The organism is Leptolyngbya iicbica LK (assembly GCF_004212215.1).
Lineage (GTDB): Bacteria > Cyanobacteriota > Cyanobacteriia > Phormidesmidales > Phormidesmidaceae > Halomicronema > Halomicronema iicbica.
This window is the reverse complement of sequence record NZ_QVFV01000004.1, coordinates 1-57,671: the sequence shown is the minus strand read 5'-3', so window position 1 is coordinate 57,671 and position 57,671 is coordinate 1. Positions and strand designations below refer to the sequence as shown.

Annotated in this window: 50 protein-coding genes (1 of these 50 running past the window's edge); 26 read left to right on the top strand and 24 right to left on the bottom strand. The window is 54.5% G+C overall.

Features of this window, described 5'->3' with window-relative positions:
- On the bottom strand, window positions 1-645 hold the 5' end (the start) of the coding sequence (locus DYY88_RS16030) for a long-chain fatty acid--CoA ligase (RefSeq protein ID WP_039726338.1). Its footprint begins 1,329 nt before the window's first position; only the first 645 of its 1,974 coding nucleotides appear in the window; its start codon is at window positions 643-645; its stop codon lies off the left edge, out of view.
- 268 nt (window positions 646-913) lie between these two features.
- On the opposite strand from DYY88_RS16030, the gene DYY88_RS16025 reads away from it, so the two are divergent.
- Window positions 914-1,198, top strand: coding sequence for a DUF427 domain-containing protein (locus DYY88_RS16025; protein WP_039726337.1), 285 nt, complete (start codon window positions 914-916; stop codon window positions 1,196-1,198).
- Between the two features lie 128 nt (window positions 1,199-1,326).
- Here the strand turns inward: DYY88_RS16025 and DYY88_RS16020 are convergent, their stop codons facing one another.
- The 3 genes from DYY88_RS16020 to DYY88_RS16010 are packed head-to-tail and all read right to left on the bottom strand — an operon-like array spanning window position 1,327 to window position 5,876.
- A complete protein-coding gene (locus DYY88_RS16020; protein WP_039726336.1) occupies window positions 1,327-2,472 on the bottom strand; it encodes a CO2 hydration protein in 1,146 nt (381 codons plus the stop codon).
- 38 nt (window positions 2,473-2,510) lie between these two features.
- On the bottom strand, window positions 2,511-4,028 hold the full coding sequence (locus DYY88_RS16015) for an NADH-quinone oxidoreductase subunit M (protein ID WP_039729704.1): 1,518 nt from the start codon (window positions 4,026-4,028) through the stop codon (window positions 2,511-2,513).
- A gap of 12 nt (window positions 4,029-4,040) precedes the next feature.
- Window positions 4,041-5,876: an NAD(P)H-quinone oxidoreductase subunit F gene (locus DYY88_RS16010; protein ID WP_039726335.1), complete on the bottom strand. Its 1,836-nt coding sequence runs from the start codon at window positions 5,874-5,876 to the stop codon at window positions 4,041-4,043.
- A gap of 636 nt (window positions 5,877-6,512) precedes the next feature.
- On the opposite strand from DYY88_RS16010, the gene DYY88_RS16005 reads away from it, so the two are divergent.
- The 6 genes from DYY88_RS16005 (at window position 6,513) to ccmO (ending at window position 11,492) form a co-directional block, all read left to right on the top strand.
- Window positions 6,513-6,821: a carbon dioxide-concentrating mechanism protein CcmK gene (locus tag DYY88_RS16005; protein ID WP_039726333.1), complete on the top strand. Its 309-nt coding sequence runs from the start codon at window positions 6,513-6,515 to the stop codon at window positions 6,819-6,821.
- 312 nt (window positions 6,822-7,133) lie between these two features.
- Window positions 7,134-7,472: a carbon dioxide-concentrating mechanism protein CcmK gene (locus DYY88_RS16000; RefSeq protein ID WP_039726332.1), complete on the top strand. Its 339-nt coding sequence runs from the start codon at window positions 7,134-7,136 to the stop codon at window positions 7,470-7,472.
- Window positions 7,473-7,485: 13 nt separating this feature from the next.
- On the top strand, window positions 7,486-7,788 hold the full coding sequence (gene ccmL / locus DYY88_RS15995) for a beta-carboxysome shell vertex protein CcmL (RefSeq protein WP_039726331.1): 303 nt from the start codon (window positions 7,486-7,488) through the stop codon (window positions 7,786-7,788).
- Between the two features lie 110 nt (window positions 7,789-7,898).
- Window positions 7,899-9,932 (top strand): RuBisCO small subunit-like domain-containing protein, encoded by a 2,034-nt coding sequence (locus tag DYY88_RS15990; RefSeq protein ID WP_039726330.1) that lies wholly within the window; start codon window positions 7,899-7,901, stop codon window positions 9,930-9,932.
- 12 nt (window positions 9,933-9,944) lie between these two features.
- On the top strand, window positions 9,945-10,538 hold the full coding sequence (gene ccmN / locus DYY88_RS15985; RefSeq protein ID WP_052288341.1) for a beta-carboxysome scaffolding protein CcmN: 594 nt from the start codon (window positions 9,945-9,947) through the stop codon (window positions 10,536-10,538).
- Window positions 10,539-10,628: 90 nt separating this feature from the next.
- Entirely contained in the window at window positions 10,629-11,492 is an 864-nt protein-coding gene (ccmO, locus tag DYY88_RS15980; RefSeq protein WP_063776172.1) for a beta-carboxysome assembly protein CcmO, read from the top strand.
- Here the strand turns inward: ccmO and miaA are convergent.
- On the bottom strand, window positions 11,489-12,439 hold the full coding sequence (gene miaA / locus DYY88_RS15975) for a tRNA (adenosine(37)-N6)-dimethylallyltransferase MiaA (protein ID WP_084607027.1): 951 nt from the start codon (window positions 12,437-12,439) through the stop codon (window positions 11,489-11,491). The two genes, ccmO and miaA, sit on opposite strands and share 4 nt — an antisense overlap.
- 192 nt (window positions 12,440-12,631) lie before the next feature.
- On the opposite strand from miaA, the gene gyrB reads away from it, so the two are divergent.
- Window positions 12,632-14,569: a DNA topoisomerase (ATP-hydrolyzing) subunit B gene (gene gyrB / locus DYY88_RS15970; protein ID WP_039726328.1), complete on the top strand. Its 1,938-nt coding sequence runs from the start codon at window positions 12,632-12,634 to the stop codon at window positions 14,567-14,569.
- A 109-nt stretch (window positions 14,570-14,678) separates the two neighbouring features.
- Window positions 14,679-15,986: an ABC transporter substrate-binding protein gene (locus DYY88_RS15965; protein ID WP_044151143.1), complete on the top strand. Its 1,308-nt coding sequence runs from the start codon at window positions 14,679-14,681 to the stop codon at window positions 15,984-15,986.
- A 227-nt stretch (window positions 15,987-16,213) separates the two neighbouring features.
- On the opposite strand, the gene DYY88_RS15960 is transcribed toward DYY88_RS15965, so the two are convergent.
- Together DYY88_RS15960 and DYY88_RS15955 are read right to left on the bottom strand one after the other, a co-directional pair.
- Entirely contained in the window at window positions 16,214-16,486 is a 273-nt protein-coding gene (locus DYY88_RS15960) for a hypothetical protein (RefSeq protein WP_039726326.1), read from the bottom strand.
- Between the two features lie 478 nt (window positions 16,487-16,964).
- The gene (locus tag DYY88_RS15955) at window positions 16,965-17,411 is read right to left on the bottom strand and encodes a hypothetical protein (protein WP_130199480.1); all 447 of its coding nucleotides are present in this window, start codon (window positions 17,409-17,411) and stop codon (window positions 16,965-16,967) included.
- Window positions 17,412-17,993: 582 nt separating this feature from the next.
- On the opposite strand from DYY88_RS15955, the gene DYY88_RS24915 reads away from it, so the two are divergent.
- Window positions 17,994-18,125 (top strand): hypothetical protein, encoded by a 132-nt coding sequence (locus DYY88_RS24915; RefSeq protein WP_302849251.1) that lies wholly within the window; start codon window positions 17,994-17,996, stop codon window positions 18,123-18,125.
- Between the two features lie 16 nt (window positions 18,126-18,141).
- Here DYY88_RS24915 and rimK read toward each other — a convergent pair whose 3' ends face one another.
- Together rimK and DYY88_RS15945 are read right to left on the bottom strand one after the other, a co-directional pair.
- Window positions 18,142-19,041: a 30S ribosomal protein S6--L-glutamate ligase gene (gene rimK / locus DYY88_RS15950; RefSeq protein WP_039726324.1), complete on the bottom strand. Its 900-nt coding sequence runs from the start codon at window positions 19,039-19,041 to the stop codon at window positions 18,142-18,144.
- The gene (locus DYY88_RS15945) at window positions 19,038-19,550 is read right to left on the bottom strand and encodes an ATP-dependent zinc protease family protein (RefSeq protein WP_044151142.1); all 513 of its coding nucleotides are present in this window, start codon (window positions 19,548-19,550) and stop codon (window positions 19,038-19,040) included. The genes rimK and DYY88_RS15945 overlap by 4 nt, the downstream gene beginning before the upstream one ends.
- A 259-nt stretch (window positions 19,551-19,809) precedes the next feature.
- Here DYY88_RS15945 and typA point away from each other — a divergent pair, with 259 nt between their 5' ends.
- Window positions 19,810-21,600, top strand: a complete 1,791-nt coding sequence (typA, locus tag DYY88_RS15940; protein WP_039726323.1) for a translational GTPase TypA — start codon at window positions 19,810-19,812, stop codon at window positions 21,598-21,600.
- A 114-nt stretch (window positions 21,601-21,714) separates the two neighbouring features.
- On the opposite strand, the gene DYY88_RS15935 is transcribed toward typA, so the two are convergent.
- The gene (locus DYY88_RS15935; protein ID WP_052288340.1) at window positions 21,715-22,428 is read right to left on the bottom strand and encodes a hypothetical protein; all 714 of its coding nucleotides are present in this window, start codon (window positions 22,426-22,428) and stop codon (window positions 21,715-21,717) included.
- A 532-nt stretch (window positions 22,429-22,960) separates the two neighbouring features.
- On the opposite strand from DYY88_RS15935, the gene DYY88_RS15930 reads away from it, so the two are divergent.
- Window positions 22,961-23,932, top strand: a complete 972-nt coding sequence (locus DYY88_RS15930; RefSeq protein WP_052288339.1) for a hypothetical protein — start codon at window positions 22,961-22,963, stop codon at window positions 23,930-23,932.
- A 69-nt stretch (window positions 23,933-24,001) separates the two neighbouring features.
- Here DYY88_RS15930 and DYY88_RS15925 read toward each other — a convergent pair whose 3' ends face one another.
- The 3 genes from DYY88_RS15925 to recG all read right to left on the bottom strand — a co-directional run bounded on the left by DYY88_RS15925 (window position 24,002) and on the right by recG (window position 31,639).
- On the bottom strand, window positions 24,002-26,863 hold the full coding sequence (locus tag DYY88_RS15925) for a sensor domain-containing protein (protein WP_052288338.1): 2,862 nt from the start codon (window positions 26,861-26,863) through the stop codon (window positions 24,002-24,004).
- 514 nt (window positions 26,864-27,377) lie between these two features.
- Window positions 27,378-28,889, bottom strand: a complete 1,512-nt coding sequence (crtD, locus tag DYY88_RS15920; RefSeq protein WP_039726322.1) for a C-3',4' desaturase CrtD — start codon at window positions 28,887-28,889, stop codon at window positions 27,378-27,380.
- A gap of 215 nt (window positions 28,890-29,104) precedes the next feature.
- On the bottom strand, window positions 29,105-31,639 hold the full coding sequence (recG, locus tag DYY88_RS15915; protein ID WP_039726321.1) for an ATP-dependent DNA helicase RecG: 2,535 nt from the start codon (window positions 31,637-31,639) through the stop codon (window positions 29,105-29,107).
- Window positions 31,640-31,748: 109 nt separating this feature from the next.
- Here recG and DYY88_RS24245 point away from each other — a divergent pair, with 109 nt between their 5' ends.
- The 5 genes from DYY88_RS24245 to DYY88_RS15895 all read left to right on the top strand — a co-directional run bounded on the left by DYY88_RS24245 (window position 31,749) and on the right by DYY88_RS15895 (window position 35,180).
- Entirely contained in the window at window positions 31,749-31,901 is a 153-nt protein-coding gene (locus tag DYY88_RS24245; RefSeq protein ID WP_163685935.1) for a hypothetical protein, read from the top strand.
- A 110-nt stretch (window positions 31,902-32,011) separates the two neighbouring features.
- Window positions 32,012-33,385 carry a flavin monoamine oxidase family protein gene (locus DYY88_RS15910; protein WP_039726320.1) on the top strand — a complete coding sequence of 458 codons (1,374 nt, stop codon included), beginning with the start codon at window positions 32,012-32,014 and terminating at the stop codon, window positions 33,383-33,385.
- A 152-nt stretch (window positions 33,386-33,537) separates the two neighbouring features.
- A complete protein-coding gene (locus tag DYY88_RS15905) occupies window positions 33,538-33,912 on the top strand; it encodes a hypothetical protein (RefSeq protein ID WP_039729695.1) in 375 nt (124 codons plus the stop codon).
- Between the two features lie 29 nt (window positions 33,913-33,941).
- A complete protein-coding gene (locus DYY88_RS15900; protein WP_039726319.1) occupies window positions 33,942-34,493 on the top strand; it encodes a hypothetical protein in 552 nt (183 codons plus the stop codon).
- 204 nt (window positions 34,494-34,697) lie between these two features.
- Complete coding sequence (locus DYY88_RS15895) at window positions 34,698-35,180, top strand: nucleoside deaminase (protein WP_039726318.1); 483 nt, start codon at window positions 34,698-34,700, stop codon at window positions 35,178-35,180.
- Between the two features lie 188 nt (window positions 35,181-35,368).
- Here the strand turns inward: DYY88_RS15895 and DYY88_RS15890 are convergent, their stop codons facing one another.
- From DYY88_RS15890 to DYY88_RS15880, 3 genes are all read right to left on the bottom strand, one after another.
- Complete coding sequence (locus tag DYY88_RS15890; RefSeq protein WP_039726317.1) at window positions 35,369-35,989, bottom strand: MarR family winged helix-turn-helix transcriptional regulator; 621 nt, start codon at window positions 35,987-35,989, stop codon at window positions 35,369-35,371.
- Window positions 35,973-36,542, bottom strand: coding sequence for a hypothetical protein (locus tag DYY88_RS15885; protein WP_052288336.1), 570 nt, complete (start codon window positions 36,540-36,542; stop codon window positions 35,973-35,975). The genes DYY88_RS15890 and DYY88_RS15885 overlap by 17 nt, the downstream gene beginning before the upstream one ends.
- 139 nt (window positions 36,543-36,681) lie before the next feature.
- The gene (locus DYY88_RS15880) at window positions 36,682-37,434 is read right to left on the bottom strand and encodes a hypothetical protein (RefSeq protein WP_039726316.1); all 753 of its coding nucleotides are present in this window, start codon (window positions 37,432-37,434) and stop codon (window positions 36,682-36,684) included.
- Window positions 37,435-37,697: 263 nt separating this feature from the next.
- Between DYY88_RS15880 and DYY88_RS25140 the strand changes: the two genes are divergently transcribed.
- The 3 genes from DYY88_RS25140 (at window position 37,698) to DYY88_RS15865 (ending at window position 39,230) form a co-directional block, all read left to right on the top strand.
- On the top strand, window positions 37,698-38,039 hold the full coding sequence (locus DYY88_RS25140) for a DUF433 domain-containing protein (RefSeq protein WP_437438586.1): 342 nt from the start codon (window positions 37,698-37,700) through the stop codon (window positions 38,037-38,039).
- Between the two features lie 5 nt (window positions 38,040-38,044).
- A complete protein-coding gene (locus DYY88_RS15870) occupies window positions 38,045-38,377 on the top strand; it encodes a DUF5615 family PIN-like protein (protein WP_039726314.1) in 333 nt (110 codons plus the stop codon).
- A gap of 109 nt (window positions 38,378-38,486) precedes the next feature.
- Complete coding sequence (locus tag DYY88_RS15865) at window positions 38,487-39,230, top strand: DUF561 domain-containing protein (protein WP_039726313.1); 744 nt, start codon at window positions 38,487-38,489, stop codon at window positions 39,228-39,230.
- A gap of 357 nt (window positions 39,231-39,587) precedes the next feature.
- On the opposite strand, the gene DYY88_RS15860 is transcribed toward DYY88_RS15865, so the two are convergent.
- Window positions 39,588-41,669 (bottom strand): M3 family metallopeptidase, encoded by a 2,082-nt coding sequence (locus DYY88_RS15860; RefSeq protein ID WP_039726312.1) that lies wholly within the window; start codon window positions 41,667-41,669, stop codon window positions 39,588-39,590.
- Window positions 41,670-41,944: 275 nt separating this feature from the next.
- On the opposite strand from DYY88_RS15860, the gene bcp reads away from it, so the two are divergent.
- Window positions 41,945-42,415, top strand: coding sequence for a thioredoxin-dependent thiol peroxidase (gene bcp / locus DYY88_RS15855; RefSeq protein WP_039726310.1), 471 nt, complete (start codon window positions 41,945-41,947; stop codon window positions 42,413-42,415).
- A complete protein-coding gene (locus tag DYY88_RS15850; protein WP_044151141.1) occupies window positions 42,415-42,900 on the top strand; it encodes an NUDIX hydrolase in 486 nt (161 codons plus the stop codon). Before bcp ends, DYY88_RS15850 begins: the two co-directional genes overlap by 1 nt.
- 141 nt (window positions 42,901-43,041) lie before the next feature.
- Here DYY88_RS15850 and DYY88_RS15845 read toward each other — a convergent pair whose 3' ends face one another.
- Window positions 43,042-43,389 (bottom strand): hypothetical protein, encoded by a 348-nt coding sequence (locus tag DYY88_RS15845; RefSeq protein WP_039726309.1) that lies wholly within the window; start codon window positions 43,387-43,389, stop codon window positions 43,042-43,044.
- 252 nt (window positions 43,390-43,641) lie between these two features.
- On the opposite strand from DYY88_RS15845, the gene DYY88_RS15840 reads away from it, so the two are divergent.
- Window positions 43,642-44,865, top strand: coding sequence for an ABC transporter permease (locus tag DYY88_RS15840; protein ID WP_039726308.1), 1,224 nt, complete (start codon window positions 43,642-43,644; stop codon window positions 44,863-44,865).
- 254 nt (window positions 44,866-45,119) lie between these two features.
- Entirely contained in the window at window positions 45,120-45,554 is a 435-nt protein-coding gene (locus tag DYY88_RS15835) for an ATP-binding protein (RefSeq protein ID WP_044151526.1), read from the top strand.
- 257 nt (window positions 45,555-45,811) lie between these two features.
- Here DYY88_RS15835 and DYY88_RS15830 read toward each other — a convergent pair whose 3' ends face one another.
- The 3 genes from DYY88_RS15830 to DYY88_RS15820 all read right to left on the bottom strand — a co-directional run bounded on the left by DYY88_RS15830 (window position 45,812) and on the right by DYY88_RS15820 (window position 48,352).
- Window positions 45,812-46,198, bottom strand: a complete 387-nt coding sequence (locus tag DYY88_RS15830; protein WP_039726306.1) for a hypothetical protein — start codon at window positions 46,196-46,198, stop codon at window positions 45,812-45,814.
- Between the two features lie 175 nt (window positions 46,199-46,373).
- Complete coding sequence (locus tag DYY88_RS15825) at window positions 46,374-46,826, bottom strand: hypothetical protein (RefSeq protein ID WP_044151139.1); 453 nt, start codon at window positions 46,824-46,826, stop codon at window positions 46,374-46,376.
- A gap of 50 nt (window positions 46,827-46,876) precedes the next feature.
- The gene (locus DYY88_RS15820) at window positions 46,877-48,352 is read right to left on the bottom strand and encodes a site-2 protease family protein (RefSeq protein ID WP_039726305.1); all 1,476 of its coding nucleotides are present in this window, start codon (window positions 48,350-48,352) and stop codon (window positions 46,877-46,879) included.
- A 405-nt stretch (window positions 48,353-48,757) separates the two neighbouring features.
- On the opposite strand from DYY88_RS15820, the gene DYY88_RS15815 reads away from it, so the two are divergent.
- On the top strand, window positions 48,758-49,438 hold the full coding sequence (locus tag DYY88_RS15815) for an MBL fold metallo-hydrolase (protein WP_039726304.1): 681 nt from the start codon (window positions 48,758-48,760) through the stop codon (window positions 49,436-49,438).
- A gap of 3 nt (window positions 49,439-49,441) precedes the next feature.
- Here DYY88_RS15815 and DYY88_RS15810 read toward each other — a convergent pair whose 3' ends face one another.
- The 3 genes from DYY88_RS15810 to DYY88_RS15800 form a co-directional block, all read right to left on the bottom strand.
- The gene (locus tag DYY88_RS15810; RefSeq protein ID WP_130199479.1) at window positions 49,442-50,995 is read right to left on the bottom strand and encodes a sensor histidine kinase; all 1,554 of its coding nucleotides are present in this window, start codon (window positions 50,993-50,995) and stop codon (window positions 49,442-49,444) included.
- 139 nt (window positions 50,996-51,134) lie between these two features.
- Window positions 51,135-51,491, bottom strand: a complete 357-nt coding sequence (locus DYY88_RS15805; protein WP_039726303.1) for a hypothetical protein — start codon at window positions 51,489-51,491, stop codon at window positions 51,135-51,137.
- A 525-nt stretch (window positions 51,492-52,016) separates the two neighbouring features.
- Complete coding sequence (locus tag DYY88_RS15800) at window positions 52,017-53,798, bottom strand: N-acetylmuramoyl-L-alanine amidase (RefSeq protein ID WP_039726302.1); 1,782 nt, start codon at window positions 53,796-53,798, stop codon at window positions 52,017-52,019.
- 340 nt (window positions 53,799-54,138) lie between these two features.
- Here DYY88_RS15800 and DYY88_RS15795 point away from each other — a divergent pair, with 340 nt between their 5' ends.
- Window positions 54,139-56,937, top strand: coding sequence for a GUN4 domain-containing protein (locus DYY88_RS15795; RefSeq protein WP_052288334.1), 2,799 nt, complete (start codon window positions 54,139-54,141; stop codon window positions 56,935-56,937).
- The last annotated feature ends 734 nt before the right edge of the window (window positions 56,938-57,671 follow it).

The following is a 57,671-nucleotide window of genomic DNA, read 5'->3' as shown; positions in this document are numbered from 1 at the left end:
CACCCCTTTAGGTTTGCCGGTGGTGCCAGAGGTGTAAATCAGCGTCGCTAAGCTGTCTGCTTCTATCGGGACGGGTTGCCAGGGATGCTGGCTGCCAATGTCGAGCAGTTGCGAGTAGTTGACCATTTTGAAGGGTGGATGCTCGGGCACCGTCTCATCTGACAGCAACACCGCAAACTGCATGGGCAGGTCTTGAAAGCGATCGCTCAACCGCCGCCACAGCTTTAGATTTTCCACAATCAGGACAGTGCTATCGCTATGTTCGGCGATGTAGCGCAACTCTTCGGTCTCGGCTTGGGCACTGCGCACCGCGTCAATGCCGCCTGCCGCCATCACGCCCTGGTCGGCGATAAACCAGCGATGGCTATTGTCAGCAAACAGAGCGACGTGGGCGCGAGACGGCATCCCCAAACCTTGCAGTCCAGCCGCAAATTGCTGAATCTTGCTCCAAAGTTCCTGATACGTTAGCTGGGCACTGGGCTGATTATGGGGATCATCCATCGCGAGCTGGCTGCCGTAACGCTCAGCGGCAATCGGCCAAATTTCTGGCAGTGATTGAATCTGTCCGTAGTCTTGTCCCTGGGCAATGCCCGCGCGATCGCGCTGGTCTAACACTTGTAAAACGCGGCTGGATGGTTGGTTCATGGCTGGCAACTCAGAGCAAAGCAGGCTTGTGCTCAATCGTACAACAGGATTCCATTAAGCCTAATCACAACTCCTTGATGACTGGTCATGGTCTCGGCCAAAATATAAATTGACTGGAATCAATCAGTTAGCTAGCTGATTGTCTAACTGACGGGCACCTAATACTGGGCTGAGCGTGATCGCAAGATGGCGTTGGTCGAGGATGAGGTGCCCGTTTTTTAATGGGGCGATTTATGCTCAAAGTGGACAGCTTAGGAGAAATGACAAAATGCCCAAAGCAACCTGGAATGGTGTTGTGCTCGCCGAGAGCGATCGCTGCGAAGTCGTCGAAGGAAATCAATACTTTCCCCCCGATTCGCTCAAGATGGAATACTTCAAGCCCAGCGAGAAAACCACGTTTTGCCCCTGGAAAGGGACGGCTTCGTATTACACAGTGGAAGTCGATGGACAGACGAATCCCGATGCGGCTTGGGTGTATCGGGAACCTAAATCAGCGGCTAGTAACATCAAAGGCTACGTCGCCTTTTGGCGCGGCGTAACCGTCGAAAAGTAGCCAGGGAGCGCTCCAGTCTCCTGAACGATCAATTGACTCACTTTAGGCACCTGGTCCCTTGGCTATCCTTTCTAGCGATTGCATCATCCAGCAGGGACCGGGTGCCTCTGCTGGGTTTTGGGATTGCTCTACCGTTCAGCAAGTTGAACGACAGCGAGCCGTGACGACATTAGCCGATCCATCCAACTGGCAAGGAATGCCTGATTAGCGGCTTGCTCGGCGGGCACCTCAGTCTTCGGCGCATAGGGCAGCAAGCCCTGAAGAGCAGCAGAGGTGACGCAAAACATCGATTTTTGGAAGCTTTGGGTAATTTGCACCCGTACGTCGGCGTCGCCCCGCAGGCTTTGGCGATAGTAGTCTGCCAGGTAATCGGGGAGAAAGTGGCGCATGTCTTGCATCAGCAAGGTGGGGGGAATACCCGCGCCCCCCACCGGAATCGGGTCAGCGTAGAGCGCGCCATAGTCAAAGCGGGATTGATCCGGCGAAATTTGCTGCACCTGAGCGTTGTAGGAAACCGTGCCTAAGAAAGGGGTGCCACGGAAGAAAACGGCTTCTACATAGGGGACAGCGGTATCCATGAGGAAGGTCAACCCAGCAGACTCGGGCAACAAGTCGTAGCGATCGCCTCGAATTTCCACGCTATAGGTGATCGGCAAACTAGCAGCGGCCACCAGTCCATCCTTGATGTGAGCCACCACTTCGGGGATGGAAGTAATGCGCTTTTGGTCATACAAATCCGACAGGGTGAGAAACATTTCGCTCATCACCGTCCAAAATTGGCCCAAGCCGCTGTAGTAGGCCGACTGCCGCACTTGTTCGGGCAAAAATTCGGGAAATAGCCGATGCAGCGTTTGCATGAAAATGTTGCCTTTGAGCTTGGCCTGAATCGCCTGTTCGCAATTTTGCTGAAATTCCTCGCTGTCGAGATACTCATCGAGCCCGCCGCCCCCGTGCCAGAGCATCGTGCGCATGCAGTATTCGGCATATTCGTAGTTAATGCGATCGTGCCACCAGTGCTTTAGCAGTTTGTTGAACGTGATGTCGCCGTTGAAATATTTGAAGAACGGAAACAGCAACAAAAATTGATGATCCGCGATGTACTTCAGATTGACGGCGTAAGCGTCCAAGACCACACCGTAACTTTTGAGAATGCCCACCACCTCTAACAAGTTGATTTCAGTATCAGGCAGCAGGGCTTCAGCGTTCAGCAACCGCTCAATAAAGGGTTGCAGGGGATGATCGGTAATTGGAGTGGGAGACAGGGTGTTAGTCATGGTTCAGGGCACGGATGAACAGCATCAGAATGATTGATTTAGGGGCGATCTGGCGGCAGTTGCTGAGCGATTTCGACGCTGGGCGATCGCCAGGCCAGGGTCGTGACTTCGCTCCAGCGCGAGAGCCAGTGCGGCTGCAATCCGAGGGTCACAATCAACAGGGCAAGGGCAATGGCTGGCAGGCGATCGCGCCAAGCCACTGACGGCAACAGCACATCCGGCACCACTTTGTCGCTGGGGGGCGTCACCGCTAATCGGCCAAAAAATGCCCGATTAACCAGCAGTAAGAAATACACTGCCGTCAGACCCGCACCGACCATACACAGCAGCGTCGGCACCGGAAAGGCGAGGAAGCTACCGCGAAACACCACAAATTCGGAAATGAAGCCCACCATGCCAGGAATGCCCGCACTGGCCATCACGCCCAAAATCATCAGACTACCCACCAGAGGCAACCCTCGCTCGGGATTGAGCAATCCCCGCAATACGGTCAGGTCGCGCGTTCCCGTCGTGGTGTAAACGATGCCCACGAGCAGAAACAACAGACCTGAGATCAGCCCGTGGCTGACCATTTGCATCACCGTTCCCAAGATGGCCAGAGGCGTTGCTGCCGCTGCCGCCAACAAGATGTAACCCATATGACCAATGGAGCTGTAGGCCACCATTTTTTTCATATCGGTTTGGGCGATCGCGGCGAGCGAACCATAGAGCACACTCACCACAGCCCAGATCGCCAGCCAAGGGGCAAAGAAGGCCCAAGCATCCGGCAACATTTGTAGGCCAAAGCGCACGATGCCGTAGGTGCCTAGTTTCAGCAGCACCCCCGCTAAGAGCACCGATACCGGGGTCGACGCTTCGACGTGGGCATCCGGCAGCCAGGTGTGAAAGGGAAACAGCGGAATCTTGATGCCAAAGCCAATCAAAATTGCGATTAAGATCGCACCCTGCTGGAAAAGCGTCATCGATTGGGCCAGGGTCGCATCGTAGTTGAAGGAGCCCGTGCCCCCCAGCCACACAAATCCTAGAAACCCGCCCAGAATCAAAATGCCGGACGTGGCGGTGTAAATCAAAAACTTGGTGGCCGCATAGCCCCGCCGCGCCCCACCCCAAATGGCAATGAGCAAGTACAGCGGAATTAGCTCTAGCTCATAGAAGATGAAAAACAGAATCAGGTTTTGCGCCAGAAACGCCCCCGCCACCGCCGCATTAATCAGTAGCATCAGCGTGAAATAGAGTCGCGGGCGCGGAATCGTGGTGGCGGTCGCGTAAACCGAGATCGCACCCAACAGGCTGTTGATCACCAGTAGCGGCATGGATAACCCATCCACCCCCAGTTGATAAGTGAGGCCCAGGGTGTCGATCCATGGCAACGATTCGACAAATTGCAAGTCGGGCTGCTGAATGTCAAACTGCGTCGCCACCACGATCGCGCCCACCAAAGACAGGGCTTGCACCACCAAAGCCACCTGCCCCACTTCTGGATTAGGCCGCGATCGTGGCCACAGACTAACGATTAATGCCCCCACCAGGGGAATCAAAATTAACGCACTCAACATCATGCTCTGGCCTTACCACAGTTTCCAAGTCGTCAATAGCATCAGCAGCCCCACCCCAAATACGATGGTGAGGATGTAGCCTTGCGATCGCCCCGATATGCTGTATTTCAAGCTTTCGCCTCCCATCAACGACGCCAGCCCGATACTGTTGACCAAGCCGTCGACAACGTAGCGATCGAACCAGCTACTGGCAAAAGACAACCGCTCAACTAGGCCAACGACGGTAAGGCGATAGAGCTTTTCGGTGTAGAAGTCATAAGCCAGTAAATCTTGCAAAATCCGCAGGGGTTTTTGAGTCGACCGGGCCAAGGCTTGACTCAGCGGCATAGTCGCCCCGATCGCAACTCCCGCGACGCCTGACGCCATTAACAAGACAAACGCCGTCAAGTTGATATATCGCCAAGGCGGTAGCAGATCCATTTGGTGCATCCCTAAGGGCAGCAACAGCGTCACGCCGACCAGCGTTACCATCGGCACAGCCATCGGCCAAGGCACCTCCGGAGCTCGCCGTGTCTTAGGTTGGGCCGAGCCTAAGAAAATCAGGCGAAACACTCGGGTCAGGTTTAAGGCAGTCAGCAAATTCACCAGCAAAAAGACGGCAACCAAAGCGGGCTGTGATTGCCAGAAAAATTCAATGCCCAGGTTGTACCCCCAGAAACAGCCCAAGGGAAAAATGCCAACCATCCCCAATCCGGCGGTGATGTAAGCCACCGTAGTCGCAGGCATCTTGCGGGCTAGGCCCCCTAACTCAGTGAGGTCTTGGCAGTTGGTTGTCAAAATGATCGCCCCGACACTCATGAAAAGGAGCGCTTTAGCGATCGCGTGGGTCAGCAAAATCGTCAGGGCCACCCCCGGCCACTCAGTACCGACAGCGATAAAGACCAGCCCTAAATAAGCACTGGTGGAGTAAGAAAACGTCCGCTTAATATCCACTTGGGCCAGCGCGACCAATGATGCCCCCAGCGCCGTGACCGTGCCAATAAAAACCAGCACATCTAAGGCGATCGGAGACAGCACGACAATCGGCTGTAGACGAATGAGCACATACGCCCCGCAGGTCACCACGACTGAATTGCGCAAAATCGATGCTGGGTTGGGGCCTTCCATCGCCTCGTCTAACCAGAGGTGGAGGGGAAATTGTGCACACTTGCCCGTCGGGCCAGCAATCAGGGCCACTCCCAGCAGCGTGGCCACCAGCGGCGCTAAATCCGCCACCTTCACCCATTCGTACAGGTCATTGAAACGCAAACTCCCTGCAAACGCCGACAGGGCAATCATGCCCATAAGCAGCAGTACATCGCCAATGCGTTTGGTCAAAAAGGCGTCCCGGGCCGCCGTCACTACCAGCGGCTGCGCATACCAAAAACCGACCAGCAAATAGGTCGATAGCGTCAACATCTCCAACAAGGAATAAGACAAGAACAGCGAACTGCTCAAAATCACCCCACTCATCGCCGCTTCAAAAAAGCCCATCAGCCCATAGAAGCGTCCCAAAGCCCAATCTTTTTCTAAATAGCCCAGCGCAAACAGCTGTGCCAAAAAGCTCAAGCCAGTAATCAACAGTACGATGCCCAGACTTAACCGAGAGAGCTCGAAAGACACATGCAGGGTCAAGTCCGTAATTTGGAACCAATCCCAGTTCAGCTCCTGCGCCCCGTGCTGACGGACATATCGAAAGGCTCCGATGCCATGCACAAAGGCCAGCAGCGTCATCACGAGATTGAGATACGCCGCTGGGCGCTGCCCTGTGCGACGAATCAACCCGATCGACCAGGGCAAGGTGGCGATCGCCCCCATCAATCCATAGGCCGGAATCAGCCAGCCACTTTGCATCCAAAAATCTGCCATGGGCCTCTGCGCTTATAGACATTCCCCACCATCACCGCGATCGCCACCAGCTACCAACCCACCCACACAGCCGATGCAGCTTAGTAGCAGCTAGAAACAGACCGTAGCCTCCTACCTCGCGCTCACATTCGGCGCTGAAACAGGACAAAAATCGCTAATTCACCGCTCCAGGCAATGACTCAAAACCCCAAAAAGCGGCCAAATCAGGTAAAGGCTTCAGAGTAAGAATTATGGTTCATCATAACGGAATTTGGATGGCGCTCAAACAGGCGGCTTTCAAGCGTTTGCCGCTTTTGATTCAGCTATAGAAGCATGAACTTTTTCAACAAATTATGACGAACTTGTGAGAGCGATCGAGAGTGCCGACATCAAGCTTGACAACAGCTTGTAAATCAAGCCTGCGGAATATTTCATTAGTCGTATTGATATTTCATATTAAGGACAATCATCGAGGCTTATATTGCCAAGGGTGCAGTGGCCTCATATCCTTGACTTACATGGAGTTTGAGTGGGCCACTTCCGTGCCTACTGGCAAAAGCAGTATTTCTTAATATTGAGTGCGCCAGGCTTGAGGCTCGTAGCGAGTTCAAGCAAGTTGCAGTGGCTCATAGCGTCTTAAGAGGGAGATAACGATAAATGCCTATTGCAGTTGGAATGATTGAAACCAAGGGTTTCCCTGCCGTTGTTGAAGCTGCTGATGCCATGGTGAAAGCAGCCCGGGTAACTTTGGTGGGCTACGAAAAGATTGGCAGTGGCCGAGTCACCGTGATTGTGCGTGGCGACGTTTCTGAGGTGCAGGCTTCGGTTTCTGCTGGGATTGAGTCTGCCAAGCGGGTCAATGGTGGCGAAGTTCTATCGACCCACATCATTGCTCGTCCCCACGAAAACTTGGAGTTTGTGTTGCCGATTCGGTATACCGAAGCCGTAGAGCAGTTTAGAACCTAGGACTGAGTCACGAGTCTGACCAACTAATGGCAGACGGTCTTAGGAAACTGTGCTGTAGGTAACTGGCTAATGATGTCCTCATGGGCAATCACAGTAGCCATTCAAATCCGGCGCGATCGCTGATTGGTACGGGTAAGTGACCGATTCAGCCGTCAAGTTTCCTGAGTGATCGCCATCGTTGTGTCAAAGCTCAGCATGGCGGCAGTTGACTCATCGAGACAGCAGGTGCTGCTGAGTGAGTTGAACGGAGAGCCAGTCCTCATCGTGTTTTCAAGCAAAAGTAATTGATATTGATTCAAAGGAGTTAGCGTTATGGCCATTGCCGTTGGCATGATTGAAACCTTGGGCTTCCCAGCTGTTGTTGAAGCTGCTGATGCCATGGTGAAAGCAGCTCGGGTAACCCTGGTGGGCTATGAGAAAATCGGTAGCGGTCGCGTAACGGTGATCGTGCGGGGAGACGTCTCTGAAGTACAAGCTTCGGTTTCTGCCGGGGTTGAGAATGTGAAGCGAGTGAACGGAGGCCAAGTGCTCTCAACGCACATCATCGCTCGTCCTCACGAAAACCTGGAATTTGTGCTGCCCATCCGTTATACCGAGGCTGTAGAACAGTTCCGCGAGAGCGTTAGTGGTATTCGCCCCTACGGCCGTTAGGTAAACGCTTTTTATGCTTTTGGCTAAAGTTCGCGGCACGGTTGTGAGTACCTGCAAGGAACCGAGTCTCAGTGGCGTCAAGTTTTTGATGGTGCAACTCATCAGTGATACGGGTGAGCCATTACCAGACTATGAGGTCGCCGCTGACGTGGTTGGGGCGGGACCGGGAGAGTGGGTGCTGATTACCCGAGGCAGTGGTGCGCGGGAACATCAGGGTTACCACGATCGTCCGGTTGATGCCGCAGTAATCGCCATTGTCGATACTGTTTCTTTGAGTTCAGGCACGTTGTACAGCAAGCGTGATGATTTCAGTTAAATCCTTCAAGGTCTGAGGGGACGGCCCATACATTTGTGCCGCCCCTTTTGGCCGACCTCGGTGCGCTAGTGCCGCGAGATGGCAGATAAATTAAGGGAGGGATCGGGTTTATGGTGACCCGAAGCGCAGTAGCTCCGCCAACGTCTGAAGCGTCTGGCTCTGGGCGACTAGCATCCGACACGACAGCGATCGTGCACGATTTTGCCGAGGTCGTTGGCGATGTTCGGATTGCAGAGGATGTATTGGTGGCACCCGGTGCCGTCATTCGCGCCGATACAAATGTCGTATTTAGCCTGGGGGCAGGCACGGTCATTCAAGATGGCGTGGTGATCCACGCTTTGCGCGAGGGCCGAGTGCTCGGTGACGATGATAAATCGTACTCCGTATGGCTCGGAGTAAACGTCTGCATTGGTCACAAGGCCATCATTCAGGGGCCAGCTTACATCGGTGACAATGCTTTCGTGGGTTTCCGCTCAACGGTTTTTAATGCCCGCTTGGGGGCTGGCTGCGTCGTCATGATGCACGCCCTAGTGCAGGATGTCGAAATTCCACCCGGCAAACTTGTGCCCTCGGGAGCGGTGATCACGCAGCAAGAGCAAGCCGATCGCCTAGCCGATGCCCAGCCTCAAGATCTCGCCTTTGTCGCAGAACTCAGCACTATTAATCAATCACTGCGGGCAGGCTATGGGCAGGCCGTTATGACGTCCTCGCAGCCATCTGACGTCGCCGATCAGCGCGATCGCTTACCGCTTACCTCTATCGCTCAAGACAACGGAACTAAGATCATGCAACCTCAAAGACTGACGACCGATATCGTTCAACAGGTGCGACAACTGCTCAACCAGGGTTACCAAATTGGCACCGAACATGCCGATGCTCGTCGTTACCGGAGCAACGTTTGGCAAACTTGTAGCCCCATCCAATCTACCCGTGAAGGCGATGTATTAACCGCCCTTGAGGCCTGTTTAGAGGAGCACGCAGGCGAGTATGTGCGGCTATTTGGGATTGACCCAGCGGCAAAGCAGCGGATCGCTACCACCACAATTCAGCGACCTGATGGGAAACCCGTAGCGGTCCAGACTCACGCCGTCCCTACCGCTGGTCATAGCAGTGCGGCCACTAGCTACAGCAGCCCAAATAGTACCAGCGGTAACGGAGGCGGTGATCTGAGCCACCAGATTCGCAACTGGTTAAGCCAAGGCTTCAAAATTGGCTTAGAGCATGCCGATGCCCGCCGTTATCGCAGCAACGTGTGGCAAACCTGTTCACCAGTGCAGGCCGGTGGAGAGCGGGAAGCCATGACCGCAGTCCAAGCTTGTGTCAACGAGCATCCGGGCGAATATATCCGCATGTTTGGGATTGACCCCGTTGCTAAGCGACGCATCTCGCCCGTCACGATTCAGCGACCAGACGGCCCCGCGTCACTGGGGAATACCGGAGGCGGTTCCGCTGCTGCTCCCGCAAGCTACGCCGGCAACGGGGCTGCAGCTGCCCCCAGCGGTCAACTCTCCAGCGAAGCCGTGCAACAGGTTCGGGGATTATTGAGCCAAGGCTTCAAAATTGGCACCGAGCATGCCGACGCCCGCCGCTTCCGCAGCAATGTGTGGCAAACTTGCTCACCGATTGAGGCGACTCGCGAAAGTGAGGTGTTGTCAGCCCTGAATGCTTGTGTGCAAGAGCACGCTGGGGAATATGTGCGCGTTTTTGGCATCGATCCCACCGCGAAAAAACGCTTGGCACCCACTATCATTAACCGCCCCGGCCAAGCAGGCAGCAATGGTCACTCAGCCAGCTACGCCAGCAACAGCGCTCCAGCCTCTAGCGGTTCAACCTACGCCGCAGCCACCGCCCCAGCTAATGGCAGTAGTACCAACGGCCACCACCCTCTTAGCGAGGACGTGGTACAACAGGTGCGGCAGCTCGTCGGGCAAGGCTACCGCATCAGTCTGGAACATGCTGATGTCCGGCGTTACCGCAGTGGCGCTTGGCAAACTGGCGGCATGATTGAGGGACAGAATCCGTCTGCCGTGCTATCGGCTTTGGAATCTGGTTTGGCCTCCCACGCGGGAGAATATGTCCGGCTGGTCGGCATTGATCCTCAAGCCAAACGCCGGGTACTTGAGACCACCATTCAGCGACCCTAGTCAATTTCTTGCATGGTGCAGGCACATGAACAACGAGCAGCAGCCGACTATTACATCGGGGCCAATGTCGAACTTGCCCCGGATGTGGCGATCGCCGCTGGGGTTGTTTTAGAAGCCGCTCCTGATGCTCGGTTAGTCATTGCTTCCGGGGTTTGTCTGGGCTTAGGCGTGATTGTGCAAGCAGCGGGAGGCAAGCTGGTACTGGGGGCCGGTGTCAACTTGGGCAGTGGGGTGTTGGTTGTCGGCCAAGGGTTAGTTGGACCTCATGCTTGTATTGGTGCTGAGAGTTCTTTGCTGAATCCGCAGGTGGCGGCGGGAACAGTGCTACCGGCGCGATCGCTCCACGGTATTCCCGACGCGATCGCCGACAGCCCGGCAGCGAGTAACGGTCAGCCTGCACCGTCAGCTGATTCGGGTGACAACCCAGAAACGACTGACGCATCCGCAACCGAGATCGAACCGAATGGCGCAGCACCAACTACCCCAGAAAGCAATGGCCTCACCCCTAATCGGGTCGTCTATGGCCGTGAGCAGGTGACGCAATTGATGAAGACCCTATTCCCTCATCGCGACGCGCTCAACGACAACGGTCAAAATCCGTCCTGATATAACGATTTAGCTGCAGCTTACCGACACCTACCCGCCGAGTTCCTACAATAAAAGAACGCTCGTCCATACATTCTGCGAGGCCCCGTGATGGTGGCAACTAATTCCAAACAGCTAGCACTGGCAAAACCCTCACCCCATGCTCAGCGATGGGCCTCAAAGTTGAAGGGAGCGGCTCTGGGCATGGTCTCTACCCATAGCTTTCCCGCCGTCGTGGGCACGGCCGATGCCATGCTGAAGTCTTCGGATGTGATGCTCATCGGTTACGAAAAAACTGGCGCGGGGCATTGTACGGCTGTCGTTCGCGGCGGCGTCGCCGATGTGCGGATGGCCGTGGAAGCGGGCACGGCCACCGCTAAACAATTTGGCCAATTTATTTCGTCATCCTTAATTCCTCGGCCGCTGCCGAACCTGGAAGCGGTGCTGCCGATTTGTATGCGTTTGGACGAGCTCGATCGCATCGGTAAAGGGCGCGTCGGGAGCGGTGCCCTCGGTCTCTTAGAAACTCGTGGCTTCCCAGCCATGGTCGGTGCTGCCGACGCCATGACCAAGGCCGCAGAAGTACAAGTCGTAGCCCACCAATCCATTGGCGATGGACTGTGTACAGTGATCATTCGGGGCTCGCTATCGAATGTCGCGATCGCCGTAGAAGCGGGTATGCACGAGGCCGAACGCATCGGCGAACTCCATGCCGTGATGGTCATTCCCCGACCGCTAGATGACCTCGAACAGTCCTTACCCCAAGCGGATGCAGTGGAAACGCAGCAGCCCGTACGCCTGCCCCTCAAGCTTGAAGAAAAAGAGAAAGAATTGGTGGAATTGCCGGAAGCTGCTGCCGCAGAGGTAGCTCAAGAAATGGCAGTCCCCGAACCGACGAAAACGGCAGACCCTCAACCAGCTCCACTCAAGGTCGTGCCTCAACCGCCGCCGCTACAAGAAGGCGAATTGGACTAGGGCTTCGGTGCAGACGTTTTTGCCTGGTTGACTTGCGCCCAGAACGTTTTGATGGTCTGCCAGACATCCTCTAGTAGATCAACTGAGTCGGCATCAAACCAGGCGATCGCCTGCTTACGAAACCAGGTACGCTGGCGTTTGGCAAACTGACGGGTATTTTTGACAATCAATTCCTCGGCCGCTGGTAGTGAATAATTGCCCGCCAGATACCCCAAAATCTCTGCATAGCCCAGAGTTTGCAGAAGGGGTAAATCTTTGCCATATCGCTGGCACAGCTGCTCGACTTCGGCCACTAAACCCTGCTCAATCATCTGCGCTGTCCGTCGTCGAATCCGCGCCGCCAGTGCCTCGATCTCACAATCAAGCCCGATATATAAGATGGGGTAGTCGGGCGGATGCTGGCCTTGCTGAGCCGATAGCGGTCGCCCCGTCACGTAAGCCACCTCTAAAGCGCGGATGGTACGGACAGCATCGTTGGCGTGAATGCGATCGCTTGCTACCGGATCAACTTGCTGCAACATGCTGTAACACTGAGGCTGTCCCAATCGTTGGAGCTGCGATCGCAACTCCGGCTGCGGTGCCACCGGGGGAATCTGCAAACCATCCACCACCGATGAAATATACAGTCCAGTGCCGCCCACCAAACAAGGCACCCGCTCTTGTTCGAGGTGCAGTTGCTGGATTAACGTTTGCGCCGAGCGTTGATATTCCGCGACGGTCATCGTCTCCGTCGGCTCGCGAATATCAATCAAATAATGGGGCGCTTGCGATCGCTCCGTCTGGCTCGGCTTGGCAGTGCCAATATCTAACTCGCGATAAACCAACCGCGAATCAGCACTCAAAATAGCGATCGACAACCGCTCTGCCAGCGCTAACGATAAACCGGTTTTACCCGTTGCCGTCGGCCCAGCGATCGCTAATAGACAACGCGGCAGCATATCATCCATATGTAGCGTAGATCATGCGTACTCTACGACTTCCATCGACAGGGATAGAGCTTGGGAATAACACCCTAGTTTCAAGCATCCCCAGAAAGCACCCTATGCACTGCATTGGAGCGTTTGTGGTAGAATTTTAGGGTATTTTGACTCAAACAATGGTTAAAGGCGCTGAGGCGTCTTTTTGGGAGCAATTAATTTATGGCGAGCAACTATGGTGCTGAGCAGATTCAGGTACTAGAAGGGCTGGAGCCGGTTCGTAAACGACCTGGAATGTACATCGGCAGCACCGGCCCGCGTGGGTTGCATCACCTAGTGTACGAGGTGGTGGATAATTCTGTCGATGAAGCCCTGGCCGGATATTGCTCTCAAATCGAAGTGGTGCTCAATGCCGATGGCTCAGCAACTATTGTCGATGATGGCCGCGGCATCCCTACCGATATCCATCCGCAAACGGGAAAATCAGCCCTGGAAACCGTTTTGACCGTGCTCCACGCCGGCGGGAAGTTTGGCGGGGGCGGCTATAAAGTCTCTGGCGGTCTGCACGGCGTCGGCGTTTCCGTAGTCAATGCCCTATCGGAATGGGTGGAGGTCACTGTCTGGCGCAACCGTAAGCAACACATCCAGCGGTTTGAGCGTGGTCTTCCCATTGGTGACTTGCGGGTGAGTGATAGCGGCAGCGATCGCACCGGCACCGCCATTTCTTTTCTGCCCGACACCATGATTTTCACCACGGGCATTGAGTTTGATTACGATACCCTGGCAGGGCGGTTGCGCGAACTGGCGTACCTTAATGGCGGTGTCAATATCACTTTTACCGATAACCGTCTGGAATTGTTGAAGTCTGATCAGCCGAAGGTGTCGCGCTATCACTACGAAGGCGGCATCAAAGAGTATGTTCAGTACATCAATAACGACAAACAGCCCGTCCACGAAGAAATTGTCTATGTGGAAGGCGAACGCGATGGCGTGCAGGTCGAAGTCGCCCTGCAATGGTGCATCGATGCCTATTCCGATAACCTACTGGGCTTCGCCAACAACATCCGCACCGTCGATGGTGGCACCCACCTGGAAGGTTTGAAGACTGTTCTCACCCGCACACTCAATACCTTTGCGCGCAAGCGTAACAAGCGTAAAGAAAACGAGTCTAACCTCAGCGGTGAAAACATTCGCGAAGGCTTGACAGCAGTCATTTCCGTTAAGGTACCCGAACCAGAGTTTGAAGGCCAGACCAAGACCAAGCTGGGCAACACGGAAGTCCGAGGCATCGTTGATACATTGGTCGGCGAAACGTTGACGGAGTATTTGGACTTTCACCCCAGCGTCGTCGACACCATTTTGGATAAGGCCATTCAAGCCTTTAACGCCGCAGAAGCAGCTAAACGAGCACGAGAACTGGTGCGCCGCAAGTCGGTGCTAGAGTCCTCCACCCTTCCGGGTAAGCTAGCGGACTGCAGCAGCCGTGATCCCGGCGAGTCCGAAATCTTCATTGTGGAAGGAGACTCAGCCGGCGGTAGTGCCAAGCAAGGCCGCGATCGCCGCTTCCAGGCCATCCTGCCGCTGCGAGGCAAGATTCTCAACATTGAGAAAACCGACGACGCCCGGATCTACAAGAACACTGAAATTCAGGCATTGATTACGGCTTTGGGATTAGGCATCAAAGGCGAAGAATTTGACGAATCGCAACTGCGCTATCACCGCATTTGCCTTATGACTGACGCCGACGTCGATGGCGCCCATATTCGGACGCTACTGCTCACCTTCTTTTATCGCTATCAGCGCGCCTTGATTGATCAGGGCTTTGTCTACATTGCCTGTCCGCCGCTCTACAAAATTGAGCGGGGCCGCAATCACTGGTACTGCTATAGCGATCGCGAGCGTGATGAGATTCTCAGAGGCTTCCCCGAAAATGCCAACTACGGCATCCAGCGCTTTAAGGGCTTGGGTGAAATGATGCCTCAGCAGCTGTGGGATACCACGATGAATCCTGAAAGCCGCACCCTGAAGAAAGTTGAAATTGAAGACGCCGCCGAAGCCGATCGCATCTTTACGGTGTTGATGGGCGATCGCGTGGCTCCCCGCCGCGAGTTCATCGAAACTTACGGCCCCAAACTCGACCTCGAAGATCTCGATATTTAAAAAAATTGGACAAATCTTCGTAGCAAACCTTACAGGAAGCTTTGCCCTAAATCCCATCAAGTCCTATGGTGGAAAGCATTAAAACCATGCTAAATCAACCTTTAGGACAATGAAGCGCATAATACTCAGGCAGTATCTCAGCCCAGGATTAGCGATCGGGCTCAGTCTGTCCTTTTTATCCGCCTGCGGCGGCGATCAAGCAGCTAACACAGACGGGACTGGAGATAGTGGTGCAGGCACAGTCACGGTGCTTGGGGTCGTCGTTGGTGAGCAACAAGAAAAATTAGAAGCTGCCTTTGCCCCCTTCGAAGAGGCAACTGGCATCGATGTGGTTTACGAAGGCACTGACGCCTTTGCTACCTTGCTGCCCGTGCGGGTCGAATCCGGTGATGCGCCGGACATTGCCATGTTTCCCCAACCCGGATTGATGGCGGATTTTGCCCAATCGGGACAGCTCATTCCCATCACTTCATTTATGGAAATGGGCGACCTCGAAGCGGCCTACCCCGCTGACTGGATTACCCTCGGTTCCGTCGATGGCGACGTTTACGGCGTCTGGTTTCGGGCCTCGGTGAAAAGTCTCGTTTGGTACAACCCCCAAGCGTTTGAAGCCGCAGGTTACACCATTCCCACCACCTGGGATGAAATGATTGCTCTCAGCGATCAAATCGTGGCCGATGGCAACACACCCTGGTGCCTTGGGATGGAGAGTGGCGATGCCACCGGCTGGGTTGGCACTGACTGGGTAGAAGACATCATGCTGCGGACCGCTGGCCCTGAGGTCTATGACCAATGGATCACCCACGAAATTCCCTTTAATGCCGACCCGGTCACGACTGCATTCACAGAGTTTGGTGAGATTGTGCTCAACCCAGACTACATTTCTGGAGGCACGGTAGGAGCCATCAGCACGCCCTTTGGTGACTCCATTCAAGGGTTATTTGGCGATGAGCCTCGCTGCTTTATGCATCGACAAGCTAATTTTATTGCTAGCTTTTTGCCTGAAGAGGCCGTCCTGGGCGAAAACATCGCAGTATTTCCCCTCCCCGGCATTGATCCCGAATTTGGCACGCCGGTGCTGGTTGCAGGAGATGTCTTTGCCATGTTTAACGACACTCCTGAAGCCCAAGCTTTAATGGAATATCTCACAACCCCCGAAGCGCACGAAGTCTGGGCTGGCTTGGGTGGCTTTATCTCCCCACACAATAATGTGGGTTTAGAGGTCTATCCGGATGAGGTGACGCAACAGCAAGCACAGATTCTGGCAGATGCCGAAATCGTCCGTTTCGACGGGTCGGACATGATGCCTGGTGTCGTGGGCACAGGCACCTTTTGGAGCGGCATTGTGGATTATGTTGGGGGTGAGGACGTCGAGAGCGTGCTAGCTGACATTGAAGCCAGTTGGCCCAGCGAGTAATCAATCCACTCACTGTGAGGGCGTTTGAGGCGCGATCTCCATGCAACCAGCGGCGCGCCTCGCCAGGGCAGCTTAACCGCGATCGCACCTCAGTTCACTTAGCCACATCACCAGCCATCACAGCCACATAAGTGACTGTGATGGTTTTGGTCGGTCATAGGACAATGAGCCGGACTACTCATATAGATATCCATTGAGTCGAGTCATCCAACTGCCGCCCCAGCCACTCAGCCCATTAGTCCTTCCGCTGTCGGCAAGGACAACTTGTCAGACACGCTGCTGGCAAAAATCTTCTGGTTCCGCAAATTAGCCCAGAGACTACACTCGTCATCCGATGCGGTCACGAATACATCGGCACCATGCTGCACCAACTTACAGGCTAGGTGATATAAACGACTGCGCTCCGTAATAGGCGTTTGCCGCAGCCGATAGTAAAGTTCATTTTGAAAATGCACACCATCTTGCAAGCTGTCATTAAACCAAAACTTGAATGGCTGCACTTGACTTTCAGTAACAACTCTAGGTAGCAAAGGTGTAACCTCGCACACTAAATTAATGTGACAGCTAACGCGCAGACGAAACCCCAATGTGATGCTAGAAACCAAAAAGCCGCTGGATAACGTAAATAGTCACGTTCATGACAGCCGCTAAACATGAAACTTACCTTAAGTATTTCGATTTAACTGACCATTTCGTAACACTGGCACAACTTTCATGGAACTTTTATTAAATCGAGTTCTATGCACCTTTACCTTGATAATAACTTGAAGCGCTCTAGCTCATCGCAACAACCATCCAGCGCTGGCCTCGTGCCTAGCAAGCACCCCACTGTCAAAGCCTGGCTCTTCTTAACCTCGATGTCATCTTGCGGGTTTCATGCCTCCACAAGTTCCTGCCCCACGGCAATTGAAGCCTTACAACTCTGAGATGCCCCCTCACATCACTACCAATAGGTGTGAAGTCCGCAACCAAATTGGATTATTGATAAGACTGCTTGATCACAGCAGACTGTAGCAGCGAAACCAGAATATCGTCGGTTAATGGTTGGACCAGAAAACCATCCAAATCGAGAGCGCAGTCATCCTTCTGCCAGCGTGGAGAACCGGATTCAGTGAGGGCAACAATCGTCATCGGCGGAGTTTGCCTCGCCTGGCGTAAAATCCTTACCTGACGCTCAAACCAACTCTGATTTTCACCCACCAAAATGACCAAACACGGATTTTTCTGTTGAGCTTGCTCAACAGCGTGTTCTGCCGAGTTAGCCGTCACAAAAGCACAGTGGTCAGCAAGGCCAGACAACTCTGCCCTGGGAGGTTGATTTTCCTGTTCGTCTAGAACAAGAACGTAATCTTCAAGAAGTTTCATGAATAGACCATCTGTTGGAATTTTCCAGCGGCAAGGTAGCCAGGCATAAACGAGACTCACAGATGCATTGAACTCACAGATGCATTAATTGAGTCACCACCCAAGTTAGCCACCTTGATTGTGGTTGATATGAAGTCCTCAATAGCGTAAATAATTCCTTTTTTTAAGCTTTCACACTACATCCATAGCGCATAAGTGCTTTTATTTTTTTATATCGCCAATAATTTTGTTGAGGTTAAGATTGCGGGATTAACATCTATTTAATACTCAAATTGAATGAATTTGCATTTACGCTCAGCCTAACTAATGCTATCAGTCTGAGTTGATACTGTTAGCTAGCGGAACTCATCATCGCTAACTATCTCAGCGTAGCGTCAATAGTAAATATCTGCGACTGCTCGCTCCAACCCACTCATCAAATCAAGACTATTGCAGTGTTAATCTTTCAGCTTTTTTACAGATGCATCGTAAATATTTATCGCTCTTTCTTAAGCAGGAGTTTACAGGTCTTAGACTTTTGAAGTGTTTGGAATCGAGAATACTTTAACTAATCTTAAGTTTGGGTGTGTACACCACTGACTGCCAAGTATTTGGCGCAGCACAAAGTTGCGGCCAATCAACCAATCGTGTGTGGCGCTACTGATGGCTGGGACGGAGATACGCGATCGCGTGGACTGGGGATTTACAGTCCATCGCAACGAGCGATCGCGATTTATAGAGATGAATGAAGATGTCACCGATGCCAAGGTGACCATGCGTTCTTCTAACCCTTAGCTAAATCTCACCCCAATCATTTGCCATCTTGAGCTGCGCGAGCCTGCAAACTTTTCTCAATGAAGTTGATGATCTTGGTGCCGACGTCAATATTGGTATATTTTTCAATGCCCTCTAACCCCGGTGAGGAGTTAACTTCCATCACCACTGGGCCGTGGTTAGACCGGAGTAGATCAACCCCGGCAATTCTCAGTCCCATCGCCTTAGCGGCCCGCACGGCAGTGCTCCGTTCTTCGGGAGTGAGCTTAGCCTTAGAGGCAGAGCCGCCCCGATGCAAGTTTGAGCGAAACTCTCCAGCCGCTCCTTGACGCTTCATGGACGCGATCACTTTGTCACCCACGACAAAGCAGCGAATATCGGCCCCTTTCGCTTCCTTGATGTATTCCTGCACCAAGATGTTGGCGTCCAGGCCCCGAAAGGCCTCGATCACCGACTTAGCGGCTTGGTAGGTTTCTGCCAGCACGACACCGATGCCCTGGGTACCTTCCAAAAGTTTGATCACAAGGGGGGCACCGCCCACCAGATCGATCAGCCCGTCAATGTCTTGAGTGGAATGGGCAAAGCCAGTGACCGGGAGGCCAATACCTCGCCGTGCCAACAATTGCAAGCTGCTGAGCTTGTCTCGCGATCGCGTGATCGCCTGCGAAGAGTTGGGCGTAAATACCCCCATAATTTCAAACTGCCGCACCACGGCAGCGCCATAAAACGTATTGGAGGCCCCAATGCGCGGAATGATCGCATCGACATCGGTGATCGGAGTGCCTTGATAAAGCACCTTCGGATCGTGGGAAGTAATATCCATGTAACACCGCATGTGGTCGATCACCCGCATTTCATGGCCTAACGCCTCTCCTGCTTCCTTTAATCGACGGGTGGAATAAAGCGTACTGTCACGGGACAAAATGATAATTTTCATGGCAAATCTGGTTCGTCAATCTCATCGGCAGGGGTAGCTTTGCGGCTAAATTGGCTCATCAGGTATGAGCCTCCAGGATCCACTAAAAAGCGACGACGCACGGCTTCGCGACCTAGCAACATGCGAAATCCCATCACATCGCGATTAGTGAGGGTAAGTTCAATGTCCCAAGGCTGCTCTCCCAACGAAATCTGAGTTTTAATCACGGGGCGTTCTTGGGCCTGACCGCCAGAATTACGGATGTGCCGCATTTCCAGCAGCGGGGCGATCGCCGCCACCGTCAGACTCGTCTCCCGCTGCAACGGATGAATTTTGAACCGCACCATCGTCCCTGCTGGTGCTTCTACGTACTCCAGGTCAAAGGCATGGAGCGCTGACGTTCTGGCCCCGGTATCCACCTTGACCTTAATTCGATTGATCCCTAACTGTGGCAAGGTCGCCCATTCACGCCACCCAATCGTGGCTAAGTCATGTGCTGGTGATTCTCTCACGGTGGCCGTTCTGTTCATTGCGAATACGGGCTTTTGCCCTGTCCCATCCTACTCATGGGACGTCATCCACCATCATCCAATTACAAAATTGACAGGAAATGTATTAGCGATCGCTGACCTTTCCCATGCCAGACTCTCGTTTTTCTCTGAAAGCTACAAAACTTAGAATTACCAGCGGGTTGAAGCGTACGTTACAATTGTTAAGATTGACCTTTGTTAAAGGACACTCCGTTACGCGATCGCACTTTTCTACACATCACAGGATTTCCCAGAAATCATGACTCTTCCCATTCGCAACGTTGCTATCATCGCCCACGTTGATCACGGCAAAACCACGCTGGTAGACGCCCTTCTCAAACAGTCCGGCATTTTCCGTGAGGGAGAAGAGATTCCTGACTGCGTGATGGACTCGAACGACCTCGAGCGCGAACGAGGCATCACAATTCTTTCCAAAAACACAGCGGTTCGTTACCAAGACACGCTGATCAATATTGTTGATACCCCTGGTCACGCCGACTTTGGCGGCGAAGTCGAGCGCGTACTCGGCATGGTCGACGGCTGCATTCTAATTGTGGATGCCAACGAAGGTCCCATGCCCCAAACGCGGTTCGTGCTGAAAAAAGCGCTGGAAAAAGGCTTGCGGCCCATTGTCGTGCTGAATAAGATCGACCGTCCCCAAGCGGATCCTCATAACGCCATCAATAAAGTGTTAGACCTCTTTATTGAACTGGGCGCAGACGATGACCAGTGTGAATTTCCTTATCTGTATGCGTCTGGCCTCAGCGAGTTTGCCAAAAAGGAACTCGACGACGAAGACAAAGATATGCAGCCGTTATTCGAAGCCATCTTGGATCATGTGCCGCCGCCAGTGGGCGACCCGGCCAAGCCCTTCCAACTGCAAGTCACCACTCTGGACTATTCAGAATATCTGGGCCGCATCGTCATCGGCAAAATCCACAACGGCACCATTCAAATGGGTCAACAGGCTGTCTTGATTGATCGCGAGGGCAAGCACAACAAGTCTAAAATCACGAAGCTGCTGGGCTTTGAAGGTCTGCAGCGCATCGAAATTGAGGAGGCGAGTGCCGGACAGATTGTGGCGATCGCAGGCTTTGCTGATGCCAATATTGGCGAAACTATTGCCTGTCCCGATGAACCGGAACCCCTGCCGTTGATTAGCGTTGACGAGCCCACCTTGAGCATGACCTTCGCAGTCAATGACTCCCCCTTTGCAGGACAAGAGGGCAAATTCGTTACCTCACGGCAATTGCGCGATCGCCTCATGCGCGAACTCGAAACGAACGTCGCGCTGCGGGTCGAACCCACCGATTCCCCCGATCGCTTCTCCGTGTCGGGCCGAGGCGAACTGCACTTGGGCATTTTGATTGAAAATATGCGCCGCGAAGGTTACGAGTTTCAAGTCTCGCAGCCCCAGGTCATTTATCGAGAAATGAACGGCCAACCCTGCGAGCCCTATGAGCTGGTAGTGCTAGATGTTCCGGAAGATGCCGTCGGTGGCTGTATGGAGCGGCTGGGTCAGCGGCGCGGTGAAATGCAGGATATGCGCGTGACCGGCACCGGGCGATCGACGCTGGAGTTTGTAGTCCCCGCTCGCGGCCTGATTGGCTTCCGGGGCGATTTTATGCGCCTTTCCCGAGGCGAGGGGCTCATGAACCACAGCTTCTTGGAATATCGCCCCATGAGCGGCGAACTCGAAACCCGCCGCAACGGTGTACTCATCGCCTTTGAAGAAGGAACAGCAACCTTCTATGCACTGAAAAATGCCGAGGATCGCGGCGTCTTCTTCATCACTCCCGGCACCAAGGTCTACAAAGGCATGATCATTGGGGAAAACAATCGTCCCCAAGACCTGGAACTGAACGTCTGCAAAACCAAGCAGCTCACCAACCACCGTTCAGCCACGGGCGATGAACTCGTGCAGTTGCAAACGCCGGTCGAGATGAGTCTAGAACGGGCTTTGGAATACATCAGCTCTGATGAGATGGTGGAAGTGACGCCAGAATCGATTCGCCTGCGGAAGATGTCGAAGAAGCTGGTGAAGCGTTAAGGGTCGATACCCGCAACTCACCCATCAGATGCAGACCGGGAAGGGGCTAAGCTCCTTCCCGGTTTCATATTTTGTAGCCTAGAGATGAAGAGCGCGATCGCCTGACTAATTCCCCTAACTGGCCGCAGAGCCAGGATCATGGCGAATATCCAGCGCTTTGCGGGTGACCTCAAGTGCTTCGGCAGCCCGCTTAAGTTTGGCTTCGAGATATTGCTTTTGACTCACTAGCTGACGCAGTTTTTGATTACGGGCGATCGCCTGACTAATTACCCCTAGCTGATCGGGTGGACAATCTTCACACTGCATTTGGCCCTCGGCATCCAGGGTACATAAGCGATATTGGGTCCCTTGGGTTGTGGCGTCGGCTTGGGCCTGTTGTGCCAGTTTTTCCACATATGCGGCCACCTGCTCAGGGTCGCCGTGGCGCAAAATCGCAGCGTGTTCGTCCAGAGCGGTTTGATTCGTCTGACGGTTGGTGGATTCTAACCAGCCATCCACGATGGGGCCAGACATATACAGTGCTTGAATTTCGAGCAGAATATCGCGCAGAGCTTGATGCCAACCGACGATCGCCCCCTGCACGTCTGCCAATAGATCGAGGGCAAGGGCCGCATTGGCGTCATTGCGGTGGCTGCTAAAGCTCGGACGCTGGGCACGAGGGAGCAAAGGTAAAGCGGCTTGCTCTGCTGAAGCCGACTGTTTTACCGCATAAGACACCGAAGCAGTTGGGGTCGCATCCGGCAGGTGATCGCGCTGAGTCGCTTTAGCCGTCGCTGTCGCGGCAGTGATGAAAGCGGGCAAATCGAGGGAAGTGGATTTTGGGGCCATCGCAATTGTCCTGAACTCAGCGTGATTTCACCTTGATGCCACTTGCAGATGTTGCCCTCTCGGTTGCTCAACCAAGTCTCCAGATCATCATTGCTCGTGGCGGGCAGATCACCCAGGCCAGCAGTATTGCCTGTCTGACGAGAATGTTTCAAGTAGATCGGGTCACTAGCGTTGGTCAACATTAGCGATCGCACCTATGAAAAAGTGCCATTCACAGAAGCCAACATCTCCTATAAAAGGATGCAACAAAATGCCTAGAATGCAACAATTTTTTCGAGATTTCTACTAAAGATTACAAATTTGCAGTTCATGTACGATGCGATTTCGACAGAGTGCTGTCGTACCGTTAAGCAAAATTGATCTCCTTGCTTAATGGCCACAAGATTACTCAAGATCATTCAACCGATGACGGCAGACAGTTAAGGCCAATTGCTAAAAACTTGCAGCAAGTTCCCGGAATGATTTTGTCGTAGTGAGAAGCTTGATCCATCAGTAACCTGAAAATAGTTGACGACGACGGAGAGAAACCAGCATGACAGGGATCACCTTGAATCAGCCCAATGGATACTCGCATCAGTCAAGCTGGTCGACGGTTGCGACACTGGTAATGGGCAGTGCGATCGCCCTCACCATCGGCACCCCCACCCAAGCCGAGCCACTGGCAACACTGGAATTAGGGGAGATGCCGCTGCGGAATCAAGCATTAACCGCTGGCCCGACCAAAGTCATCATTATTGAGTTTGATCCCCTCAATTACGACACGGGTGAAACGCAATATTTGACCTATGAGGTCTATGTCAACGACGAATTTCAGACCCAAGTGCGTCAAGAAGTTGATTTTCGGTTTGCTGACTTTAGCTTGCAAAATCTTGATCCCGATGGGGTGCCTGAGGTCATTTTTCATCGCTATACGGGCGGAGCTCACTGTTGCAGTATCTACACCATTTACTCGGCGCAGGGCGATCGCCTGCATCGCACCTTGACCTATCCATTAGATGCGGCGGGAGCGGGTGGCTTTGAAGATTTGGATGGTGATGGCTACAGCGAATTTTTGAGTGCTGACCAGCGATTTTTGTACGCTTTCGGCAGCTATGCGAGTTCTTGGCCGCCGAATATTTTTCTCACGTTTCGCAACGGTTCCCTGATTGACACAACGCGACAATTTCCTGACCGACTGCGATCGACCGCCTACACCATGTACGAACATACGCGCGATCACCCTGGCCTGGGGGCAAATAGCATCTTGGCCGGATATGTGGGCCAAAAAATTCTCATGGGTGAATATGAGTCTGGCTGGGACTACATGCTGGCCCATTACGATGACACCGATACTTGGGGCCTGACGGAATACAGCACCGATGGTGAAGAGATCGGCACATTTGCTGACTATCCTGAGGCGCTAGAGTCGTTTTTATTGGATTTAGGGTATTTGACGGTGAATGGCGACCCCAACCCCAATCTTGATCTCAGTCGCGTGATCGTTGAACAAGAGGCTTTACTGTAGCTGCCCCCCACAAGTAGCGCTGGTCAACAACGACAGACAAGTCAAACACCAGACCGCAGCGTTGTCGATTTAAGTGGACTGTGCTGACAAAAGTGCCGTGGCGGCTTCGGTTGATAGTGGTCGAGACAGCAAATAACCTTGACCGAGTTCACACCCCAGCGCTTCCAGCCAGTTGAGTTGTTGAGGCGTTTCAATGCCTTCCGCGATCGCCGCGAGCCCTAGCTGATCACTCAGCGTGACTACCGCCTCCACAATTTTGTAGTTCGTGTTGCCCAGCTGCATCTGGCTGACAAAAGACTTGTCAATTTTGAGATAGTTGGCCGGCAGGTTGTAGAGATAACTGAGGGAAGAATAGCCGGTGCCAAAGTCATCAATACTGATCCGCACGCCTAATTCCTGCAGTTGTAGCAAGCGCTCAATGGCCGTTTCAATATCCTCAATGAGCATGCTCTCCGTAATCTCTAGCGTGAGGATATGCGCTGGCAACTGTGTTTGCGTTAATACGTGTTGAACGGTTTCCACCAGGGTCGCCTGTCGCAAATCGTATCCCGAGAGGTTGATGCTCATGCGCAAGTGATGACGGTGAGGCCACTGAGAACGCCATTGCGCCGCTTGCTCACAGGCCGTCTGCAACACCCAGCGACTGATGGGCGCGATCATCCCAGTTTCTTCAGCAACGGGGATAAACTCGTCTGGCGAGATAAACCCCCGAGTCGGATGGTCCCAACGGATCAGGGCCTCAAATCCCGTGATTTGCTGCGTCTTGAGATCAACAATCGGTTGATAATGCAGCGCAAAAACTTGCTGAGCCACAGCGACCCGTAAGTCATGCTCTAGTTGCATGCGTTTCATGGCCTGGACGTGCATGTCCCCATCAAAAATGGCGTAACCGCCGCGTCCGGCAGCCTTGGCCCGATAAAGCGCAATATCTGCATCTCGGAGCAAGCTCGATGCCTCGTTGTAGTGACGATCGCCCCAAACCAGCCCAATACTTGTGGTGATGAAAATACTGTGGTCTGACATTGCGATCGGGTGTTCGAAATCGGCCAGAATGCGCTCGGCAATTTGAGTCGCAGCCTGCAGGTCAGACAGATGCTCTAACAAGATGACAAACTCATCGCCGCCGGGTCGAGCCGCAATATCCGCCGGACGAATAATGGTTTGCAGCTTCTGGGCCACATGAATTAACAACTCATCGCCAACTTGGTGCCCCAGGCTGTCGTTGACGACTTTGAACTGATCCAAGTCCAGAAACAACACCGCAAATTGGTAAGTCGCCGACTGCTGCGCCCGTTTGAGGGCAAGTTCCAGCCGATCGTTTAACAACGTGCGATTGGGCAAGTCAGTCAGGCTATCGTGCAATGCCTGGTGGATGAGTTGGGCCTCAGCCCGTTTGCGATCGCTGATATCCAACGCGATCGCCAAAAACGCTGGCTGACCGCCATAGTGGGTGGTCTGTAGATAGACATCGACCGGATAGCAACTACCATCAGCCCGCTGATGCACGGTTTCAAAATGCAACTTCGAGACCTGATCTTGCCGCAAGGGCGTGAGTTGCTGTGCCAATTCAGGCGCTGATAGCTCCGGCATAATATCGAGGGGTGTTTTTTGCTGGAGCTGTTCCAGCGAGTAGCCCAGGTTTTCTAATGCGCCCTGATTCGCATACTCAAACTTGAGCGTGTCACTCCAGAACAGATAAATTTCGTTGAGGCTGGCTTCCAGGACAGCCAGCAGCCGATTACGCTCGGCCTCGGCCTGCTTACGGTCACTAACATCCCGACAAATACAGAAATGGACAGCCTCACCATTCAGGACTTCGCGGCTGTAGCTGATTTCCACATCACAGACCGAACCATCCTGACGACGATGCTGCGTTTCAAACCGAGGTGGCAAAAGCACTTCATCTTCAAGAATGGCCTGTAATTCTGCCCGGGAAAACTGGGCATCCCAATCCACCACATTCAGGGTGCCAGTTTCTGCCAGGGAATAGCCGAGCATCTGGGCAAAGCTGTGACTGGCTTGCAAGACATTGCCCTGATGGTTCAACAGCACAATGCCGTCAATCGAGACGTTAAACAGGGTTTTACTCAGCAGGAGTTCTTGTTCCAGAGCAAGTTGTATCTGCTTGCGCTGAGTAATGTCTACCCCGGTGCTCATGAAATATTCCCCAAAGGGAACACTGGTCATGTGGAAGAACTGATCAGTGGGGGGGAAATAGGCTTCCCAGGTGTAGGGTTTGCCCTCTGCAAAAATCTTTTGCACAATCGGCATGAACTGTGCCGTTGCATCATAGGCAAAGATTTCATTGGTCGTTTTGCCGACCACTTCAGAACGTTTTTTGCCCCAGGCGTTGAGCGCCGCAGGATTGGCCTCCAACAATCGCCAGGTCTGAATCGCCCCTTGCTCATCCCGCACGAGCTGCCAGAGATGGACCTCGTGCATCATATTCTCGAACAAGTTGCGATATTGTTCCTCACCTTTTTTCAGGGGACTAATGTCCATAAAGGTGGTCACAATTTGGCAGAGGTGGCCAGTTTCATCAAACTCAGGATGCGCCGAATTAAGGACCCAAATGGGTTCGGCGGTGGGGCCATGCTGAATGCCGACTACCAAGTTATGAACGGTTTTTTGCGTCGCAAGCACCCGCGCCGCAGGGTATTCCTCAACGGGTAATGGACTGCCGTCTTCGCGCAAAAATGTCCAAGCCGGATCAGTCAACTCCTTGCCCAACATCTGTTCGCTGGTGAGGCCGAGCATGCTCTGCGCGATCGTATTGCTGTTGATGACAGTGCCGTTCCCGTCATGAACCACGACCCCAGCCTGTATGCTTTCGAGCAATTCACCCATCAGGCTTTGCGATCGCAGGGTTTGGCTCGCTTCCAGCGCCCGCACTCGCTGCTCCAACTCTTCATAGGTCAATCTTTCAGACATCTGACGTTTCCCTATCTAGTGAGGTGCGCATTCGAGCGTCAGGGGTTGAGACGCACCTCGCGCCAGCAAGTAGCGCGACATGACGCCCAATTCGATTTTTCAACTCGTGACTGATGGGCTTGGGATTGCTTTGGTGAATGTTGTGTGGGCTTATTCAGCATCATCTACCTCTACTTGCTGGCGCACAGCTATGTCGCCAATGCCACCTAATTTTTGATCTCCGGTGATCATGATTCAGACCTGTGATGAGGGTCTGGATTGGGGCCGGCAGCGTTACTAACATCATCCGTGCCGCTCATGCCTTCATACACCTCAAGTTAATCATTTCATTCCTTTCTAAAAGGTTTCCCAATGTAATGAGTGAGGCATAAAACTTAGTGAAACCCAACACTCAATCGTCCGAATGACCTTTACCGCTGTGGCAAACAGCGCCCAGTTAATCTAACGAGGGCAGGCGTAGCAAGGCTGGTCGCAAGGTTACTGGAATTAATTGATGACCGGCCCTCGTGCCCCTTTAGCGCAACCAGGCTTCGATTTGGCGGACGGCGGTTTGGGCGGAGTAGCTGACTCCCGCGGTGCCCTCGCCGGGATGGGTGCAGTCACCTACGAGCCACAGGTTTTGGAAGGGGGTGCGGTTGGCAAAACCGAAGGGGCCGAAGGTGCTGACGCGCATGCCCAGGCCACCCACCGCGCCGCGATCGCGCGCCGTAAACCGCTCAAATGTACGGGGAGTCCCGGCCTCGACATGCACCAAATGATCGGGCCGCAGATCAAAAAATTGGCCGAGGCGCGCGATCGCGGTGTCGGTGTATTGCTGTTTCAGCGCGGCATAGTCATCGGCCTGCTGCCACTGGGTTAAGTCGGTGAACGAAGAAGCAATAATCGTCGCCTTGCCATCTGGAGCGCGGCCATCGCCGGGACGGCTGACCGAGACAAACAGCGAATTATTTTCGCCAATGGGAGCGTCGTAGTCATACAAAAATTGCAGATGGGGCGGACAGTCGGCGGGAATCGCGGCCTGATCCACGCCGAGATAAACCACGAAGGCTCCCGAAGAATCCTCTAGCTTTTCCACTCGTTGGCGATAGCCTTGAGGGGCGTCGTCACCGAGCAGTTTTACCAAGCTTTGCACCGTCACATTGCCCACCACAATGTCGGCGGGTTCGGTCCAGGTTTGGCCCGTTTTTTGACTGCGCACGGTGACGCCAGTGACCTGGTTGTTTTGGGTATGAATCTGTTCAACGCTGTGGCGCATCAAGAGTTTGCCGCCATCCCGTTCCAATGCGGCGACAAGGCGATCGCTCAACACCTGCATACTGCCTTCGAGGTGAAAGAGTCCCTGCGGGGCTTGCGAGACGCCGAGAGCGGTGGCGGCATACAGCAGGGCAGTTTCGTCGGCGTTGACCTGGGAATACAGCTTGAGCTGCATATCTAAAAAGGTCTTGAGGCGGCGATCGCTGGCTAATCCAAATGCTTTCAGCAACTGCCCGACAGTGGAGAAGGTGAATGGCGCAGTCACCAACGTATCGGGTCGCACCGCTGACACCAACTGCCACACATCCCACGCATTACGCGGCGGCAACACGGGCTCCCGTCCTTGAAAACGCCAGCTCGCCTGAAAGAGCGTGTTGAGCAACTGCCAGAACGGCTCACTGCCGGGAAACTGCCGCTGCCGCTCAGCTTGCCATGCCTGGCGATCGCGCCAGACGGAAATCGCCTCCGACTCACCCGGCAGATACACTGCACAGGCCGGATCGCAATGGGTGGCGGCGGGCAGGGGGATGTCGAGTTCGGCAAAAATCTCGTGGTGAATGCCGCCCGGTTCCAGTCCGGCCACCTGAGTCGCACCGACATCAAAGGTAAAGCCGCGCCGCCGAAAGGTGGAGGCACAGCCACCGGGCACGATCGCTTGGTCAAAGGTGATGACGTCATAGCCGCGATGAGCCAACAGGGCAGCGGCGGTGAGCCCCCCAATGCCCCCACCAATCACAACGACTCGCTCTTGTTTGGAATGTCCCGCGACCATGTTTACATTTTGTTACGTCTTCTCATAGTTTAACCGCTGGGCGTCGCTCAACGTCACAGTCATGGCGTGAACCCTGGAGCGTCCGAAGTTCCGCTAAAACCCACCTACTTTGCGTATTGGGATATCAGAAAAAACTCGTTGGATAGGCGTCCTCGCCTGTCCAACCGCACCTGAAACTGAATCCACTATGCAAACTAAAGGCTTAACAGCTTACTTCACGTCAAAATTGCGCCGCCCATCAGCTTTTCATAGCGGCGCTGGAGCTCTTTGCGCAGGATTGGGAGATGGGTTAGTTCGGCGTCTTGCTCGATTAAGGATTCGGCAGCTTTACGGGCGATCGCCAGCGCATCTTGATCCGCCACCAGGCTCGCCAGCGCAAAGTCCGGCAGTCCCGATTGGCGAGTGCCGAGCACTTCCCCCGGTCCCCGAAAGCGCATGTCCATCTCCGAGATAAAGAAACCGTCTTGCGAGTCTTCCAGCACTTTGAGTCGCTGTAGTGCCAGGTCGTTGCGGGTGCTGCTCATCAATAGACAGAAGGACTGGGCTGCCCCCCGACCGACGCGACCGCGCAACTGGTGCAGTTGGGAAAGGCCAAACCGTTCCGCATGTTCGATCAGCATGACGGTGGCGTTGGGCACGTCCACCCCCACTTCCACCACCGTGGTGGATACCAGGATGTGGGTATGGCCGTCGCGGAACTGGCTGATGGCGTCGTCTTTTTCCGCCGAGGACATGCGTCCGTGGAGTAGGCCGACTTTGAATTCGGGAAAAATCACTTCTTGCAGGCGCTGATGCTCGTCGATCGCCGATCGCAAATCCAGCTTTTCCGACTCTTCCACCAGGGGCAGCACAATGTAGACTTGTCGCCTCTGGGCAATTTCGCGACGAATCAGGTCGTAGGCGTGGTTGCGATCGCGGCCCCGCAGCAGGGTCGTTTTGATGGCTTTACGTCCCGGCGGCAACTCATCAATCTGGCTCACTTCTAAGTCGCCGTGCAGGGTCAGCGCCAGCGTCCGAGGAATCGGGGTCGCTGTCAGCGTCAACACATGGGGATTGTCGCCCTTGCGCTGGAGCCGCGCCCGCTGCTGCACGCCAAAGCGATGCTGTTCATCGATCGCCACCAAGCCCAACCGCTGAAACTGCACCGGATCTTCAATCAGGGCGTGGGTACCCACCAGCAGGGGCAGTTCCCCCGTCAAGAGTTCGCTGTGAATCTGTTTGCGCTTGGCAGTGCGCGTGGAACCCGTGAGCAACTCCACGGGCAAATTCAGCGCGTTGAACCAGCCCACTAGTTTGCGATAGTGCTGCTCGGCCAACACCTCCGTCGGGGCCATCAGCGCTGCTTGGTATCCGGCTTGGATGGCCGCCAAAATCGCCACCACGGCGACCACCGTTTTACCGGAACCGACATCGCCCTGTACCAGCCGATTCATCGGCGTCGGCTGTTGAATATCGGTCAAAATTTCGTTGACGACTCGCTGCTGCGCTCCCGTAAAGGCAAACGGCAGGTTGTCATAAAACTGATCGATCAGCGCTCCGGTGGGCGGCAAAATCACCGATGTGGCTTCTTTGCGCCGTTCTTGGCGGCGGCGCAGCAGACCCAGTTGCAGATAAAAGAATTCATCAAACACCAGGCGATGGCGGGCTTCCTGCAAGCCTTCTTCGTCCTTGGGAAAGTGGATGTGGGCGATCGCGACGGGCAGCGGCACCAGGCCAAATTCCTGACGGATCGCTTCCGGCAGGGGATCGACCAGTTCAATGGCCGCGGGCATCGCAGAAGCAACGGCCCGCCGCACCAACGTCGCCCCCACCCCCTCCGTTAGCGGATACACGGGCACAATGCGCCCCACCGTCAGCGACTCGGGATCGCCATCCGGCCCATCCAGCACTTCCAAATCAGGGCTGTCGAGGGTGATGCCGTATTTATTCTTCTTGACCAGGCCCGATGCCGCGACGATCGCCCCGGTGGGATACTTCCGCTTTTGCCCCTGTTGCCACCCCGCATTGCGAAACCGCTTCCCCGGCCAGAATTTGGTGATGCGCAGTTGCCCAGTGGAGTCTTTGAGCACCAATTCTTGAATCGTGAGATTGGGATTTTTAGGACTGCTGAAGCAGGTCGATCGCGTCACGGTACCCACCAGGGTCACCGTCTCCCCCGGCTGCAGCTCCCGAATGGCGACCTGTTGGGCGTAGTTAATGTAGTCGCGGGGATAGTAGTGCAGCAAGTCCAGCGCAGTGAAAATGCCCAGTTTTGCCAACCGTTCCGCATTCTTCGGCCCGACGCCCTTCAGATAGGTGACGGGCTGCTCTAACGGCGGTGTCTTGCTGGAAAAGGCCGAGTGGGTAGCGGGCGATCTCCCCGATTTTTCCTGACTATTCTGATTCCCCGCACGAGACGATTTCCCCGCAGCTGCCTTAGCCGTGGACTTTTGAGTTTTGGCAGCGGGTGTGGCCTGTTCTAAAGACTTCTGGGTTTCGTAAATGGTCTTGCGGGTTTCGGCGACAAGGTACTGACGGGCCGCAAAACTCATTTCACCATAGCGACGGTAATCGGCGGCCAGCGATCGCCACACGCCTCGTTTGTCCTCTGACAACGGCTCCGGCGGCGACGCCAACTCGCCGTGCAAAAACTCACTAAACCGCTGCTGATGCCCCTCCAGATCATTGAAGCCCCGCTCAGCTTCCACCATCAGCGCCCGCTGTAAGCGACTCCAATCCGGCGTTTTATCGTTAGTGGGCACTTCACTCATCAGCTCGGCCGAGAGGCGATTTTCATTCCACAGACTAACGCCAATCCCGCGTCAATCATGCAGCTCATTGCTGCTTTAGGATTTTAGCCCAAGCACCCACGCATCCAGCATGACCGCGATAGACCGACCCGGCATGAATGCCCCTGAGCCTGACTTGGCACCTGAGCGGGCTGCTGGCACTGCCCATCATCGGCCTGATCGCGTCACTCCCAAAGATAAAAAAACAGCGATCGCCAGCCGCTCAAGGGGACGGGTCCCTTGAACTGTTCCAAACCACATCGGTTGAGCCGACAGGGACCCGTCCCCTGCCACGATCATCGGTGCATTCGCCAAACCGCATATTGGGCAAACTAGGCGAAATTGAGGTCATTCATGCAGCGGCGAAATTTTCTGACACTATCCGGTTTGACGCTGTTAGGAGCCGTCAGCCCTGCCTGTGGTGAACAAGCACCCGGCACCAGGGCAGCCACCAGCCAACAGCGTGTAGTCGTGATTGGCGCAGGCTTGGCCGGGTTGGCCGCGGCCCGAGAGTTGCACAACAACGGCTACGACGTGGTGATCGTGGAGGGGCGCGATCGCATCGGGGGGCGGGTTTGGACGAGTCTCGATTGGCCCGATATGCCCTTGGATTTGGGAGCCAGCTGGATTCATGGCACCCAAGGCAACCCCATCACGGAGTTGGCGGACCAGATCAATGCCCAACGGGTGGTGACGAGTTACGACCGGGCCATCACGTACAACACGGCTGGAGCCCCCCTGACCGCCGCCGAAGCCAGCCTTATGGCCGATCTGAGAGCGCAGGTGTTGCGGGCGATCGCCGCCGCCCAAGAGGCCGAAACTGACACCTCAATTCAGCAGGTCATGGCACCCCTACGACAGCCGTTAGAGCCCGACTCCGAAGCAGCTCGCTTCATCAATTTCATCCTGAGCAGTGAAATCGAACAGGAATATGCCGGCAGCATCGACCAGCTCTCCAGCCATTGGTATGACAGCGATCAACAGTTTGAGGGTGACGAGGCGCTATTTTTACCAGGATTTCAGGTCATTCCCGAGTTTCTCGCTCAGGGATTAACCCTTGAACTGGGGCAAGTGGTGCAAGCGATTCACTGGCAATCTGCCCCGCTGCGCGTCATCACTCAGCAAACTGAATTTCTGGCCGATCGCGTTGTAGTGACTTTGCCCCTGGGAGTGTTGCAAGCGGATACAGTGCAGTTCGTCCCCACCTTGCCCCCAGACAAGCAGGCCGCGATCGCTCAACTGGGCATGGGCGTGTTGAACAAATGCTATCTGCGATTTCCTGACAGTTTTTGGCCTGCTGATGTGGATTGGTTAGGCCATATTCCCGCTAATCCTGGGGAGTGGGTCGATTGGGTGAGCTTTCAGCGAGTCGCCAATCAGCCGATTTTGCTGGGATTTAATGCCGCCCATCAGGGAAGAGCGATCGAAGCGTTGTCAGATCAACAAATTGTTGACAGTGCCATGCAAACCCTGCGAACCATCTACGGCGACCCCATTCCCGAGCCGACGGACCATCAAATCACCCGTTGGGCCGCCGATCCGTTTGCGCTGGGCTCCTATTCATTCAACGCCGTGGGGTCAGCGCCGACTATGCGCCATCACCTGGCGGCACCGCTGGAAGCATCGGTATTCTTTGCGGGCGAAGCGACCAATGGAGACTACTTTGGCACAACCCACGGAGCCTATTTGTCCGGCGTGCGGGCCGCTCGTGAAATCATGGCGCAGTAAGCCGTCCGCTCCGACAATGCTGCTCTATCTTCGACTATGCAAACCAAGCCCCACAGGGGATTTGAGCAGGGTCAGATGCTATACAGTTACCAGCGGCTTAACGAATTGCCCATACGACCAATCTTGACTTGGACTCATGTCGGCTGCCTATGATGAGCCAAAACACTGCCATCCTGTACACGCTGGCTGTCGCTGGGGTGATCGGTTTTCAGATCTGCCTGATGGCCGGTGCGCCTTGGGGACGACTGACTCAGGGGGGACAGCATGAGGGGGCGCTGCCTATGTCTGGGCGAGTCGCCGCGGGTGTGTCCATTGTGTTGCTGGCGTTCATGGGGGCGGGCATTACTTCAGCGGCAGGCCTACCGCCCCATTGGCCCGAGTGGACAGGCTGGGTAGCACTGGGGATTCAGGCATTGAGCACGCTGTTGAACTGGATAACGCTGTCTGCCCCAGAGCGGCGACTGTGGGCTCCGATCACCAGCATCATGCTGGGACTGGCAACCTACACGGTTCTGATCGATGCGTAACGCCCCGTCCATGACTGTAGAATTTCTTCATGGCTCCCAATGATATTGACCACCTGCAAGCGGTGCTGGCCCGTGTCTTTGAGTTTTCGCCCGCTGATCTAGCGGCCAACCGGATGGGGCTGATTTCGGACGCGCAAAAGGCTCGCATCACCCAAAAACACGCTGCAAATTGCCGGATTGCTTGGCAGATATTCACCCTCATTTTTGGCCTGGGCTTTCTGGGATTCTCGGCGGATATGATTCGCAATGACAATCTGGGGGTGGACACCGTGCTGATTTACTTGGGCGCTACAGCTTTTTGGGGCTCGGTTGTGTGGGCCTTCATTATTTACCACCGACTGCAGATGCAGCGGACTCTGCGGGAAGGCAGTGTGAAGCCCGTGGCCGGACCAATCCAACTCTTTACGGAGCGGGGCGAGAGAATGCAGAGCCGATATTTTGGCGTCGATCGCCACAAGTTCAGGATTGATAACTACAAAGATTTTGCAACGCTCCAGCGAGCAGGATTAGCGGGACGGAAAGCCACTGTATACGTTGCACATCCAAACCGCAGTCTGTTGTCTGTGTTGCTGCAAGCTTGAGGGCGATCGCTGTCCCTCAAAAAAGTCAGATCAGTCCCCAGCTGGAGAGAGCAGAGCAGGGATGACGCTGAAGTTATTCATCAACGGCGTCAAGCCGACGGTTAATATGATTTGGCTAAAGGCAAAAGTGATGACTGCTTCTGGCGTGCAACGTTAGGCAGCAGCTATACGTCTGTGCTGAACCTGAAACCCGAGGAACCCGTTATGGTGAGCGAGCAAGATATCCAGCATCTACGTCGGTGCATAGAATTGGCCGCTGAGGCGCTAGCGCTCGGGGATGAGCCTTTCGGCTCTGTGCTGGTCGCGGCGGACGGCGAAGTGCTGTTTGAAGATCACAACCATGTCGCCTCCGGTGACCAAACTCGCCATCCAGAGTTCGAGATTGCCCGGTGGGCGGCAGCCAATATGACCTCGGAAGCTAGAGCCGCCGCCACCGTCTATACCTCGGGTGAGCATTGTCCGATGTGTGCCGCTGCCCACGGCTGGGTCGGACTGGGACGGATCGTGTACGCGAGTTCCTCCGAGCAATTGGCCTCCTGGCTGAGCGAACTCGGCGTTCCCGCCCCACCCGTCCGCACGCTACCCATCCGTGACATCGTGCCCACTATAGAAGTTGACGGGCCAGTGCCCAGTCTGGCCGAACAGGTACATGACTTACATCGTCGTCTCCACAGCAAGACAATGTGAAGCCCGTGGTAGCTCTCAGGAGCAACAAGGTTTAGTTTCAGAGCAATTCTCTGAATCAGGACTACAAAACCCGTCTCTTCAAAGCCCCTCTCCCAAGTTTGGAAGAGGGGTTGGGGTGAGGGCCAGGTCTAGCGGCAAAGTACAGCACTGGTATCACCCCATCGCTATCCCCCAAAATGACGGATGCGTTAGCTGTCGACGGTTTTGGTGACATGTTCGGGGCAGTCTAATCGCAAATCGCCATCGCCAAACGGCGCATCGACCAAATTGCAGTGATGGGGGCGATCGCGGTCATCGTAAACATTGGGGTTGAAGTAATGGCAGGTGACGCACATCCGCGAAACCGGAATTTTTTGGTCTTCCTGAAGTTGGTGAATGATGGTCGTCAAGCCTTTGAAAAAAATCGTTTGCTCCTCTGAGGGCAGCGTTTCCACCGCATCTAGCAGGAAGTCGGGCCAGTCAGCGGCTTTGGCCGCTTGTTGGTGCCCCTCAGGCGTCAGCCGAATCGCGATCGCCCGGCGATCGTCCGTGGCCCGTTCCCGCGAGACTAATCCCTTTTTGACCAGTGATGACACTGCTTCACTCGCCGTTGCGGGCGTCGTCGCAATGCCCGCCGCGATCGCTGACAAGCGCATATCTTTGTCTGGGGTGGCCTGTAGCAATGCCAAGATCTGGCCCTGGGTCGGTGTGAGTCCTTGGGACTCGGCCCCCACCCAGGCCTGACTCCGCAGAGCCGTGCAGATTTTAGAGAGACCCGCGATCGTCCGTTGAGCGATCGGGTCATTCATCGTGTCAAACGGATTGTTCATGGAACGTGTGCACAGAGTTCGCTGCAAGCGCTTGCTGGAGCATTAACTCCACCGCTGATTCAGACCGATGTCCAAACCACTGTGCCCATATCCTAGAGCTTTCATCCAATAGAATCCACGATGGCGTGCCGCGTAGATGATTACTGCGGAAGGTGTAGCCAGCAGATACCAGTTTAGGGACAGACGATGACTCAACCGCATCGCCTGGAGTCTGGCCATCTGGCGCATCAAACGCCACCGGAAACCGCATCGGCACGGTGTAAGCCGTTTGTCCCTGCTGTGCCAAATGGAGTTTTGTCATGCCAACGACTTCGCCTGTGGTCAGCAGCCGACGAGTATTGTCCGCCGTGTTCAGGTCAAAATCTTCGAAGGCGGTTGAGAGGCCGAGGATGTTGACGCGATCGCCATACTGGTCGTGTAACCGAGCCGCCAACGGCAACGCATACATGAAACAACCCGGACAATTCACCTGAAACACCAGCAGCAAATTTAACGGTCGCAGAGCAAACTCACCCTGCAAAACTTCAGAGATCTTCATCTGAAAAATGACCATTACAGCCCTCCTATGTGAGCAGTGGTCGATGACTAAAAACCGTCTCGACATTCACCGAGGTATCCCGAACTCAATGCCTACCGGACGGTATCGAGTTGGGAACACCTCAGCTAGTCATGAACCTCGATGCGCCGAGAAGTCAGTCCGCATCGTGCCGGACCCCATAGGGCAAACTCAGATCGCCTGACCCCACGCTGTACACCTCATACACGCCCAGGGTGGGACGACTGGCGTCGCTGGTGTTTACCTGCATGTAGGCAGTGACCGCATCAAAGTTGAAGTCGGTGTTGTGGTCAACCCGTTGGGCCGGCACCAATACCCGCAGAGTCTCTTGGTCAGTCACCACCGAAAAACCTGGAGAATCAAGATAAATCGTCATGCCGGGATTGGTGGGCGGCATCACAACCGAGGCATCATCCGCCGCAAATTCGGCTACCGAGAGACCCCCCGGTACGCGATTGTCCCCCGTCAGCACCACCCAATGGGTATGCCAAATCACGCCATCATTCGCGTAGTCGGCATCATTGTCCTCGTCCCACAGCGGGGTGTCATCAAAATCGGGATGGGAAGTAACCGCCAACGCCAAAATGCCATCCACGCCCCCAAACCCGACCGCTGCCGGACTCAGCGTGGTGGGAAAGACATACCCCAATACCGGAGCCCCATCTAGCTGACCAGCGGACTGTGGCAAAGTCGCCCCTACAACCCCTGCCAACTGCTGTTCAAAAACCAACAAATCCAACTCTTCCAGATATTGAATCTGAGTCGACTGAATGTCGAGCGCTGGCGATCGCGGCGTCGCGACCACCGCCTGACCATACGACGGACTGGCAAAGCTCAAACCACCCGCCAACACCAATCCCGCACTCAGCAAACCGACAAATAATTTCATGGCGACAACTCCTTTAGTTAGGAATACCAATTAATTGGACTCCTAAACAATAATCGGCGGATTAAAACCTGTCAATAGTCATCTCGGGTTTAGCTAAATGGATGGCCGCTATCCTGACCCAGCAGTTCAAAGTGGCTGAGGTCGGCTAATCTTGCTGGAGGCTAGTAAACCTGGGGGCAATGCCAAGGATATTGCGCGATCGCCTGGTCTCAGGAATGGCAAAATAGGGCAAGTTACGAACCTGATTACGAGACAGCCTGGTTATGCCAGCCATGCCACCCAGCGGACTGTGCTCAAGGGTCGGCATCGTCCCCCAGGGGCAATCTTGGCAATGTCTATCGCTGGGTAGCAGTGAACCAGATGTTAATCAATTGCGGAAAGCGATGAACTACAAAGATTTCATCACAGTTGAACCAGGTAAGCGAGGGGGCAAGCCCTGTGTCCGGGGTTTGCGCATCACAGTGTATGAAGTATTGGAATATCTGGCCTCTGAGATGACCGAAGCCGAAATCCTGGACGACTTTCCTGACCTCACCCGCGAAGATTTGAAAGCCTGTATTGCCTATGCCGCCGATCGCGAACGCCGGTACATGACGGCTTCCTGAGTCTCATGCGGTTGCTCTTTGACGAAAATCTGTCCCCGAAACTGACTAGTCGCCTGAGCGATCGCTTTCCCGACTCCTTGCACGTTCGAGATATCGGGATGAAAGCGACAGTTGACAGTTTGGTTTGGGACTATGCCAAAGCCCACGACTTGATGATCGTCTCCAAGGATGCAGACATGCATGACTTGAGTTTGGCTCTGGGTAATCCACCCAAGGTGATTTGGATACGCCTCGGAAATTGCTCGACAGCCCAAGTAGAAGACTTATTACGTCAGCACTATCAGGTAATTGTTCAGTTCTATCAAGACGCCACCGTATCGCTACTCGCCTTGCCATAACGGTGTTGCCGTCAGGGAATTGCACTCGTTTAGCGATCGCGCCCGTCGCTACCCAAGGAATGGCAAAATAGGGCAAGTTACGAACCTGATTACGGGGACACTTAGACTTATGCAAGCCAAGCTTCAAACGGCATTTGCCCAGGGCCAAGCACTGAAAATCATTAGTGGCCTGACGAATTTTGATCGCGATCGCGTGGCGGCGGTGGTGCGGGCGGCCGACCAAGGCGGTGCGACGTTTCTGGATATCGCTGCCAATGCAGACCTCGTGCGCATGGCGAAGGAACTGACCGACTTGCCCATTTGCGTATCGGCGGTAGAGGCCGAGGCATTTGTCGCGCCTGTGGCCGCTGGTGCAGACTTGATTGAGATTGGTAACTTCGATGCCTTTTATGCCCAGGGCATCCGATTTGAGGCGGCTGAGGTATTGGCGCTGACTCAGCAAACCCGAGCCTTGCTGCCGGACATCACCCTGTCCGTGACCGTGCCCCACATTCTCGCGTTGGATGAGCAAGTGGCTTTGGCAGAAGCCCTGGTCGCAGCGGGTGCCGACATCATTCAAACCGAAGGCGGCACCAGCAGTGCGCCCACCCACAGCGGCACTCTGGGCCTGATTGAAAAAGCCGCTCCCACTTTGGCCGCAGCGCGGGAAATTTCTCGCGTGGTCTCTGTCCCCGTGCTCTGTGCGTCGGGTCTGTCCGACGTGACCGCGCCCATGGCAATCGCCGCTGGGGCCGCAGGCATTGGCGTCGGCTCCGCCGTCAACAAGCTCGACAATGAGCTGGCGATGGTCGCAGTAGTGCGCAGCCTGGCAGAAGCGCTGCAAACCGTAAATCGGGCCGCGATCGCTCGCTAAAACCTCAACCAAAAGGGGACGGTTCCTTTGTCTAAGTCCTTGACGTATCGGTATTCGAAAAGGAACCGTCCCCTGGAATGCGAATAGATGCCCTAAAAAGCAAAAAAAGCCCAGCAGTGCTGGGCTTTTGAGTATCTTTTGGATTCAAGTTTTGAATTTATCGGTTTGATTTAAGTGGATCTATAGTTGCTGACTAACATAACGCTGTTTACACAAAAACGGAGTCACTTTCGCAGAACCGATACATTACTTCATAGGTTTCTCAGATTGGTTGCAGAAAACGGGGTGGCACATGGCTGCCCCGTTTTCTTGTGATGGACCGCTCTCCAGGTCGGTGATTCGCGAGCCTTGGGCAAATTATGCGGCGATCGCGAGTCCCCGGTGTCGCAACAGAGCCTGAGTGCTCGGCTCCCGTCCCCGGAAAGATTTGAACACTTCCATCGGATGCTGACTGCCCCCCAACGCCAATACTGTGTTGCGGAAGCGGCGTCCCGTTTCCACAATGGCGCTTTCATCCTCTAGCCCCGCTTCTTCAAATGCGGCAAAGGCATCCGCACTCAGCACCTCAGCCCAGAAGTAGCTGTAGTATCCTGCCGCATAGCCCCCGGCAAAGATATGGCCAAACGCACAGAGGAAGGCGTCTTCCGGCAGCGGCTTCATGACCGTCGTGTTTTCAGAGAGGCGATCGCGCACGTCCCAAATCGTCTCATCGCCACCGGGCTGATAGCGGTGGTGGAGTTCGATATCCAGCCAGCCAAAGTTGACCTGACGCAAAATCGCGCTGCCGGTCATGAAGTTGCGGGCGGCCAAAATCTTCTGATACAGATCCTCGGGCAAAGGCTCACTGGTTTCATAATGCCGCGCTAATTTCAGCAGGGTTTCCCGGTGATAGCACCAGTTCTCCATAAACTGGCTGGGCAATTCCACCGCATCCCATTCCACATTGTTAATGCCCGCCGCCCCGGAGTAATCCACCGTGGTCAGCATGTGCTGTAAGCCGTGACCAAATTCGTGGAAGAGCGTTTCCACTTCGCGGAAGTTCATCAAGCTGGGTTTGCCATCCACCGGAGGCGACTGGTTGCACACGAGATAGGCCACCGGCAAACGTACTTGACCTTTGACGTTGCCCCGGTTCACACAGTCATCCATCCACGCGCCGCCCCGTTTTTCTGCCGGACGGCTGTAGGGATCGAGATAAAAGTGAGCGATCGCCTCTCCCGTTTCGCCCGCCACTTGGAAGTAGCGCACATCGGGATGCCATACCGGCGCTTCCTCATCCGCTGGGGTGATCGTCACACCAAACAGTCGCTTCGCCAACGCAAACAGCCCATCGAGCACCTGCGGTAAGGGGAAGTAGGGACGCAGCTCCTCATCGTTCAGGCCGTACAGCTCTTCCCGCATCCGCTCCGACCAAAAGGCCACGTCCCACTGCTTCAATTCTTCGGTGAAACCGCGATCGCGAGCAAATGCGGTCAGCTCTTCTAACTCCCGAGTGGCCGCTTTATAGCTGGCGCTACGTAGCTCTTCCATCAGCTGTTCCACCGCTGCCACCGAGGGAGCCATTTTGCGAGCGATGCTCAGATCAGCATAGGTGTCATAGCCGAGAATATCGGCCACTTGTTGGCGCAGTGCCAGCGTGCGCTCAATAATCGGTTGGTTATCCAACTCGCCGGAGGCCGCCCGCGAAATGAACGCCCGATAAACCTGCTCTCGCAAATCGCGGCGACGGCTGTGCTGCAAAAATGGCACATAGCTCGGGTAGTCGAGGGTAATGACCCACGGGCCGTTCTCTGCCGTGGCGTCTTCGTGTCCGGCTCCCTTGGCCGCCTGCGCTGCGAGTCCGAGCAGACTCTTAGGCAGACCCTCGATGTCTTCCGGCGTTTTCAAAACGAGTTGAAAGGCTTTAGTCGCATCCAAAACATGGTTGGAAAACTTCGTAGAAAGTTCTGCCAACTCTTGCTGAATTTGGTTGAAGCGCTCTTTCGTTTCGCCCTCTAAGCCAACGCCTGAGAGTTCCGCATCCCGAATAGCCGCTTCAACAATGCGCTGTTGAGCGGCGGTCAGTTCACCCCACAGGGCCCCTGCTCGGATTTGCTTAAATGCATCATACAAAGGCTTACTCTGGCCCAATTGATTGGCAAACTGAACGAGTCCTGGCTGCACGGCTTCGTAGGCGGCCCGCAGTTCAGGACTATTTTTAACGCCCATCAAGTGACCAATGATGCTCCAGCTCCAGCCCAGCCGCTCTTCAATCTGCGTCAGCGGTTCGACTAGTCCGGCCCAAGTCGGCTCAACCGTTTTTTCGAGCGTTTCCAGCTCGGCAGCCAGTTCCGTTAATAGGACTTGAATACCGGGTTCAATATGCTCCGGTTGAATCTCTTGAAAGGGTGGCAACCCTTGACCAATTAGCAGAGGATTTTTTTGCACAGTTGCAGTCATAACAGTCTCACGTTGCGTTAACAGAGCATCGACTCATCAGTAAGATCAGCATAGCCGGGGAGCATGCCCAGTGAGGCAAACTTGGGCGATCGCCCACTCCACTGCCGTCACCCTTTCACCTTAAATAATAGGATCGGGGCACCGTCGGCTCGGCTGCATGAATACAGACACGCCCAAAAGCGTATTCATTATGAGTTCATGTTAGCGCGTCATCAAGGTCTCGTGGCGGCAGTATAGAATGTGAAAAAGGTTGTTTTTAGATTTATTTAAGCTTCATGACTCTAACTGTTGGTGATCCGGCTCCTGAGTTTGCGCTGCCAGATGCCGAGGGCAATACCGTTAAACTGCAAGATCTCCAGGGCAAGTGGGTGGTGCTGTATTTTTATCCCCGGGATAATACTCCTGGCTGTACCAAAGAAGCTTGTGGCTTTCGAGATGCTTACAGCGAATACACCGACAGCGATGTGGTGGTCCTGGGCGTGAGCACCGACGATGCTAAATCGCACACCAAATTTGCCACCAAATATGATTTACCTTTTCCGTTGCTGGTGGATGAAGGGGGGGCGATCGCCAGCGAGTATGGCAGCTATGGCCTGAAAAAGTTCATGGGCAAAGAATATATGGGCATTACCCGCAGCACTTTTATCATTGACCCAGAGGGTAAGCTGGCCAAAATCTATCGCAAGGTCAAACCTGAGCCCCATGCTCAAGAGGTGCTGCAGGACATCGCCGAGTTATCCAGTTAATGCCGAGAACGTCATCCAGTGCCACCGTCGGTCAACCCTGGCAGCGCGCCATTCGGACGTTGCTGGGGTTATTGTTGCGCCGCCCCTTAGTGGGCGTCTGTGTCATTCCAATTTTGCCAGACGGTTCAGTGGTGCTAATGCGCCGCCGCGACACTGGTCTCTGGTGTTTTCCCGGTGGCCTCATCGACTGGGGCGAAGACGTAGCCACCGCAGCCCGGCGAGAACTTGCCGAAGAAACCAACCTCAACATCGCAAAAATTGGCCGATTGGTGGGGGTCTATTCCTCTCCCCAACGCGATCCTCGATTTCATTCCATTTGCGTGGCGATCGAAGTATTTGCCACCGGCGTACCCCAGGTCAATGACCCAACAGAAGCCTTGGCTGTACAAACGTTTTCGTGGTCTGACGCAGAAACGCTACCGCTAGACCACGACCATGCTCAACATCTGCAAGATTATCTCGCCCATCGAATTGTCGTCTTGTAAATCGGCGATCGCCATCCACACGACTGCTAAGACACTGCAGCGCTCATTGAAGACGGTTTTTCAACGTCGCTGACAGCATTCACGAGGCAGCGATGTCGCTATTTTCAGCGATCGCAGCTAACCCATCAGCGCGGTGCGGCCTCAGTTACTGGCCATGGCCCCGGCCAACATCGGCATAATTTCACTACAGACTTCATAGAAGCCCGTTTTGGGGGGCTCGGCAAATAAGTGGGAAATTTGGCTCAGCGCCTCGTCATACACCTTGGTGTGATGCTCAGTCATATCGCCGGGATTATCCCAAAAAATGATGGCGATGCCGCGATCGCTATCCGGTTCTTGCAGCAGATAGGCTCCGTCAAAGCCTTCTCCGGTATAAGTCGAAACCGCCTTTTCGTAGAGTTGGCGCGCTTCTGAAAAGCACCCGGGCTTAAATTCGCCAATGGCGATGTAGGCATATTTATGCTTCAGACAGTCTAAAAAATCGGTCATGATGTTTGCTTCCTCAATATCGTTTAGCGCTTGGGGGGGAACTGACAGGACTTACTGACGGTGGAAGCAGCCCTAGCCATCGATTGAGATGCCTGTACCGTAGCAAACTTCATTTCAGCAATTTCTGCCCAGCAAAGATTATTCATCTCTGAGCGACCAAGCTGTAATATCCCTTCACCCGGCAGCCTGCCCCCCAAACCCGGCTGGATGTGTTTTCCTAAAAGAAACCCCGCACACATTGAGTCGCAATCTATGGATCTGGGTGAAAGCTTACGGATGGCGGTCAAAACCCTCACCGCTAATAAATTACGCAGCAGCTTGACCATGCTGGGCATTGTGATTGGCAATGCTTCCGTCATTTCGATGGTGGGGATTGGCGAAGGGGCACAGCGCTATGTGAATGACCAGTTACAAACCCTCGGCCCTAATGTGCTGTTTATTGCCCCCGGCAATCGCGAAACGCGAGAACTCGGCGGGCTCGATATTCCGCGCACATTAGTGGTGGCCGATGCCCAGGCGATCGCCGAACAAGTGCCCTCAGTCGTCGGCGTCGCCCCGGAATACAGCACCCGCAATCTAGTCACCTTTCGCAATCGCAACACGAACACCAGCGTCGTCGGCACGAGCGAACAGTTTTTACAAGTGCGCAGTTTTGAAATGGGTCAGGGACGCTTCATTTCTGAACTCGATCTTCATCGCCGCAGTCAGGTAGCGGTGTTGGGAGCGACCCTAGCGGAACGGCTATTTGACGATACCTTGCCCATTGGCCAGTCGATTCGCGTCAATGGCACCAGTTTTGAAGTCATTGGCGTTATGGCCCAAAAGGGGTCGAACTTAGGCCTGGATTATGACGACGCGGTGCTGCTGCCGATTACCACCCAGGCCAGTCGCTTAGTGGGGCGGCGACAGTCGCCCTATGGCATTGAGGTGTCGTTTATCTCAGTTTCGACCAAAGACCGAGAAAGCATGAGCACCGCAGCGTTTCAGATTACCAATTTGCTGCGGCTGCGGCACGACATTCGCGGCGAAGATGATTTCTTTATCCAAAGCCAAGATACGCTGCTCAGCATTGCCGAGACGATTACTGGAGCATTGACAGTAATGCTTGCGGCGATCGCGGGCATTTCGCTGCTGGTTGGCGGCATCGGCATCATGAATATCATGCTGGTTTCCGTTCGCGAACGCACCCAAGAAATTGGTTTACGGAAGGCGATCGGCGCTTCACAGCAAGACATTTTGACCCAGTTTTTGATTGAGGCCATCATTTTGTCCATCGCGGGCGGTTTGGTTGGCACCGGCCTGGGCATCAGCGGCGTGGTGTTGATTGGGGCATTGACCCCGTTTGAAGCGGGCGTGTCAGGCTCGGCGATCGCGATCGCGGTCGGCGTCTCCGGCGGCATTGGCCTATTTTTCGGCGTGTTTCCGGCCCGACAAGCAGCTAAGCTAGACCCGATTGTGGCGCTACGCAGCGCTTAAACATCGGTAAGCAAAACCCATCCTGATGAGCCATCAATTTCAGTCTGGAGCAGCCAAGACCCCGGGCAGCGATCGCCTAGCAGCAATATTTCATGACCTTTTGGCAAGGGTCTTTTTCAACTTTCTGGCTCTTCATCCATGCAAATGCTGGGATGTGGGAATATTTTGACTAGGAACCATCCTGAATGTGCGTCTAAATTTCTGCTAGCTAGATAACATGTGAATGACTCTCGCGATCAACGGTATTGAAACCCTTGACTATTCTGAAGCAGAGTACCTATGAAACCCAGACCGATCCCCAAGCGTTACAGGGGGTACTGTCTTGGTTTGATGAGTTTCATGCCTTGCCCATTCCCCAAGAAGATTGGCTGCAATGTCAACTGGCGCTGATTGAGGGGTTCACCAATGCGGTGCGCCATGCTCATAAAGGATTACCGCCAGAAACGCCAATCGCCATTACAATCACCATCACCCATGACTATCTGGATATGAAAATCTGGGATCATGGGCCGGGCTTTGATTTCCAAGCCATGCTAGATCATAAGCTGGAAACCACCAACGCCGACTCAGAGGGGGGGAGAGGGCTGCGCATTATGTATCGAGTAGCCGACATTGTGCAATATGAACGCATGGCCGATGAACGAAACTGCCTCCACATTCGCAAGTCGTACTCTAGCCCTCAGGCTTAAGCCCCAGCCTCAACTGAGAAGCTTTTTCCGCGAACCTAGCCACAGCTTCACGCATCGGTAGCGCGGCTAAGGAATCAGGATTTTATAAAATCCAAGTTTTGTCTGGCAGACATCTTGCCTGCTCTTGAACAGCCGAGACGGCTGTTCACACTTAATTTAATTCCAATTCCTAAGTTATGGCCGACGACCCAAGATTTGACCTCGTCACGCTGCGCTAATCTCGCCTACGCCAGCGGCCAATATCTCAGATAATCGACTCACCATAACGCCGGGATCGCTTCTTGATCAGTCGGGGGTGGCGTCTCCGGAGCCGGAGTTGAGGGGGGCGTCGTGCTGGGCGGCACGGGTGGCGTGGCGTTGGGGTCAGTCGGCGTGGGCTCGGTAGCGCCAGGATTGATGTTAGGTTGCGCAGTCGTGCCATTGGCCACGTTGGGCAGACGCTCGATCGCTTCTGGAGAAGTTTGACGCAGCACATACTGCCCTGCCCCAGCAATCCCCGTTTGGGTTGCGCCCGTCGCCGCTGAAGAAGGATTCGCCGACAGTGAACTGCGAGAGCGCCGCAGCATATCCTGGCTGTTGCCAATGCCCAGCAGCGTCAAAAAGGCGATCGCCCCCAGCACGGCTGCTAATACGTATCGATTCATGCGATGGCCCTCCCGACTTGCTTGCAGTCAAGCTGGTTCCATCATAGTGCTGATTTACTGATTGGTCACGGAGACTCAGACTACCGCTGTTCTCATCCGATTAAATCAAAGCGGCAAACGCTGACTCATCAGGCTCTGAGTAGCTGGATAATCGCGAGCGATCGCTCTCACCACATCAAGAAGGTTTCCGCTTCACCAGACTAGAAGAGGGATTAAATGCATCGATCGCTTCCCCCAGAGCCGAGGTGAGGGTTTTACGGGTTTCGGCGTGAGCGTGTTTTTCGGCATTCAGCGCATTTTGCAGTTGGTCGCAGGTTTGTAAGGCTTTGATTAGCTCTGCCCGCAAGCCTTCGACCGAGTCAAGATTAGTGCTGTCGAGATGATTTTCGAGTTCAGCGGAGATCGCGTCAGCATGGTGCGATCGCAAAGTCGATAATTCGGTGCGTAGGGTCGCCTCAGTCGCCTTCAGAGTCTCCACATCAGCTCGCCGTTGCTGGGCTTCGGCATCATAGAGTTGCCGCCAGTTCGCCGCACTTTGATAAGCCTGATCACGCTCTTGACGCACAGCTTCTAACTGTTGCTGTAGGGTGCGAATTTCCGTTAGCCAGCGGGTGATTTCTTGAGTCATGGAACACAGGGGGCAATAACGACTCGCTCCAGCCAGACATGCTGCTGGTACTAAAAGAGTAGCGCTTTCAATGGACCTGGCGTGGGCAATACAATCAGCACCAAGAGGGTTAAAGCGATGAGTCCCCAGAGATCGCGCTTGTCATCGAGCTCACTCACGTCATTTAGGGCAGGTTCATCAATCGCCGGAATAAAGAATAGCAAAATCGCCCAGATAAATAACTCACTGTGAACAAAGGTCAGCCCCAAGACAAGAAAACGGCAAACCTGACCAATAATCGCGCCGTTGCGTTGACCATACATGGCATGGACGATGTGGCCACCGTCGAGCTGGCCAACGGGCATCAAGTTTAACGCGGTCACAACCAATCCTAAACAGCCCGACACCGCCACGGGATGAAGATGAATGGCCTCATCCATGCCTAACTGGCTCCCGAGAGCGAGTTTGCTCAACAGGGCTAAAGCAATAGAGGCGCCCGGATCGAGGGCTTCAAAATTGAGTAGACTGGCAGACTCCGGCATGGTCACGACTTCGGAGTGGGCCAGACCCCAGATTAACAACGGGACGGCGACGACTAAGCCGGCCAATGGTCCCGCAATACCAACATCAAATAACGCGCGTCGATTGGGTACGGGCGATCGCAACTGAATAAACGCACCAAACGTACCGAGGAAAAACGGTATCGGGATGAAATAAGGCAACGTGGCCTTCATCTTGTAGCGTTGGGCAGCCATGTAGTGGCCAAATTCGTGAGTGCCTAAAATCAGTAGCAGTGAGACCGCATAAGGCAACCCTTGCCAGAACAGCCTCGGATCAGCTTGGAGCGATTCTTCCGTAATCCCAGCGATAAAGGCTCCGACTGCAGTGGTCGTAAACAAGGTGGCAATAAACAATCCCAAGGCGAGACCTGGTCGGGCGAGCTTCTCGGGTCGAGCTGATGACTGTGACTTTTGTCGCTCAGGGTTGGGCACCAGCGCAAAAAAAGGCTTCCCGTTCAACCCCTCTTGAAAGACGACCAGAAAGCGCTTGCCAAAATGAGTTTCAATATTCTCGCGTACCGTGTTGTAAGCCACCGTGGGCGAAGAGCGCAGTTGTCCTTTGCAAATGAGCGCTTGAGGACGATATTCGATGTTTTGTAAGTAGAAGACTGACCAGGGGAAGCAGTGCTGAATCGTGGCTTCTTCTTCTTTCTCTAGGGGGGGAATGGCGGCCTTTTCAGCCGCAGCACGCACGGCCTCGGCGGCGGACTGCTGGGCCGATTGGGTCTGCTGACCGGCCTTTTGCGGAATGCGGCCCCACTGAATCAGAAACCAGTACAACACTGGGCAGACGATGAACAGGCCGAGCAACACCGCAATGGGAAAGGGCTCGTCGGCGCGATCGCTGAGACTCCAAAAAGCCAGGACAAATGCTGGGATCATCATGACCAGCCAAAGCATCCACGTGGGGGTGCGAGTCAGGTCAGCGACACTCTTTTTCACCACGTAGTAAGTAAAGATGCTGAGTAACAGCAATAAAATCAGCATTTAACCAGGGTTCCTGCTTGTCTCACGTCAGGCAAGCCGTTACCAAATACTAACGCTACTGAAGCCAGCAGACATGACTCGGCCAATGTGTATGCCCTTAAATTCTACCGTGATGATACATCAGCCCAGCCCTCAAGCTATGGCCGGATATCAGCCCTCACCAATCCATATCTGGGATGTCATGTAGAGCTATCTGCGACCAATGCAGCTATCTCCGCAAAGCCCATGGCCAGCACACCCAACAGCTGAATAACGGCGGCTATTCGTCATTCGCTACCAATACTCTAGCAAACCTCACCAAGTGCCATGCTAGGGTTAACAACTGTCCCACCAGCAATTAGCGGGGCGGGGTGTCAGTTGCGGCAGTCGTGGCGATAGCAGTTGCCGCATGCAGGATTATTGGTGATGTCGGTCAAACCCCCTAGAGAGATTCTCGAAAATATCTACGCGTTTCCGCCCAATCGCGCCACGCTAGGTGGCACGGCTTACTTCTGTATCAACCATGATGATGCGGGCGAGGCCGCCAATGTGCTGATCGATGCTCCGGCCCAAGCGCCAGAGGTGGTGGCCTTTTTGCGCGATCGCGGCGGGGTGCAATATTGGGTCATCACCCATCGCGGCGCTAGCGGTGAAGCCAAAGCGCTACAGGCTGATTTGTCCTGTCCGAAAGTGTTGGTGCAGGAGCAAGAAGCGTATCTGTTGCCAGACTTGCCGAATCTAGTGACGTATCGCGATCGCTACCCACTGCCAGGCGGCGGCGAAGCATTTTGGACGCCGGGCTTTTCCCCTGGGTCCGCCTGTGTTTATTGGCCCCAACAGGGCGGCATTTTGTTTACCGGGCGACATTTGCTGCCCGATCGCGACGGCCAGCTTCAGCCGCTGCGATTTTCCAAAACCTTTCACTGGCCTCGCCAGTTACGCCAGATCAAACAGCTCCAAGAGCGCTTCACCGCTGAGAACCTGGCTTATGCTTGCCCTGCTGCCAATACTGGTTTTTTGCGCGGTCAGGCCATAGTCAAAGATGCTTACTCGCAATTGCAAGCGCTGGAGCCAGACCAGCTGTTGCAGGCTCCGGCGCTGCTGTAAGGGCTAAATTTCCCGCGTATCCAACGGCAAAAAGGCCGTCAAGACATCGCCCTGATCGGGGCGATGCCGCAAAATCAGCTTGCCACCGAGAAACTCAAACAGGTTTTTGGTGACGTCCAGGTTGAGACTAACCCCCCCCGTCTCGGGGACAACGCTGAGCAGCTGACCCACCGACTTCAACGGCGGACGACGAAAGCTGACATCGGCGTTGGTGGCGCATTGCCCTGCCAACGGCTCAGCCTCGAACTGCAGCTTGAGCTGATGGCCCGCCAACATGACCCCCATGTGGACATGGCTCTGGGGCGGCAGACATTGGGTAAACCATTCCACCACACCGTTTAGCACTTCGTGAAGCAAAGTAGGGTCACTCGTGACGCGGGGCAGATGGGGCGGCAGATGCACGTCGAGTTTGAGATTACGACGCTCGGCCTGCTGCTGCCATTTCGGAATAGCATCTTGAAAGATTTGGTTCAGGGCAATGGGGGTCAGAGAAGACCGGGGGCGATCGCGTTCCGTCGTCTCTAACTCAACGGCGCGAAAGATCAGATTGAACCGATCAATTTGCTGCGTACATTCAGCATCGATGCGCTGGAGCCGCTGTTTAGCCGCAGCAGTAACGTCTTTGCGGCGCAGGAGAGATCGCGTCAGGGTGCGAATGGTCGTCAGCGGCGTACGAATCTCATGGGCCATCGCCTGGAGCAGCTCGATTTGCTGATCCAATTGGTGATCTAGGATGTCTGTGCGGGGCTCTGACGCCATGGCTGGCAGCACGGATGGGAAATCCAGCACTTCCCCCGACCGGGAAGTGGGGTCTGACCAGTGCGTGAACCGGAGCTGTCCTCGTTCATCGTTGGCTTGCAGGGTCGCACTCTGACGGTGCGGCAGCTGCGCCATCATTCCCTGGGTAAAGCGGGTAATCACCCGATAGTCTGGGGGATTGATCGCCTGAGAAAATCGCTCATCCAGATAATCCAGACTGGCGATCGCGGGCTCGGCAATATGTTGTCGCACCTGTTGCCACAGGGCCAGCAGCGTCGCGGGGTCAAATGAATATTGAAAACAAGGCCCCCGACCGGTCGGTTCGCCTAGCACCAGTGCCACACTCAGCGCTGGGCTCGCAACTAAGCAAAACCGCTCGGCTAATAACGGATTGTTGAGGGTCAAAGGCAAAATCTGATTTTGCGACGATGCCGTTGGCAAATCAACGCCCTCGCTGGGGAGCAAAGCATGCTGACCTTGCAGAGCATGAGCCAAGGGTTGAGGGGTCACGACCCAAGATTCAAACCGGGGGCCAAAATCGGCTTCATTCAAAACCGGGACCGGCCCCGATAGGGCTAAGCCGCTGAGGTGATGCCCGTCAGCCATGGCCTGAGTCGGTCGGGGCAAAGCCGGTAATAACCGAGTCAGGGCAGCGATCGCGGCTCGCCATTCAGCCTCAGCCACCAGCCGTGCCTGAGCGCCACGAGTCCACGAGCCCCCTGTCGGATAGCTCCCAAAGTCCCCGTCCAAATCCATCAATAGGTCGCTCAAGCGAGTTTGGTTAGTCGCTGCCTCCACCCTGGCCTCCCGGTTTGCGACTGGGGGTGAGTCGTCAATCGGTAATACCCCCAGTGAAAAAACTGCTCTAATACACTGAGCGTACTGGAAAGCCAAGGAATCCGTTAGGTGTAGAACCGAACGCAGCGAGCGCGGGTTTCTAACCAAACCAGTGAGACGGCGAGGACTCAAAACCGCCCGTTGCCGTTTGCGCTTTGACCTCCCAGCTGCTCCGGCGGGCGATCAAATGCTGCAAGCCTTCATAAATAAGGTGATCCATCTCTGCTTGCTGGGCTTGCGAAAAGCAGCTAATCGGATTGTCGAGCGCACAGAGGCGATGCCGTTCAGCCGTCACGTAATAGGTCGGCATCCGACTCACGACATAAGCCACCAATTTTTCTTGCAGACGATGGGTCGTTTCAGTCATCGGCACAGATTTAGAAGGGACATCCTCCAAAGCCGCTTCAACTTTTCTTTGAATCACGGGGATCGTCAAATTAATGATGGTTTGCGTCATATTAATCCACTCCTAAACAGTCATGAGAACCCTGACCAGTGCTAGTTAGACTGAGTGCCAAACGGTATGCTGATTAGCAAGCAAGAGGTGAAAGCGCTGCCCCCAATGGGTGGGCCGTCAGCTCGGCGGCATCAAGCTCTAATTCAGTGAGATACATCACTGTAAATGTCATCTACCTAACTGTGAGAAGGGCAGTCAAAGGTTGATAAACCAGGTTCAAATCAATGCTTGAATCTCAAAAGCAACCCCTCAGACACCCTTTTTAGACTGAGCAAAGCACTCATAACCTACGGCCACCTCCCATCAATAATCAGCAGTGTTGGAATTAATGGCGTTGCCAGTCGCGTTATCGAACAGCTGCATAATCCTATTTATGTTGTAGAAAAGATCCTTATTTCCTTGGAAAAGGAATGGGGATCATTGTCATTTCTCTACAGATTGCAACCTAAATTAACGCGCATAAAAGTCGCACTTTCGTTCTGGCGCCACGACCGGTTTATCTTCATCCGCCAAGATTGGGCTGGCTTATTGCGGGGGCACATTGGTATTTAGCCATTGAGCGATCGCATCTGCCAACGCCTGCGCCAATTCCCCTTGGGAGTTGGGATCGGTAATCCATTCAAACTCATCAGGATTGATCATGAAGCCCAATTCCAACAATACCGACGGGGCGACGGTGGGTCGGGTCAGGGCCAGGTTGTTCCAATACACGCCGTAGGAGGGGCGATCGAGGTCTTGCACGAGGGTATTGTGCAAATATTCGGACAGATCGTGGGCTTGGGCGTGGTACCAAAACATGCCAATGCCAGCGGTGTTGAGGGCATCCCCCGCATCAGGCAGGGCATTGTAATGAATGCTGAGGGCCAGGGTGGGCTCGACTTGATTGATGATATCGACGCGATCGCCCGGAAACAAATCATCGTCGCCCTCGCGGGTCATCACCACCGTGGCGCCCCGCGCCTCTAGCTCATCCCGCAGCAGCTTCGAGACCACTAGATTCACATCTTTTTCGGGATAGCCATTGGGGCCACGCGCCCCGAGATCATTCTCGCTGCCGTGTCCCGGATCGAGCAGGATCGTCGCGCCCGCCAGGGAATCGTTCGCCAAAGTGGGGGGATGTCGGAGGGACAACACCAGAGTGGTGCCCTCGTAGCGCACCTTGTAGCCCCACTGCTGCTCGGTGCGAAACTGAAAACGGAATTGGGCGCGATCGGGTAACACCGGCTGCCAGTCAAGTCGCTGCACCACCGGATCCACATCAAAGTAAATGGTGTCGGTTTGCGGTGTGGTGTTGTGGAGAGTCAGAGTGAGGGTATCGGCAGTCTGGTCGATCACGATCGGCACCGGAGTCTGGAGCGGAAAGCGGACCTCCGTCCAGCCGGGGATTTGCTCGGAGGTGACGCTACGCAAGATGGAGCGGGGGGGCGCGGTGGCGGGGGCGATCGCTGTTTCTGAGGCGCGAATCCAACCGCCGTAGTCGAGTCGCAACCAGTCACCTTCCGTGGCGGTGATGGCGGCGCGAGTGCCTGCCGGCAACGGCGTAATGCGCGAGTAGCTGGTACTCGGCCCCGTTCTGGCAATGCCGGAATCGACGATAACTTCTGCCACTTGAAAATCGGTGGTATTGAGGCGGCGAATGGTGCCGGGAGCCGTAACCGTTTCAGGCTGACCACGGGTGGCTAAAGAATAGGTGGGGGGGCCGATTTCACCTGTCGCTGGCAGAGTCGTGCAGCCCTCGTAAGGGGTGGCCGCTAGGGGCACGGGCTCATTTTGCGAGGTGAGCACAGCGTAGTTGGGGGGCAGGGTCACGGCGGTTGGCGGTGGCGCGAGGGGAATCACCTGATCGGCCCAGTTCACAGCAATGTCGGCATCGGCGATCGCCTGTACGCCAAAGCACACCCGTTCTCCCGCTGGAAGCGCAATATCCACCTGCGGCACCAGGGACTCGGGCACAAACCAAGAACCAGCCGGCACCGTCGGCGTGGCCGAGATGCGCGTGATCGATAGCGTCAGGGTGTCGTCGCCTTGGGTCAGAGTGAAGGTATTTTCGCCCATCTCCAGCGGCACCGTGGGCGCAAAGTGCCCAGCGGGACTGCGGTACTCAATGGGTGCACCATTCACCAATACCGGCTGATCGGGATCGCCCGTGCCGATGAGGAAAATGCGATCGCTCACCGTTTCATGGGCCGCAGGGGGATAGGCGATGAATAAGTCAGAGGCCATGTTGGTATCGGCGATCGCGACGGGCATGATGGCTAGACTACTCAACGTTCCAAGGCTGACTGACCAGAGAGACAGAGACTTCATCGGCGTTTCCGGGGTGCGTTCTCAATGAGAACAAGTCTACGTTTTAGCGGCCACTAGCTCACAATTCTGATTTTGAAATACTCGTCGTTAGCCCTGGACGGTGACTGGGGTGCGGCCATGCCAGATTGAAAATGGCGATCGCTATCCGTCCCTGCTGCGCCAAAGAAAATCAGCTCATCTAAGTCGTCTGGCGCAAGGATGCCACCGAGTATGCGAAAGCAGGCGATCGCCGTTCATTCTCAGTCCGAGCACTAAACTAGGGGCAAGCGCAACGGCTAGATCGCAGATCAACGTAGTGGTGAAGTCCGAACTTCGATAAATTCTGTCTTTCAGTCTCCTTATGACCCAGCAGCCTAACCCACAACCACCTTACAAAGGTCTCGGACTAGAGGATGTTCGCAAAGTTTTAGATTCTGGGGCGGTCAAAGCCGGTGTGCCAGGAGCGATTGCCGGATTTGGGATTAGTCGAGCGTTTGCCGGAGAATGGTGGCAATTTGTTTCTCTACTAGGGGCGGCAGCAGGCGTCTGGTTTTTAATCAAACTGGGAAACCGTTTCGCGCCCAAGGTTGAAAGGGTAATTGATCGCGCCGACCAAGCGTTTGATCGACGGGTTGACCTTGCACTGGTAAACCGCAGCGACTTTCACAAGCAATACCTGGAAGCGCTGAAGGTGCGGTGTGTAGATCTCAACGTCGAGGGATATGGTGGGCTACCCCGGTTAGCGTTGGAAGACATTTACGTATCGCTGCGGATGCATCCTGGCGGACGCGGCAATCCTACCTTGCAAAACCGCAACCTCAAAATTTGGGACATCCTGCCAAAAGCGCATGACCCCGACCAAACTTTTTTAGCGCGATTGGTAGCGGTGATTGCCGATCCGGGCTATGGCAAAACGACACTGATGCAGTTTTTGACCCTGAACTTTTCCAATCGAGGCTATGGAGAAAAGGGAGCCAAAGAGCTGATTCCTGTGCTGCTATTGTTCCGAGACTTTCATGGCCGCATCCAGTCAGAGCACGAACCGAAACTGCCGCAGCTCATCGTGGAAACGGTGCAAAAGATGCCCCGCTGTGAAGACCTCCGAGCATCGGAGCCGTGGTTTCGTCAGCAGTTGCAGCAGGGAAAATGCTTAGTCATGCTCGACGGATTGGATGAGGTACCCGATGCTCAGCGAAATACCGTGAGCAAGTGGGCCAACTGGCAAATGCAAAACTATCCCTGCCAGTTCATTCTCACCTCTCGTCCCCACGGCTTTAATAGCAGCCTGTTTTCAGGCGTGGAACGGATCGATGTTCTCGACTTTAATGACGACCAAAAGCGAGACTTTATCGAAAAGTGGTATCGCTTTATCGCGTGGGAAACCAAATGGAAATACCACCTCCAGGACAATGAAGGTAAAGAGCCGGGTAAGCAACTCTCGAAGGAACAGGTCAAAGCCCAGAGCCAAGCAGACGCTGATAAAGCCGCTGCCAATTTGCGACAGCAGCTCTTTGCCGATCGCAGCCTCATCGATCTCGCTAAAAATCCGCTACTGCTGACCATTATTGCCGTCGCCCACAAATTCAAAGAGCGATTACCCCAACGGCGGCTCGATGTGTATCGCGATATTTTTAAGCTGCTGCTAGAAGATCGTCCCTATCAGCGTCAAACTCGGTTGACGATTACTAACGCCGCCGACAACCAAGCGATTTTGCAGCCGCTGGCGTTAGAGCTAACCCAAGCAAATGAAACCAAGTTCAAGCCGCGTCAAGGGGCCGCCTGGATTCAGCCACGGCTCGCCGAAACCCATGATGACCCAGCGCTCACGCCAGCGCAGTTTTTGCAAGAGATTCAGCAGGTGTCGGGGCTACTCGCCGGGGGCGAGGGCTATCTGTACGAATTTACCCACAAGACGTTTCAAGAATATCTAGCAGCAGTGGAGCTGAGTGAACGGGAGACTGGCAAGCATGACGTGATGGCTCACTTCGCCGATGAAACCTGGAAGGAAGTGGTTTACTTCTATGCGCTACTGACTGACCCGGTACCTTTTATTGAAAAAGCCTTAGAGATTCCAGAGAATCTACATACCTTAAAACTCGCTCAACGCATTGCCAATGATGCAAAATCTGTCGACGAGAGATTGAAGCAAAGGTTATTAGACGAACTGTTAGAGCGAGATGACAGGATACCAGATGTTCTTCTAAAGAAACGTTTCCGCAGTTTATCCTTTCTAGACGAAACGACTGCAATCTCAGGCCATATTAGCTTGTCAGAATTTGCTCTGTTCTTTGGTGCTCAGCGTGATGGGTTATTTCATTCGACAGCCAAAGCTGATTTTCCAATGTCACGAATGGCGGGTCCAGGCGATTCCGAGGGACGGCAGAAAATTAACTCTCAGGAGCCTGTTGTCGGTCTAAGTTGGGAAGAGGCGCGGTGGTTTTGTGCGTGGTTGGCGACGCAAGCACAGCTTGCCCCTGCTGAGGGTGTATATGACTATCGGTTGCCGACACCGGAGGAAGTCGAGACCTTCAAAGCTCTGGAAGCGGAGGGATCCCCCCTTGCCCCCCTTGATAAGGGGGGTGGCGACAGCCGGGGGGATCTGACTCCATGGACGACCGACCCAAAACGCCCTGGCAACTGCCTGCGGGTGGTGCGGCAACGGATACCCGATCGCTATCGAGAATTGGTGAATTACCTGGCCAGCGGCAGTTGGAAAGAAGCCGATCAGGAAACTGACAAACTGATGCTCAAAGCCGTGGGTAAAAAAGCGGAACAACGCGGATATTTAGAATTCGAAGAAATTCGTAACTTTCCCTGTGAGGACTTATTGCTAATTGACCAACTCTGGTTGAAGTTTAGCGGTGGCAAATTTGGTTTCAGCGTGCAGAAGCAACTCTGGTGTGAGGTGGGTGGTAGGTTGGATTTTGGCGAAGATAGAAACGCCGCGATCTCGGCCTATGAAAAAATGAGCGAGCGCAATGGCTGGCGTGTAGGGGGAAGCTATATCTCCTACAGCCAAGTCACTGTTAATACCTCAGCCCCAATAGGACACCTCCCTTTTAACCCTTATTGGGGAGGAGAGATAGTTGGTATTTTGTCTTTGCAGGAGGAGGAGGGGATGGGGGTTCTCTTCTCTCGCATCGAGACTTGTGAACTGTAGCATATCAGGGCTTCAGCTCGATCCGTAAGGTTTATTTCCGGTTGTTTTTCAACGCCAAAACAAGGGTTTCAGCCAACCGTTACCTGGCACCCGCAATCAGGTCGTATCCGTAAATTGCAGAGCCGCAATGTCAGGGTTAAAACAGTTCGTTAGCACAAATTTTTTCGCCACCGCCACGATTTCGTCCATCGGTACTTGCCAGGCATCCCAGGGCAGTCATTTTTGACCGGGGCTAGTTTTGTCCTTTTTCGGTTTCAGATTGATGCCTGCTAGCTGTTTCTTGTTCCACTGCCGTTTTTTCTCTTCGTGTTTTGATCCACAAGCTTGAATCGTAAGAACCCACCCCGCCCTATGGGCACCCCTCCAGTGGAGGGGAATTAGAGGCCCTTGACAATGCTTGCCGAAGTCTGTTCCCCTCCTGGGAGGGGCTGATGGGGTGGGTTATTTGCGGGCATCTCGACCCACCCCGCCCTCCGGGCACCCCTCCGTGGGAGGGGAATGAGAGGCCCTTGAAATGCTTGCCGAAGTCTGTTCCCCTCTTGGGAGGGGCTAATGGGGTGGGTTATTCGCGGGCATCTCGACCCACCCCGCCCTACGGGCACCCCTCCGTGGGAGGGGATCAAGTTGCGATCAGTGTTGGACTTCTCAGTACAAGGACAAAAGTTTTAGAGCCTGATTAAATTCAGAACGCCGCAGGGAGAAGTCCGAGAAAGTGCGCCTGAGAAAGTCACAAC

What these genes read in the sequence shown, in the direction of transcription:
- miaA (WP_084607027.1), bottom strand. Translation starts at nt 12,439, where the DNA reads ATGGATGATATGCTGCCGCGTTGTCTATTAGCGATCGCTGGGCCGACG.
- bcp (WP_039726310.1), top strand. Translation starts at nt 41,945, where the DNA reads ATGACTCTAACTGTTGGTGATCCGGCTCCTGAGTTTGCGCTGCCAGAT.
- DYY88_RS15900 (WP_039726319.1), top strand. Translation starts at nt 33,942, where the DNA reads ATGGCTCCCAATGATATTGACCACCTGCAAGCGGTGCTGGCCCGTGTC.
- DYY88_RS16010 (WP_039726335.1), bottom strand. Translation starts at nt 5,876, where the DNA reads ATGGCAGATTTTTGGATGCAAAGTGGCTGGCTGATTCCGGCCTATGGA.
- DYY88_RS15840 (WP_039726308.1), top strand. Translation starts at nt 43,642, where the DNA reads ATGGATCTGGGTGAAAGCTTACGGATGGCGGTCAAAACCCTCACCGCT.
- ccmO (WP_063776172.1), top strand. Translation starts at nt 10,629, where the DNA reads ATGGTGGCAACTAATTCCAAACAGCTAGCACTGGCAAAACCCTCACCC.
- DYY88_RS15925 (WP_052288338.1), bottom strand. Translation starts at nt 26,863, where the DNA reads ATGTCTGAAAGATTGACCTATGAAGAGTTGGAGCAGCGAGTGCGGGCG.
- DYY88_RS15865 (WP_039726313.1), top strand. Translation starts at nt 38,487, where the DNA reads ATGCAAGCCAAGCTTCAAACGGCATTTGCCCAGGGCCAAGCACTGAAA.
- DYY88_RS15945 (WP_044151142.1), bottom strand. Translation starts at nt 19,550, where the DNA reads ATGAACAGAACGGCCACCGTGAGAGAATCACCAGCACATGACTTAGCC.
- DYY88_RS16005 (WP_039726333.1), top strand. Translation starts at nt 6,513, where the DNA reads ATGCCTATTGCAGTTGGAATGATTGAAACCAAGGGTTTCCCTGCCGTT.
- DYY88_RS16025 (WP_039726337.1), top strand. Translation starts at nt 914, where the DNA reads ATGCCCAAAGCAACCTGGAATGGTGTTGTGCTCGCCGAGAGCGATCGC.
- DYY88_RS15820 (WP_039726305.1), bottom strand. Translation starts at nt 48,352, where the DNA reads ATGCTGATTTTATTGCTGTTACTCAGCATCTTTACTTACTACGTGGTG.
- crtD (WP_039726322.1), bottom strand. Translation starts at nt 28,889, where the DNA reads ATGGTCGCGGGACATTCCAAACAAGAGCGAGTCGTTGTGATTGGTGGG.
- recG (WP_039726321.1), bottom strand. Translation starts at nt 31,639, where the DNA reads ATGAGTGAAGTGCCCACTAACGATAAAACGCCGGATTGGAGTCGCTTA.
- DYY88_RS15935 (WP_052288340.1), bottom strand. Translation starts at nt 22,428, where the DNA reads ATGGCCCCAAAATCCACTTCCCTCGATTTGCCCGCTTTCATCACTGCC.
- gyrB (WP_039726328.1), top strand. Translation starts at nt 12,632, where the DNA reads ATGGCGAGCAACTATGGTGCTGAGCAGATTCAGGTACTAGAAGGGCTG.
- DYY88_RS15910 (WP_039726320.1), top strand. Translation starts at nt 32,012, where the DNA reads ATGCAGCGGCGAAATTTTCTGACACTATCCGGTTTGACGCTGTTAGGA.
- DYY88_RS15965 (WP_044151143.1), top strand. Translation starts at nt 14,679, where the DNA reads ATGAAGCGCATAATACTCAGGCAGTATCTCAGCCCAGGATTAGCGATC.
- DYY88_RS16015 (WP_039729704.1), bottom strand. Translation starts at nt 4,028, where the DNA reads ATGTTGAGTGCGTTAATTTTGATTCCCCTGGTGGGGGCATTAATCGTT.
- DYY88_RS15860 (WP_039726312.1), bottom strand. Translation starts at nt 41,669, where the DNA reads ATGACTGCAACTGTGCAAAAAAATCCTCTGCTAATTGGTCAAGGGTTG.
- DYY88_RS15895 (WP_039726318.1), top strand. Translation starts at nt 34,698, where the DNA reads ATGGTGAGCGAGCAAGATATCCAGCATCTACGTCGGTGCATAGAATTG.
- DYY88_RS15850 (WP_044151141.1), top strand. Translation starts at nt 42,415, where the DNA reads ATGCCGAGAACGTCATCCAGTGCCACCGTCGGTCAACCCTGGCAGCGC.
- DYY88_RS16000 (WP_039726332.1), top strand. Translation starts at nt 7,134, where the DNA reads ATGGCCATTGCCGTTGGCATGATTGAAACCTTGGGCTTCCCAGCTGTT.
- DYY88_RS15830 (WP_039726306.1), bottom strand. Translation starts at nt 46,198, where the DNA reads ATGAATCGATACGTATTAGCAGCCGTGCTGGGGGCGATCGCCTTTTTG.
- DYY88_RS15795 (WP_052288334.1), top strand. Translation starts at nt 54,139, where the DNA reads ATGACCCAGCAGCCTAACCCACAACCACCTTACAAAGGTCTCGGACTA.
- DYY88_RS15870 (WP_039726314.1), top strand. Translation starts at nt 38,045, where the DNA reads ATGCGGTTGCTCTTTGACGAAAATCTGTCCCCGAAACTGACTAGTCGC.
- DYY88_RS15905 (WP_039729695.1), top strand. Translation starts at nt 33,538, where the DNA reads ATGAGCCAAAACACTGCCATCCTGTACACGCTGGCTGTCGCTGGGGTG.
- DYY88_RS15825 (WP_044151139.1), bottom strand. Translation starts at nt 46,826, where the DNA reads ATGACTCAAGAAATCACCCGCTGGCTAACGGAAATTCGCACCCTACAG.
- DYY88_RS16020 (WP_039726336.1), bottom strand. Translation starts at nt 2,472, where the DNA reads ATGACTAACACCCTGTCTCCCACTCCAATTACCGATCATCCCCTGCAA.
- ccmN (WP_052288341.1), top strand. Translation starts at nt 9,945, where the DNA reads ATGGTGCAGGCACATGAACAACGAGCAGCAGCCGACTATTACATCGGG.
- DYY88_RS15845 (WP_039726309.1), bottom strand. Translation starts at nt 43,389, where the DNA reads ATGACCGATTTTTTAGACTGTCTGAAGCATAAATATGCCTACATCGCC.
- ccmL (WP_039726331.1), top strand. Translation starts at nt 7,486, where the DNA reads ATGCTTTTGGCTAAAGTTCGCGGCACGGTTGTGAGTACCTGCAAGGAA.
- DYY88_RS25140 (WP_437438586.1), top strand. Translation starts at nt 37,698, where the DNA reads ATGCCAGCCATGCCACCCAGCGGACTGTGCTCAAGGGTCGGCATCGTC.
- DYY88_RS15880 (WP_039726316.1), bottom strand. Translation starts at nt 37,434, where the DNA reads ATGAAATTATTTGTCGGTTTGCTGAGTGCGGGATTGGTGTTGGCGGGT.
- DYY88_RS15930 (WP_052288339.1), top strand. Translation starts at nt 22,961, where the DNA reads ATGACAGGGATCACCTTGAATCAGCCCAATGGATACTCGCATCAGTCA.
- DYY88_RS15800 (WP_039726302.1), bottom strand. Translation starts at nt 53,798, where the DNA reads ATGAAGTCTCTGTCTCTCTGGTCAGTCAGCCTTGGAACGTTGAGTAGT.
- DYY88_RS15990 (WP_039726330.1), top strand. Translation starts at nt 7,899, where the DNA reads ATGGTGACCCGAAGCGCAGTAGCTCCGCCAACGTCTGAAGCGTCTGGC.
- typA (WP_039726323.1), top strand. Translation starts at nt 19,810, where the DNA reads ATGACTCTTCCCATTCGCAACGTTGCTATCATCGCCCACGTTGATCAC.
- DYY88_RS15815 (WP_039726304.1), top strand. Translation starts at nt 48,758, where the DNA reads ATGTCGGTCAAACCCCCTAGAGAGATTCTCGAAAATATCTACGCGTTT.
- rimK (WP_039726324.1), bottom strand. Translation starts at nt 19,041, where the DNA reads ATGAAAATTATCATTTTGTCCCGTGACAGTACGCTTTATTCCACCCGT.
- DYY88_RS15885 (WP_052288336.1), bottom strand. Translation starts at nt 36,542, where the DNA reads ATGGTCATTTTTCAGATGAAGATCTCTGAAGTTTTGCAGGGTGAGTTT.
- DYY88_RS24915 (WP_302849251.1), top strand. Translation starts at nt 17,994, where the DNA reads ATGGCTGGGACGGAGATACGCGATCGCGTGGACTGGGGATTTACAGTC.
- DYY88_RS15805 (WP_039726303.1), bottom strand. Translation starts at nt 51,491, where the DNA reads ATGACGCAAACCATCATTAATTTGACGATCCCCGTGATTCAAAGAAAA.
- DYY88_RS15890 (WP_039726317.1), bottom strand. Translation starts at nt 35,989, where the DNA reads ATGAACAATCCGTTTGACACGATGAATGACCCGATCGCTCAACGGACG.
- DYY88_RS24245 (WP_163685935.1), top strand. Translation starts at nt 31,749, where the DNA reads ATGACCGCGATAGACCGACCCGGCATGAATGCCCCTGAGCCTGACTTG.